This is a genomic window from Synechococcus sp. MU1643 (assembly GCF_020514095.1).
GTDB lineage: Bacteria > Cyanobacteriota > Cyanobacteriia > PCC-6307 > Cyanobiaceae > Parasynechococcus.
On record NZ_VTKY01000003.1, the window covers coordinates 107,144 to 162,126 of the forward strand.

The following is a 54,983-nucleotide window of genomic DNA, read 5'->3' on the forward strand; positions in this document are numbered from 1 at the left end:
GCGGGCTGATCCTCCAGCTTCTGAATGAAATGGCAGTGCCAGTGCAGCCTTGATTCAAAGCTGCTGACGCCGCGACCGCTATGGGTGCGGCTGGCCTGCAGCACCTCCCGCATCGAAAGACAACCCCAGGTGAGATACGTCGAAAGCCGAGAACAACCAATGAAAGCGGTGTTGGGGCTCGACATCGACCGTTGATAGCGCTGGGCACGGTTCTGCAGAAAGTCACTCAACTCCTTGAGGCCGACCGAACGCCCGCCGATCTGACGCTGCGGACACGTATCCGAACGCAGGTCTGAGCAGGGGCGCTCAGGGATCACACCAGGATCAATGTCCTCCAGCGGTTGCAACGCGGCCGGCGCTGGCGTGATGGGCTCCGTCATCTGAACCTCCCAGCGTTTGGCCCAGCCATTGCGACTGCGCATCCGGCGCGTCACCCCGAACTGCGGGATTTCCGTCCAGGCGATGCCGTGCTGACGAGCCCAGGCCCCAATGCGTTTATCGCGCTGGTAAGTCCAGCCGTTGCCGGTTTCCTCATGGCTCCACAGCCCATCGATGCCGAACTGGCGCCGGGCCCGCTCCAGCACTTGCACCACATCACCGGCGCGCACCACCAAGGGCTGGCCCAGATCCGCCAAGGCCTGACGCAACTCCACAAGCGACTCCTGGCAGAAGAGCCACTGCCGCTCAGAAGAATCGGGCTGCTGCCACAACTCGTACTCCACCACATACAACGGCAGCACTAGGCCCCGTTCGGCAGCAGCAGCCAAGGGCCGGTGATCAACGATGCGCAGATCACGCTTGAACCAAACGATCTGCAGCGGTGCCATTCACTGCAATTCAAGGGATTCGTTTCTAGTGGATCCGGCTCTCCATCCAAGCCTCAATCAACAGACATCTCCATCACAGCGCTGAAGCGGATTTAACCGTGTTGCGGAAATCCACCACATCCAAACGGCGCGTCATCAACGCTGCACCAAGGAAACAAACCATCTGCAGGGCAAAAACACCGCAATAGGCAGCGAACAAATCACCCCCGTTCCAAGCTTTGAGCAAGGTGAGCAGCCCGCCCCCACTGATGGTGGCCAGGCCGCAGGAATAGGCATAACCCGCACCCCAAACACCAAGCAGAAAGCCGGTGCGGCCGGGTTGGACAAAGCTGAACATCAGGTGACGCAGGCATTCATACACACCCCAAGCGACAAACCAAACAAGCCAACGGCAGTCCGTAACAGGGGGATGGACTGCTCCGCCCCAGCCCACAGCATCAGCATCAAGGCCAGTGCGGCCAGCACCGCACCCACCCTGGCGGTGCGGATGTGTCCGACGCGCTCAATCAACCAAAAGCCACTGAGCCCCAAGCCGCCAAAGAAACCAAGGGCAATCAACACATTCAGCGAGGTGGTGGCACAAACACTCATGCCAAAGACGGCGGCGCCATAGGGCTCCCACACCGCATCGTTGAGAAACATGCTGAAGGTGAACAGGCAGAGAACCCCAAGAAACGCCCCGCCTGGGGGATGGTGCGCAGTTTCAAGAGCAGCTGGGGCAGGTGCAAGGCCAACCGCTGGGGAACATCGGGAGGTTCAGAACCCACAGGCACCGTCAAACCTGTGATGCGGCGTTCCACGCCAAATACAGACACCACCCCCAGCCCCAGCAACACCAGTGGCATCAACACCGACAGGACCCGCGGCCGTTCGGCTTCCGTGGTGCGATCGGCGATCAAGGCCGAAAAGGCTGTTCCACCAGCGGCAATTGCCGTGCCGATCGCCACGAACACGAGAATCAGAAGGCCAATCAGCAGCCCATTGAGCTCTCCGCCGTAGGCCTCCATGCTATTGGCCAAGCGCAGCACCAGCTGGCAGGCCACCCCGAACAACAGGGCGATCGCCAACGAGCTGATGACGATGAAGGGGGTGCGCCGCAGCAGGCTGGGGGGGGATGCGATCGGAGCGATGGCCGAACCAGGCGCGGGTAAACCCCATCAACTGCTGACCACCCACGGCCAAGGCCGCCAGCGACGCCGGCAGCTGGATGTCTTAAATCAACAGACGGTTCAGCAGTCCCAGGATGAGCACGCCAAGGATTCCAAGACTCAGCCGGGACAGTCCAAGTTGCATTCCGAGGTGGAGCGGCCGCATCGCAAGTGATCGAAATCCAAAATCCCGATCATTCTCACTGATTAACCGAAAAACTCAGTTGCTTTCCTCAGACAACACAATCCTGAGTTTCTATGCGGCATAGCCGGCCTAGGCGAGCCGTATACCACAACAAAAGCTTGAGAAAACTCCTGTTAAAAGCCTATTTATTCGCGCCAATCCATCGCTTTAAAAAGAGATGCAATCCGAGCTGCCCTTCATCATTTAAATGCACCACACAGACACAGACTGGATCACCAGTACAACTTCTCCACAATTGCAGACCAATACAACCTCGACTCCCCTGACATTTCCCCTTACCTCCAAAGCTTCAATTCGTCCTTGCAATAAATATTGCAGAAACACATTTCAGCCACGACTTAAAATCATGTCGAACAATCGTCGGACCCCATAAAAAATTTCCGTCTCAGCCTTCAGCCAACTTGATATCGCACAAACGGGTATCAATCGATGCGAGCAGCTGTACCGCAAACATCGGCGTCTCCTGAATCGCAAACAGAAATTTGTCGCGGTTCATGGCAATCAAACGGCACTCACTAGTGGCCGTGGCTGTGCTCAGACGCTGATTGTCCTCCACCACCAAGGCCCCCGCGCCGAACACATGGCCTAAAAGGATGTCCTCATGTCCCTCATATCCTGCTGAATCGATCCAGGTGAGCCGCACGGATCCTTCCAGCAGGCCATACATGCAGGCGCCGGTTTCTCCCGTACGAAACAGCACTTCACCCGGCTTGAGATGAATCACCTCAGCCTTGCTGGACAAGGCACGCATGGTGTCGAGCGCATACATGGAACCAGCGCGACTCAAACAGAAGTCAGAGCCAGGGCTGCACCGAAGCCTTGGCGCACATCCTCCTGAGAGATCAAACCATCATGGTCATGATCCAGGGCATCAAAGATCGCATCACTGCCGAGCCATTCATCGCGGGTGATCGAGCCATCGCCGTTCATGTCGTTGAGCATGAAGATCTCAGAAACGGCGTGGCGGAAGGCGGAGCCACCCTCCAGTTCCGCCAAACGATGGGCCAGTTGATGCTCCAGCGTTTCAATTGCCTTGCTGAAGCCTTTGATTCCCTCGGTGAGTTTGTCGCTGGCCATCCGATCGTCCTGCATCAATGCGTCAAAGCTGGTGCGATCGACGTGGATCTTGGCTTCGCCATCCGTGGGATGGGCCGCATCCAATTTCTGAGTCAGCACGGCATCACTCTCACGGAGTTGATCCAACAACTTCGGTGAAATCGTGAGCAGATCGCAACCTGCCAGCTCCGTGATCTCATCGATGTTGCGGAAGCTCGCCCCCATCACCTCCGTGCTGTAGCCGTGAGTCTTGTAGTAGTTGAAGATCTTGGTCACCGAAATCACGCCGGGATCTTCCTGCCCGGGATAGGAGTCGCGCCCGGTTTCTGCCTTGTACCAATCCAAGATGCGCCCGACGAAGGGGGAAATAAGGGTGACGCCGGCTTCGGCACAGGCAACCGCCTGACCGAAACCAAACAGCAGGGTGAGGTTGCAGTGAATTCCCTCTTTCTCCAGCACCTCGGCGGCTTTTATGCCTTCCCAAGTGGAAGCAATTTTGATCAGCACGCGATCGTTGCTTATGCCGGCATCGTTGTACAAACGAATCAGCTTGCGCCCCTTTTCAATCGTGGCGTCGGTATCAAAACTCAGGCGAGCATCCACCTCCGTTGACACACGACGGGGAACAATCTTGAGAATCTCCTTACCGAAAATCACACTGATTTCATCGAGCGCCTCCCGTACCACGTCTTCAACCGCTGCGTCGCTACCCATCAACTTGCGCGATGACCGCAACGCCTCATCAATCAGGTTCTGGTAGGCCGGAATCTGCGCAGCAGCCAGAATCAACGACGGGTTGGTGGTGGCATCCCTGGGGGTGAACTTACGGATAGCCTCCAGATCACCCGTGTCGGCAACGACCACGGTCATTTGTGAAAGCTGATCGAGCAGGCTGGCCATGATGTACGACGGCTCAATACCCGTAACGTAGCGGCGCTTTTTGATGCGTCAGCTGTTGAAAAGCTTGTTCAATTCAGCAGGTTTTGAGGGAGCAATGCGCTCCACAACCAGCAAGGCATCAATAATCTGCTTGGCGACGGGAACGGCCACGGTGGAGCCATAGGCGTTTTCACCTTGGGGCTCATCTACCACCACAAACACCACGTAACGGGGATCCTCAATCGGCAAAGTCGCTACAAAGCTGCAGATCTTGGCCCCTGGCAGATAGATCCCATTCAGGGCCTTCTGCGCCGTTCCCGTTTTGCCACCAATTCGGTAGCCGGGCGTTTTCGCACCCTTGCCACTGCCCTGATCCACAACAGATTCCATCCACTGGAGCACCGTGCGCGTGACCTCCGAATTCAGAACCTGGTGACCACTGGGTGCCGCCGCAGGTGCCAAGGCATCACCCGAACGGAAGCCACGGGTGATGTGGGGACTGATCAACTTGCCACCATTGGCCAGCATCCCGTGAAGCTGGACCAGCTTGAGCGGCGTCAGCGAAAACCCCTGACCAAAGGCCGTCGTCGCCGGCTCGATCGGCTGACTGATGAACTGCTTCTTGCTCTTGAGCTGTCCGGCCACCGCTCCAGGTAGGTCGGTGTCGGGACGCTGATTGATGCCAAGACGCTCCATCCAGTTCCAGTAGGCATCGTCGTCAAGACGGCGCATGGCTTGGACCATGCCGACGTTGCTTGACACCTGCAGCACGGTGGCGAAATCCACCAAACCATGCGCTTTTTTGTCGTGGTTGTTGATCGGCCAACCACCGATCATGAGCTTGCCCACGTCATTCACCCTATCCGTCGCCTGAATGGCGCCGTCCTGTAGTGCCAAAGCCAGATTGATCGGCTTGAACGTCGAACCCGGTTCATAGAGATCCTGAACGGACCATTCCCGAAACCGCCCGGTGGGGAAATCCCAGTAGCGGTTGGGATCGTAGGTGGGTGTCGATGCCAGCACCAACAGCTCACCATTGGTGGCATCCATCACGATCGCGGCACCCTTTTGGGCTTTCCACTTGGCAACCTGCTCAGCAAGAGCGTTGAGTGCTACCTGCTGGAGCCTCGAATCCAGCGTCAGCTGCAGGCGCAAATCATCGCCATAAAAGGCTCCCGGGGCGAGGTTGGCCGGCAACGGCGTGCCGTCAGCGCCGCGGCGGAGATATTGGGTTTGCTCATGGCGAGCCAGATCACCATCACGGCTCTGTTCAAGACCTGCTTGAGGTTGCCGCTCCGCATTGAGAAAGCCCACCACGTTGGCGAACAACGCCGCCTGGGGATACACCCGCTGGGGATAGGCCTCCAGATCCAGACCGCTTATTCCTAGGGCACGGATGCGATCGGCCGTCTCCGGATCCAGCTCCTCAGCCAATTTGATCCCCGAGGCCTGGGTCCCCATGACCTTCAGCAGCGCAGGTACGGAACGAGCCAAGGGATCGGCCAACACCTCCGCCACATCCTCGGCAGGGCGGACGAGATTTGGGGCATCTCCCGGCATGTTGAAGTAGCGGGGATGGGCCCAGAGCCGAAACCGCTTTTCATCCATCGCGACCAGGCGTCCGGTGCGATCGACAATCGGTCGCCGTTGCCCCAAGGGTTGGGTGCGCTGCGTTTGCAGCTGACGGGCACGCTGCTCCAGATCGGGGGCTTGCACCAACTGCAGCCAGGCCATACGACCTACCAACCCCAGCAGGCCTGCAGCCAGGATCCAGAAAATGATCCAAAGCCGCTTGGGGGGAACCTGGGTCAAAGGAACGACCCGCGCGCGGGAACGCCGCGAACGGACGGGTCGATGCCCTGACAGCCGCGTCATCAGTACCCCGCCCGAATGGGCTGATTTCCCAGGGCCTGGAGAGATGCCATGGGAGAGGACGCGGACGCTTGCTGAGAGCCCAGATCGGGGGGATCGAGATGCACCAGATTGGCCACTTGCGTTGGCACCAGGCGGTTGGGCTGCTGAGAACGATGCAACAGATGCTGTTCCATCACAGCGGTTGATTCCGTCAAGCGGTGTGCCTGGGTGCGTGTTGCCTCCAGCAGGTGGAAGGCAACGGTCCAGCGATGCTGCCAGTGCAGCGTGAGACCAGCCAGAACAGCGACTGCCGCAATCAAACCCAGCAATGTGCCGTCCATCAGGCGATGGAGCCCCCCAACGAGAGGGGAGCGTCGTGCAATGCGTCCGGAGGACAGTGACCCTTGAATCAGCTCGAAAGCCGTGGTCGATGCACGCTTTTCCGGAGCGGCAACCACCGGGATCACAGGCGAATAGGTTCAGTGAACCACCTGCAGAAAGGCGGGGCAAGGCTCAGAGCAGCAGCAGATTCAGGAACGTCACGGCGTTCCACAGCCCATGCATCAGCACCGAGGGCCACAGGCGTCCGCTGCGCAGCCGCACCAAGCCAAGCCCAACCCCCAACACAGTGAGTGGCGCCAACTCGCCAACACTGATGTGGGCCATGGCAAACAACAGGCCACTGAGCAGGACCCCCGGGAGGGGACCGAGCCGGGTCGCCAACACCGGCAGTAAGGCACCGCGAAAAATCGTCTCCTCAAACAGCGGCGCCAGCACAACCGCAGTGAGAGCAAGCAAGGCCAGGGCAAGCGGATCACGGCTGCCCAGCACCAACTCCAACAGCGGATTGCTACCCCCGGGATCCCCCACCAGGCGCACGAGCAACCACCCCGTGAGCATCACCACCGGCGTCACCATCAACCAGCCCGCCAGCGCATCGCGCAGAGCTGAGAGCAGCGGACGCACGCGCCACAGCATCCATCCGCCAAGCGGTGCCCTCTCCTTGGGCAACGAACGCAGTTGCCGCCAAAGGATCAGCAGGCTCGGCAGGGCCATCACGCCGTAGTTGATCACCACGCTGACGGCTTCACGACGAGGACTGCCCAGCCCCACCGTCAGTGCACCCACCAGCGGAAACGCCACCAGTGGAACGCCAACAGCACTGATCACGACGAAGCCACCCGCCACCAGAAGCGCCATGTCGACCAGGGTCAGCTCCGGCCCCTGAACATCTGGCCAGGCCATCAGCCGGCCTCGCAGCAAACGCCAGGCCTGACCAAGCAACAGCAGGCCACCGAGCAGGGCCGTCACCAGGGGCAGCACCGTGCTGAGGGCCAAACGGAACGCCGCTTTCCCCGCGGCTGAAGCATCGATGCAGAGCGTCGGATCAGAGACCCCCGCTTCGCAGTGCAGCTGCTGGAGCAAAGGATCGTCGGCATCGCGTGCAAGGTCCGCTGATGCGGAACCTTGACCCTGCAACAACAGAAGCATCTGTTGCTGCCGCTCATTGCGCTGCTCTGGGCTGATTCCCACCAGGGCCTTAAGCAGCGCATCACGTGGCGACTCCCCGAGGAGGGCGTCCCGCAACGGGGGAGGCACTGCTGGTTCAGCAAGAAGCGTCAGCTCCTGCTGCTGAAGACTCAGGGCCGGTGCCACCGAAGGTCGCGAAAGGCTGTCAATCAAGCCCGAAAACCAGATAAAACCAGCCAAAGAAAGGGACAAGGCCGCCAGAAGTCCCTTCCAGCGCGGGGAAACCGGTTGTGGGGAACTGGGCACCAGCGGGCATCAACTTCCCACGATTGTCCCCCCGAAAGGCCGCTTCCATACGATGACCGCGCCTTGACGCTGCAGCGTGCCCCTTCGTCTTCTTCTGGTCCGCCACGGTCTCAGCAGTTTCAACAAGGAACGGCGCATCCAGGGCCGTGATGATCTCTCGAACCTCAGCGAGGAGGGGCATGAGCAGGCCAGGGCCCTGGGCCGCTCGCTCCAGGACGTGAGCATCCAGGCCATCTACAGCTCTCCTTTGCAGAGGGCGGCGGCAACCACTGCGAGCCTGCTGGAGGCAAAAGGCAGGCAGACACCGGGTCCCGTCTTTGACGACGGACTGCTGGAAGTGGATCTGGAGCCCTGGTCCGGCCAGACCATTGACGAGCTGACTCAAGGCTCAACGGAGGCCTACAAGATCTGGAAGCAGCGGCCTATGGAACTGGAGCTCCAGCGTCGTGATGGTTCGAGCTACAAGCCACTGCCTGAACTGATGGAACAGGCGCGGGACTTCATCAGCAACCTGTTGGAGCGCCATCCCGCCAAAGGCAACGACACGGTGCTGGTGGTGGCCCACAACGCCATCCTGCGCTGCCTGATGATGGTGTTGCTGGGGGAACCCGACCAAGGCTTCCGGCGTCTCCGCGTCGACAACACCTCCCTTTCCATCTTCAACCTCCGGCCGGGAGAGAACGGCCCCCAGGTGCAGATCGAATGCTTAAACAGCACCACGCATCTGCAACCGCTGCCGGAGAGGGGCAAAAACGCCAGGCTGATTTTGGTGCGACACGGCGAAACCGACTGGAACAAAGCCGGGCGCTTCCAGGGGCAGATCGATATTCCGCTCAATGAAAACGGTCGCCATCAAGCCGCGGCCGCCCGCGATTTCCTCAAAGACATCCCCATCGATCGGGCCTGGAGCAGCACGCTGTCGCGCCCAACCGAAACGGCCCAGATCATTCTCGAGGCGCATCCCGATGTACCCCTGACTCAGATCGACGGCCTGGTGGAGATCGGACACGGTCTCTGGGAAGGCAAGCTCGAATCCGAGATCAGAGAGGGCTGGTCGGAGCTGCTGGACACCTGGAAACGTGCTCCGGAAACCGTGCAGATGCCTGAGGGGGAAACCATCCAGGACGTGTGGGCCCGTTCCGTCCGGAGCTGGGGAGAGATCGCTGGCGAGCTGAAGCCTGAGGAAACGGTGCTGGTGGTCGCCCACGACGCCGTCAACAAAACGATCCTCTGCGATCTGTTGGGGCTGACCCCAGCCGATATCTGGGCCGTCAAACAGGGCAACGGTGGCGTCACGGTGGTCGACATTGCCGCCGATCCAGGCCAGCCTGCAGTGGTGACCTGCCTCAACCTCACCTCCCATTTCGGAAGCGTGATTGACCGCACGGCAGCAGGCGCTCTCTGACGTCATGAACGACACCTTGCTGCTGGATCCGGTTCGCGTCCTGCGTGGCCCCGGAGATTCGGTTCAGCGCGGTGCAGTCCTGATCCACCGAGGGGTGCTCGTCGGCTTTGACGACCAGGCCCGGCAGCAGGCCCTCGGCCTGGGCATCAAAGCCAGTCCAGCACCGGCTCAACTGGTTGCCCCCTGCCTGGTGGATCCCCATTCCATCCTTGAGACCCCCTTCAGTGGAGATCAAGAAACAGCCGTGAGCCTGCGGCACTGTGCAGCCGCAGGGGGCTACGGCCAGATTGCCCTAATTCCCCGCAGCAGCAGCTGGCGCGATTGTCCTGAGCGGCTCCAGGGATTCCGCCTCGATCAGGATCAGACGGCAACGGTTCGCCTGCACCTTTGGGGCGGCTTCAGCCGCGGCGGCAAGGCCGATGAACTTGCTCCCCATGGCGATCTTCTCGAACACGGTGCCATCGGACTGGCGGACGATGACGCCATGATTCCAACCCCGTTGCTGGAACGGGGACTGCTGCTCGGAGAGATGGGGGGATGCCCGGTGCTCGTGGCACCCCGGGATCCCGATCTGCAAGGGGAGGGTTTGCTGCGGGAAGGGGTGGAGACGCTGCGGGCCGGATGGCCAGCGGATCCGATCACCAGCGAGACCGTTCCTCTCAGCCAGTTGCTGCTGCTGCATCAACGCCATCCGGAACGACAACTGCGGCTGATGAACCTCTCCACGGCAGCCGCGGTGCAACAACTTTCAGGCTGCGATTCCCCTCCCTTGAGCAGCGTGAGCTGGTGGCATCTTCTGACCGACCGCAGCATGCTGGCCAGCAGCAACCCGGGCTGGCGTGTTTGTCCATCCCTCGGTGGACCAGACGATCGCCAGCAGTTGATCCAGGCTCTTTATCGGCGAACGATTACTGCCGTGGCTGTCCACGCTGTGCCTCTGGATGCCGAGGACATGCTGCTGCCAGGTGATCAGCGCCCCGCAGGCCTCAGCGGCCACCATTTGGTGCTTCCTGCGCTGTGGAATGCCCTGGTGCGGCCTGGACGCTGGACCGTGGAAGATCTTTGGCAGGCCCTCAGCTTTGGGCCGTCGGCGCTGATCGACCAGCCCACTGAACAGCTTGAGCATGGCAGCCGGCGCTGGCTGCTGTTCGATCCCGATCAAAGCTGGACCATCAGCAGCAACACCCCTGGAGCACCGCGTGCTGCCAACATCCCTTGGATAGGCCGGGAGCTTCAGGGACGGGTTGTGGCCTGTGGCCTCAGTTGCTGAGCGGACCGATGCGCGAAGGAGGCCAGAAGCGGAAAACGGCACGCCCAATGATCTGATCGTCAGGCAAAAACGGGCCGCCCGGCCAGCGACGAGCATCCTGGCTGTTGCGGCGGTTGTCGCCCAGAACAACAACTTTGTCTTCGGGAACAACGGCATACAGGCCCTTGCAGCCGATCATTCCGTCGCGATCGGAGCAGAAGTTGGTGACGTAAGGCTCGTTGAAGGCCGTGCCGTTAATGCTCACGGCACCACGGCCGTTGACCTCCAAGACATCACCAGGAACACCCACCACCCGTTTGATCCAAGCCTCACATTCGGGATAGCGCTGCAACAGCACACGATCCACAACCCAGCTGATGCCCGGGAAGGTGACGAAGCCGCACTTCAGTGGATTGGGTTGCCCCGCCTCCAACTTCCAAACGGGATCGAAGGCACTGGGAGAATTGAACACAACGATCTCTCCCCGCTGAGGAGGTCGTGAGCGGTACGACAGCTTCTCGACGATCAACTTGTCGCCGACCTGAAGACCCGGCAGCATCGATCCCGAAGGGATGTAGCGGGCTTCAAAGGCGAACTGCCGAAGCAGGAGATAAAGCGAAACCGTGAACAGAAATGGGGCCCAGAACTCCCACATCGCGCTCACTCTGCCCTTCACATCGGAAGACCCTCTCTCGGCGTTCAATGTGGGCAGGCTCAATCTTTCGATCCACGATAAGGGCAACCTGCAGACCCCATGATCCGTCCACGCTGGCAAGCACTCAAGCCCCAACACGGCCTGCTCAGCTGGCGCCGGTGGGACCAGGCCATTGCTGTTATCGCCGCAGTCAATCTCACCTGGGTCGCCATTGACCTCACTTACATCCCCCTTCGGAATTTCTGGCTGCAACGCAATCTTTATCCAGTGCCATCGCTTCCCCTGGTGGTTCCCCTGCCCTGGCTGCCAGACATCACCCCATTGCTGGATCCACTCAAGGGCATCGAACCCCATCGCGACACCAAGGCCTACCTCAAGGCCTACACGGCCCTAGATCGGGCATTGCAGCAGAACGGCTCAAGCACTGCTGAAAGCACCAATCTGCTGAAGCAGCAAGCGGTGCTCACCACAACGCTGATGAACAGCAACCCTTTCATCAGTTCTGGCCAAGCCGGCGCGCTTGAAAAATTCAAGAACCGACTCCGCGCCCGTACCGGCCTGGAATCAGCACGTGACTCCGCCAACCTGCTCTTAAGCCCCGAGCATCTGGAACGCTTCCCCTGGAGCCAGGAGCGTTACTTCTGGAGCCAGAAGATCCTGCCACTGGTGGAGAGCAACTACTGGCGAAGCATCGATGAAAACGGCCGCCCCAGCGATTTGAGCTGGCGCATCGACACGCCGTTTCAACTGCTGTTTCTGCTCGACATTCTTCTGCGCGCCTGGCGTCTGAAACAGCGCTATCCGGCGATCCGCTGGCGCGACGCCCTTTTACGCCGCTGGATCGACCTACCCCTGCTGCTGCCGTTTGCGCGCTGGCTCAGGGTGATCCCTGTCTCAGAGCGGCTTTGCGGAGCCGGCCTACTGCAACTCGAACCGCTTCGTGCCGTGATCAGCCGCGGCGTGGTGGCCCTGTTGGCAGTGGAGCTGTTTGAAGTGATCGCCATCAGGGTGGTCGATGCTCTGCAGCAATTGATCCGATCACCACAGCTGCCGGAGAAGGTTCGCGGACTCTGCAGCTATCAAAGCAGTGATTTGAACGATGAGCGGGAGGTGATCGAGCTGCTGCGGTTGTGGCTTCCCCTGGTGCTGACCCGCATTGGCCCGGCCATGCGACCGCAACTGCAAGCCGTGATCAGCCATCTGGTGCAGCAGAGCTTGGACCAGAACGTCGTGCCGGATGCCCTGCGGCGGCTTCCTGGACTGCAAAACGCCGAATCAGAATTCAGCCGCCAGCTGGCCGAAAGCATGGTGACCTCAGTGCTCGACCTATCCAAGGGAGCCGGAAACCGCATCGGTCAGCGTGACCCGGTTCTGGAGTCCCTTGGATCCGAGACCTTGGATCGACTCTGGGAGGAACTGGCCCATACCCTTGAGCAGGGTCCTGTACTGAGCCGTAGCCAGGATCTGCTGGTCGCACTCCTGGAAGAGATCAAACTCTCGAGCTTCAGGCAGATCCGCGACCAAGGCGATGTGGACGCCCTGATCAGCGAATTGGATGGCTTGAACTTCAGCCCTGGAGTGCTAACTCCCAAAGATCAGGCTTGAACCCGGTCAGATACGTGGAGCTATTCACTTCCACAAACGGACGTTTGATCAATTTGCCATCTGCAGCTAAGGCATCCATCGCCTGGTCATCCGACATAGCCTTTAGTGCTGCCGCGCCCATAGCGCGATAACTCTGGCCACTGGTGTTGAACAACAGCTTTCTTTCACCGAGGGATTGGTAAGCGGCCGCCAGCATGACTTTGGACGGTGGAGTCAGGGTGATGTCGTGTACCTCATGGGCGATGCCTCGCTCGGTAAGCCAGGCCAATGCCTTTCGACAGGTGCTGCAGCGGTTGTAGCTGTAAACCTGGAGGGTTCCGGCCAAGACTCAGCGGCCGAACAGGGATTTGATAGCACCAACGAGGCTGTTGGAGCCGCGGCCCACACCTTCAGCCGGACTGGTACGAACGGTGACATCACCAAACACTGTGGTTCGGCAGCTCAGACGGAAGTTCGCAGGACGGTCAGCCAGATAGACCTCTTCGACGTCGCTGCGGGGGGACAAGTTGGCCTGCCCTTCAACCACCTCCATCACACATGTGCCGCACTGACCAACGCCACTGCAGTTGTTGAGGTTGTTGAGACTCTTGTAGGGATTGACGCCTGCATCAAGTGCAGCCTTACGCAGATTCGCGCCCTCGATGCAGCCAACCTGCTGGCCTTCCTGCTCGAATCGGATGGTGGGCACGGTTTCTGCAAATCTCAATGCGCACCAACTTACAAGCATCCGGCCTGATCAAGGGGCTCTTTCCTGAGATCAATTGGCTGCATTGATGCAGGAATCAAGTAACGGCTGAACCGCATCGAGGTCGCGCCATCCATTAATCGTCACGACACCCCCCTGCAACGTGCGGTGAGTCCTGAAGAATTCCGCAACCTCCTCAAGCTGGGATGCGGCGATCTGACGAATGCTGCGGATGTCATCCTGACCGGGATCTGCATCAGGAACACAAAGAATCTTCCCGTCGTAAGCATCCCGATCGTGGAGATCCAACACGCCGATGGGGCGAGCCTTGATCAGACAACCCGCAAACGTGGGCTCAGCCATAATCACCATGGCATCGAGGGGAGAGCCATCCTCCGCCAGCGTGTTGGGGATGAAGCCGTAATCGAAGGGGTAACGCACCGAGGAATGCATCACCCGGTCGAGGACCATCACGCCAGCTTCGGCGGAGTACTCGTATTTATTCCTGCTTCCTGCCGGAATCTCCACTATGAGATTCACCAATCCTGGCGAAGGTGACGGGGGGAGCTGATGGAGATCCATGCCGATCCGAGGCGGTGGGGATCAGTTGCGGAGAAGGGAACGTTCGATCCGTGATCACAGCAACAAGAGGAGCGCTGAAACTGACAACAGCAATCAGCAATCCTTTGATGGCCGTCAACGAGGCGCGACGACTAAACGGCTCATCCGCCTCCGACGACGCGATGGCGTCATCGTGAGACGGGTGGGGAACATCTGAGGCCATAAAACGGGGAGCTGCAAAAGCCCCCTCTTCAGATCACAACGTTGATCAACTCATTCTGTCACTGCCAAAAGCAGGACGCACAGATCATTAAGCGGCGGGCCGGTCTTGCTGGTCAAGACGTGCGCTCAGGTCAGAAGGTGGTTGTCCTCCTCTTGACTCAAGTTGGCTTCGGATCAGTCGGAGCTCCTCAAGGATCGATCCCAAAATTTGCTGCGTCGCCGTTGAGGGAGCGTTCAGCACCTCCACCGTGACTTCCTTGATGCGTAGAACATCTTTGGCGAAGCGCGCCACCTCGTTGGGGTGGAACATCAGCGGATCTTTCTGATCGCTGCGGTACTCCGGATTCAGCTTGCGGGGGTTGAAGGGAGGATTGAGGTTGCGAACGTCTGTATTTGTGTACCGGTAAACCGAGGCACGGGAGCGGTTAAGGGATTTCTGAACGTCGTCGATTCCGACCAGGGCCTCAGCTTGCGCAGACGGCTGGGCTGGATCCATGGAAATCTCGGCCGCTTGTTGAACGCTTGACGCCACAGATTCGACGGACCGAGGAAACATGAGACGGGCCTAGGACAGGCTGGATTGAGCTGGACGGTAGCAGTCGAGACTCAGGGCGCACAGTGGAATTCCAGCAAAACAGACACTTCCACGATCGGCATGCCTCCGAAGCGGTGATAACTTCCAAATTCCATTTTCTTGCGATTGATGCGCGTCTCCCGCCTGCTGCTGGTGACGCTTCGGGATGTTCCCGCCGAAGCGGAGATCACCTCGCATCAGTTGCTTCTAAGGGCCGGCTTTATCCGTCGCGTTGGATCAGGGATCTACGCCTACCTCCCCTTGATGTGGAGGGTGCTTCAGAAGATCACCGCCGTGGTGCGAGAGGAGATGAACCGCGCTGGCGCCCAAGAAACGTTGCTGCCACAACTACATCCTGCTGAGCTCTGGCAAAAAAGTGGCCGTTGGCAGGGCTACACCGCTGGAGAGGGGATCATGTTTCACCTCAAAGACCGACAAAGCAGAGAGCTGGGGCTTGGCCCAACCCATGAAGAAGTAATCACCAGCCTGGCGGGTGAGCTGCTGAGGTCATACCGGCAGCTCCCAGTGAACCTCTTCCAGATCCAGACCAAATTTCGCGACGAGATCCGTCCCCGCTTTGGCCTGATGCGAGGCCGCGAATTCATCATGAAGGACGCCTACTCCTTCCATGCCAGCGAAGCAGATCTTCGCGAAACCTACGGCGACATGGATCAGGCCTACCGCCGCATCTTTGAACGTTGTGGCCTGGATGCCGTCCCTGTCGATGCCGATAGCGGAGCCATCGGCGGCGCCGCCTCCCAGGAGTTCATGGTGACAGCGGAGGCCGGGGAAGACCTGATCCTGATCAGCGATGACGGCCAATACGCAGCCAATCAAGAAAAGGCTGTTTCGATCCCATCCGCCGCATCTCCTCTCGCCGATGGTCCGGAAGAATCGGTTCCAACTCCTGGGTTGGGCAGCATCGAGAGCCTCTGCGTCGCCAAAGGCTGGGACCCGAGCCAAGTGGTGAAGGTGCTGCTGTTCGTAGCGACGCTCGACGATGACACCCTCCAACCCCTGCTGGTGAGCCTCCGTGGTGACCAAGAGCTCAACCCGACCAAGGTTGTGAACGCCGTCAGCCAAATCCTGAACAAGGATGTTCTCGATTGCCGGCCGATCACACCAGACGACAACAACCGTCAGCAGATTGATCTGATCCCCTTTGGATCGATCGGGCCCGACCTCTCCGATGAAGTCCTGCAGGGAGCCAAGACCTGGGAGCAAACATTCCTGCGTCTGGCGGACGAAACCGCCAGCGAACTCGGCAGCTTTATCTGTGGTGCCAATAAGCCCGATTTGCACCGTTTCAACACCAGCTGGGCCGCCATGGGGCAGAAGCCGGTCAACCTGGATCTGCGCAATGCACGGGCAGGCGACGTCTGCACACACAACCCCGAATCGCTGCTGACTGAAAAAAGGGGCATCGAAGTTGGCCACATTTTCCAGTTGGGCCGGAAATATTCCGATGCCATGGAGAGCCGTTTCACCAACGAGAACGGCAAGACCGAACCGTTCTGGATGGGTTGCTACGGAATCGGCGTTTCCAGGCTGGCGCAGGCTGCCGTCGAACAGCACCACGACGACAGCGGCATCTGTTGGCCGACCGCCATCGCCCCCTTTGAAGCCATCGTTGTTGTTGCCAACGTCCAGGACGAGACCCAGGCCCAGCTTGGGGAAGCGCTCTATTCAGAGCTTCAGGATGCCGGAGTCGATGTGCTCATCGACGACCGCAAAGAACGCGCCGGCGTCAAGTTCAAAGACGCAGATCTGATCGGCATCCCTTGGCGGATCGTGGTGGGACGCGACGCGAACGAGGGAACCGTTGAAGTGGTGTGCCGCAGCAGCCGCGAGGTGCAGAAACTCCCCCATGCTGAGGCTGTGACCTGCCTGATCAAGGCACTCCACCCCTAAAGTTGGACAACATTGAAGGGTTTCATGCTCTCCGCACTGACACGCCTGCTTCGCCCCCTCAGCCGGGCTGCCATAGCCCTTGGTCTGGGATTATGCCTTCTCCTGACAGCCTGCAGTGGGGATGCCGAAGCTCGTCTCAGCGGCGACTACGTGGAAGACACCGTGTCGGTCTCCCGCACCCTGCTAACGGTGATTGACTTGCCTCAGGACGATCCGACCCACGCCGAAGCTGAAGCCGACGCGCGGGTATTGATCAATGACTACATGTCCCGTTATCGGCCCCAACCCCGTGTGAACGGACTCAGCTCCTTCACAACGATGCAAACAGCACTGAATTCTTTGGCTGGTCATTACGCCTCCTACGCCAATCGCCCCCTGCCTGAAGCGCTGCATGACCGCATCGCCAAGGAACTCAACAAGGCTGAGAAATCAGTGGTCCGGGGCAGCTGAGTCCTGAAGACAATTTCAGCTTTGACGAGGCCACCCGAGATCTGAGATACTCGCGGATTGTGCATATCTGCGGCTTCGGGCCGCCATGTTCTTGGCCAACGTTGTCGTCATCGGAGCGCAGTGGGGTGACGAGGGAAAAGGAAAGATCACCGATCTTCTGAGCCGCTCCGCCGATGTGGTGGTTAGGTATCAGGGTGGTGTGAATGCAGGCCACACGATTGTTGTTGACGATCGTGTGCTCAAGCTGCACCTGATTCCCTCTGGAATCCTCTATCCAGACACGATCTGCCTGATCGGATCCGGCACGGTGGTGGATCCCAAGGTGATGCTCGGTGAGCTGGACATGCTCATCGCCAATGACATTGATATTTCAGGGCTTCGCTTGGCATCCACCGCCCACGTGACGATGCCCTACCACCGCCTGCTCGATCAGGCGATGGAGAAGCAGCGGGGGGCACGCCGGATCGGAACCACAGGCCGCGGAATCGGCCCCACCTACGCCGACAAGTCGCAGCGCAGTGGCATCCGCGTCATCGACCTCCTGGACGAACAGCGGCTAAGCGAACGCCTTGAAGGCCCACTTCAAGAGAAGAACGAACTTCTTCAAACCATCTACGGCGTTGCTCCCCTGAACGCCGAAGACGTCATCCAGGAATACCTGGAATACGGCAAGCGACTAGCACCCCACGTGGTGGAGTGCACCCAGACGATTCATCAGGCAGCGCGAGCTCGCAAAAACATCCTGTTTGAAGGTGCCCAGGGCACGCTTTTGGACCTGGACCACGGAACCTACCCGTACGTCACTTCCTCCAATCCAGTTTCCGGAGGTGCCTGCATCGGTGCAGGCGTCGGCCCGACCCTGATTGACCGCGTCATCGGCGTCGCCAAGGCCTACACCACCCGCGTGGGTGAAGGCCCCTTCCCCACCGAACTAAGCGGAAGCCTGAATGACCAGCTCACGGAACGCGGCGGTGAATTCGGCACCACCACTGGCCGGCAACGTCGCTGTGGCTGGTTTGATGGCGTGATCGGTCGCTATGCCGTACAGGTCAACGGCTTGGACTGTCTGGCCGTGACCAAGCTGGATGTTCTGGATGAACTGGACGAAATTCAAGTCTGTGTGGCCTATGAACTCAATGGCGAGCGAATCGAGCACTTCCCGAGCAGTGCCGATGATTTCGCCCAGTGCAAACCCATCTTCGAAACGCTGCCTGGCTGGCAGTGCTCCACCGAAGAATGCCGCAGCCTTGAAGACCTCCCCAAACCGGCCATGGATTACCTGCGCTTCCTCGCCGATTTGATGGAAGTGCCGATCGCCATTGTCTCCCTGGGGGCCAGCCGTGATCAAACCATCGTTGTTGAAGATCCGATCCATGGCCCCAAGCGGGCCTTGTTGAGCGCCTGAGCCTCTGAGGTTCATACTTCGGGGCTGCTTTCCATGCGCCGATGTCATCAGAGACCCGTTTCCCCAGCGCCTGCAGCCTCGATGTCGTTGGCATCGGAAACGCCATCGTCGATGTTCTGGTGCAGACGGACGACAATTTCATCGCTGAACACAGCCTCCAAAAAGGGGCCATGGCGCTGATCGATGAACAACAAGCTGAGGGTCTCTACAAGGCCAGTGGCGCTGGCCTCGAGACCTCCGGTGGCTCGGTCGCAAACACCATGGTGGGCATCGCCCAGCTCGGAGGTCGCGCTGGTTTCATCGGCCGTGTTCGGGACGACCAGCTCGGCAGCATTTTCAGCCACGACATCCGGGCCGTTGGTGCACGCTTTGAGACACCAGCAGCCACCAGTGGAGCCACAACAGCGCGCTGCCTGATTTACGTCACGCCCGATGCCGAGCGGACCATGTGCACATTCCTCGGGGCCTCAACCCAACTGGAGCCCGAGGATCTCGACCTTTCCATGGTCAAGCAAGCCAAGGTGCTTTACCTGGAGGGCTACCTCTGGGACAGTCCTGCCGCCAAACGGGCCTTTATCGCCGCCGCCGAAGCCTGCCGCGAAGCAGGCGGAAAGGTCGCTCTTTCGCTCTCCGATGGCTTCTGTGTGGATCGGCACAGAGCGAGTTTTCTCGAACTGGTGAATGGCCACGTCGATGTGCTGTTCGCCAATGACGTCGAAATTCAGTCGCTTTATGAAACTGATGATTTCGACCAAGCCCTCGAAAGGGTGCGCGGCTGCTGCTCGGTGATTGCGATCACCCGTGGTGCCCAGGGATCCGTTGTGCTGAGTGAAGACCAGCGCTGGGATGTCGGCATCTTCGGCCTGGGTGATTTGGTGGACACCACGGGAGCAGGCGACCTCTATGCCGGGGGATTTCTGCATGGCTTCACCCAGGGAGAGTCACTCGAGCGCTGTGGTCAGCTCGGAGCCCTCTGCGCCGGCCAGATTGTGACCCAACTGGGGGCCCGCTCCCAGGTCTGCCTCAAGCAGCTGGCGGAGACGCATCTGAACTGAGCTCAGCGATTGCCCAGGCCCTGTAGGCCGGTGATGCCGTCACCGGCCAGCACAACCACTCGGGGGTGTCGTAGCCGTGCAGCTCTGAGACGGCCGAGCGCAGGGCGTCCACATGCTGAGCGGAGGTCTTCATCAGCAGTTGCACCTCATGGGACACCTGCAGTGCCCCCTCCCAGCAATAGAACGACTGAACGGGGTGGATGGACACACAAGCCACGAGATGGCGCTCCAGCAAGGCCTCAGCCAGCTGTTGGGCGCGTTCAGCATTCGTTTCCGTGGTCAGGGCCAGCACGAGCCCACTCTCTTCAATCACGCTCAAGCCGATCGATCAGGCTGCTGACATCCTCGACACACTCCACCCCATCGGGGGGGGATGGACGCCGCAACAGCAGCAAGCTCAGCCCCAGTTCCCTGGTGAGTTGATGCCAGAGCTGTTCCGTCACACCACCGGACTGGCGGCAGAGCACCACCCCAATGTCCCAGCGACGGCAGAGGGAGCGCTCGATCGCCCCGGGCACCTCCCCCTGCAGGGGGCGCACCACGGCCAGGTGATCAGGGGGCAGCCCTGCCCGCAAGGCCGAGCGCAATCCATCGGGGGACGGAAGTGCACGGCCATAGGGGATGGCTCCGGCGCGGCGCACAGCAGCAGTCAAGGCCGGAAGATGACGACCTCCAATGGCCAGAAGCAGTCGCTGGTCATTGAGCGGCTGGGCGGCCAATGCCTCGGCATCCTCCAGCAGAGAGGCCGCTCCCAGCGGTTCAAGGCGCCGCTCATAACGCAGCAGCGGTTGGCCGAGATCCGCACAAGCCGTGACCAGGTCATGGCTGACCCGAGCCGCAAAGGGATGCGTGGCATCCACCACCCAACGGAAAGGGCCCGACTGGTGCAGAGCTCCCGTCATTCCGACAATGCCCTGCAGGGCACCGATCGAGATCCGCTCCAGTGGCAGTCCTGCGTAGGCCTTCGCTGCAGTTGCAGTCACCACACTCACGCTCACACGCCAATTACGGCGGTAGAGCTCCTGCACCAAGCGCGGCCCTTCGCCGGTTCCAGCCAGCAGCAGCACACGACGCTGGTCATTCGCGGGGCCTTGCATCAGGATGTGCGCCGTCACCAGCTCAAGCCATGAACCATTGCGTTCTCGAAGTGGAGGTTATCGACGCACCGACGGTTCGATACACCCAGGACAACCAGACTCCCATTGCGGAGATGGCCGTGCGCTTTGATCCCCTTCGGGAGGGTGATCCACCAGGAGAATTGAAAGTGGTGGGCTGGGGCAACCTGGCCCAGGAGCTGCAGAACCGTGTGCAGACCGGTCAGCGGCTGTTGATTGAAGGTCGACTGCGGATGAACACCATGCCCCGGGGCGATGGCATGAAGGAAAAACGGGCTGAATTCACCCTGGCTCGGCTTCATCCAATCGGTGCGGCAGCCACAGGCGCACCCGCATCCGGCAACCCCTCAGCCCCGGCCCCAAGCCGCCAGGCCCCCGCGGCTGCGCCGACAAAAGTGGCGAAAGAGCCTGAACCGGCAAGCTGGAATGCTGCACCCCTGGTCCCCGACACCGACGACATCCCCTTCTGAATCAGAGGACGCTCGCAGGTGGGAGCAACTCAACGACCAGCTTCGTCCTGCAGTTCTGAGGCTCGGGTAATCAGTTGCCCGAGCTCCCGTTCAAGTGCGGCAAGGTCCAGCCGCAGCTCGGGCCAGCGACCACCATCAATCTGCTGCAGCAACCAGCTGCGATCACGGTCGAGCTGCTGGAGCAGATCATCCATGCCGGTCGACGATGGATCAAGCATCTAGCTCGGAGCAGTGGATCTCCATCCTGATGGCCTAGAGGTCAAAATGACGATCAAGCCAAGGCCTTCATGAAGGATTTCTTCTCCCCCGGCAGCCTCGTCACCATCGCCGGAGGCGTGCTGACTGTGATCGGTGCTACCGCTTACGCCACGGGAAGCGCCAACCTCAGCCTGCCCACGATTTTCTACGGAATCCCGATTTTGTTGGGGGGACTGGCCCTGAAATCGTCGGAGCTGCCACCAGCCATCCGGATAACACCGATCAAGACCTTTCAAAAAGAACGCGAAGCTGCAGCACCTGAACTGGGCAAGTTGCTCGGCGATGTGACGCGATGGCGCTATGGCCAGAAGGCCCATCTGGAGTCGTCTCTAGAAGCGCTCAAACTTTGGGACGAGGACACCCCGCCGCAGTTGGAGGAGATCGAAGAGCTGCATTCCGACAGCGGCTACGGCCTACGGATGCGTTTCCTGCTGGGAGCCGTCCCCCTCGAGCGCTGGCAAGAGCGGCAAGAGCGGCTCGGGCGTTTCTTCGCCAAGGGGATGCGAGCGGAACTCAAGGAACTGGATCAGCAACGGCTGGACGTTCTTCTGCTTCCAGCTGGTGACGTCTAAGCCATGGCCGAATCCACCCAAAACAACGATGACGCCCTCAGGGTTTCGGTGCTCAGCGAAGCCCTTCCTTACATCCAGCGCTTCGCCGGTCGGCGCATCGTGATTAAGTACGGCGGAGCTGCCATGGCCCATGCCGAACTGCGTGCTGCCGTCTTTCGCGACCTGGCTCTGCTGGCCTGCGTTGGGGTACAACCCGTCGTGGTTCATGGAGGCGGGCCCGAAATCAACCAATGGCTCCAGCGTCTGGAAATCCCCGCCGAATTCCGCGACGGACTGCGCGTCACCGACGCCGACACCATGGACGTGGTGGAAATGGTGTTGGTGGGCCGCGTCAACAAGCAGATCGTGAATGGGCTCAATCAGCTCGGCACCCGTGCTGTTGGTTTGAGCGGAAGTGACGGAAGCCTTGTGGAGGCACGCCCCTGGGGGGACGGCAGCCATGGTCTGGTGGGGGACGTTGCCCGCGTCAATCCCGATGTGCTCGAACCCCTGCTGGAGAAGGGTTATGTGCCCGTCATTTCCAGCGTTGCCGCAACCCCCGATGACGGACAAGCCCACAACATCAATGCCGATACGGTGGCTGGAGAGCTGGCGGCGGCCCTGGACGCCGAAAAATTGATCCTGCTGACCGACACCCCCGGCATCCTTGAAGACCGGGACGATCCCGACTCCCTGATCCGCAAACTGCGCCTCTCAGAGGCGAGACAGCTGATCGAGGACGGCGTGGTCGCAGGGGGCATGACGCCAAAAACGGAATGTTGCATCCGTGCCTTGGCCCAGGGCGTGTCAGCCGCCCACATCATTGATGGTCGGGTTCCCCATGCCCTCTTGCTCGAAGTCTTCACCGACGCTGGCATCGGCACCATGGTCGTGGGAAGCGGCTGAAGGGTGAGCGAGCAGGACGCAGCACTGGACCTCTCCGAAGCGGAGGCAGCCCTAGAGCGCGGGGACTACGGCCTGGGTCTGGAGCTGCTTCTCCCCCTAGCGGAGCAACACCCGATCAATAGCCCAGAGGGGCCTGGCCTTCGGCTCCTGATGATCACCGCCTGGATGGGCCAGGGGCAAGACGACAAAGCCATCGCCACCTGCAGGCTGCTGAGTCGCTGCCGTGATCCCAAGTTGCGCCAGCAAGCCAAACAACTGCTTGGGGTTCTTGAAGCCCCCAGCCTGGATCGTCCGGAAAGCTGGTCGATGCGGATGCCGCAACTGGAGCTGAATGGCTCCGGCAGCGGGCAGACCTCCACCATGCGGCGGCGGCGGTCGCGGCGTCCCGAACCCCCGCCACCACCACCAACGGGTCCGACGCGTTCACCCGGGGCGGGTTTCGCCGTGCTGGTGATGGCGGTTCTGCTGGGGATAACGCTGTTGCTGAGTGGCTGCGTCCAAATCGAGGCTGATCTCGACCTTCGCGGCCCGGATCGACTGGCCCTCACTTGGGACATGCGGAGCACCCAGGAACGCCCGCTGCCCTGGCAGGAGCAATTCGAGCGAGACCTGCAACGGGAGGTGCCCGGGTTGAAGATCGAACAAACAGGCCCAGGACGCCAAAAAATCAGCAGCCGTGTTGTGTCATCGCACGAGCTGGCGCAACAAATGGCCGCCGTGGTTGCCGTGGCTGGTCGCGCGGCTGGAGTCTCACTCCCCGCACCGGTACTCAAGCTCGAAGAACGCAACTGGCTGCTGGGGGTTCAGCAGCGCCTGCAGCTGATGGTGGACCTCAACGATCTGCCCGAGATCCCTGGGCTCGACGTTCATCTGAGCCTCAACCATGGGCGGGTTGAGCGCACGGCTCTTTCCGGCACCACCACCGAAGTCAGCTGGCAGGGCTGGCGCTGGAATCCGCTTGGCCTGGGGGCCGTGGTGATCCTGATGCTGTTGACCAGCAGCATGGTGCTGCAGGTGGTACGGCGGAAACTGGGCTTTGGCTTCCCAGAACTGCCCTCTTGATCAAAGCTGCTGCGGATCTGGATCGACAGTGAGCGCCACACCCTTGGGCAAGCCATCCCAGAGGGCCTGCCCCGGAGGCAATGGAAGCGAGGAGCCCGCCGGACCGTGCAGCAACAACTGCCATCGGCTCCGGCCAGCCACCCGGGCCACCGGGGCCGGGGCCGGACCCAACAGCCACCAGCTCTGGCGCTGACAAATCGGCCGGATCCGCTCCGCCAGAACCGCTGCTGCTGTTGCTGTTGTGCTGGGGGAATCTCCAGACAATCGCAGCAGACAAGCGCGACTGAAGGGCACCAGACCGGCTTCCTTGCGGAGGGCCACTTCCTGGGAGAGGAACGCTTCATAACGACCATCCACCAGGTGTTGAATCACCGGGTGCTCTGGGGTGTAGGTCTGCACCAACACCTGCCCCGGTCGCTCACCTCGACCGGCACGGCCCGCCAACTGCAACAGCAACTGCAGAGCCTGCTCTCCTGCGCGGAGATCTGGGCGGTGCAGCAGCCCATCCGCCGCGAGTACCGCCGCCAGGGTGACCCGCGGCAGATCCATCCCCTTGGCCAGCATCTGCGTGCCGATCAAGACATCGGCTTCTCCGGCAGCAAAACGGTCCAACAGGCGTCGATGGCCATCACGCCCCCCGGTGGAATCGCGGTCAAAGCGGAGCAAGCGAAGACCTTCGAGCTCCTGGGAGAGCAGTTCCAACACCTTCTGGGTACCAGCCCCAAAGGGTTTAAATGCCGTTGAACCACAGTGACTGCAACGGTTCTCCAGGTCCTCACGATGGTCACACCAATGGCATCGCAGCCACTGACGTCCGCCCTGGCCGCCGTGAACGGTGAGCGCCACATCGCAGTGGGGGCACATCACCACCTCGCCGCAACTGCGGCAGCTCAAAAAGGGGCTGTACCCCCGCCGAGGAACCAAAACTACGGCCTGTTCGCCCTGCTCCGGCAGCGCCGCAAGACGATCCATCAAGGCACGACTGACCAGACGCTTGTGTCCTTCGGCCAGCTCATGGCGCATGTCGATGACATGAACAGGAGGTAGGGCCTGCCGGGAAATCCGCTCGGTCAGGCGCACCAAGGTCAAGGCACCTTCGGGGCCCGATTGAATCCAGCTCTCGAGCGACGGTGTGGCGCTGCCCAGCACAAGCCGTGCCTGTTGCATCACAACCCGGTCCAAGGCCAGGTCGCGGGCGTGATAGCAGGGCATCGGAGCGTCTTGCTTATAAGAGCTGTCATGCTCCTCATCAAGCACGACCAGCCCCAGCGGCTTCAATGGCACGAACACAGCGGAGCGGGTCCCCACCACCACCAACGGCTGTTCGTCAGCAAGACATCGGCGCCAGGTTCGAACCCGTTCGGCGTTACCACAACCGCTGTGGTATTCGACGACGCGCGAGCCAAAGCGTTTGTGGCAGCGGTCGACGAGTTGGGGTATCAATCCGATCTCGGGGGTGAGCAGCAGAACGTGCCGGCCCCGCTCCAGCTCCTGAGCAGCCAATTGGAGATACACCTCGGTCTTACCGGATCCGGTGATTCCCCAGAGCAGCAGTCCACGCCCCGGAGAAAGCTGTTGGTAGGCATCGACCACGGCCTGCTGCTCAGCTGTCAAAGCCTGGGGGCACTCCTTGGAGCCAGCACCATCTGAAGAAACCTTGTCTTCAAAACGACGCTGCTCACGTTGCAGGTAGCCCTGCTGGATCAGGGGGGGCAGCAATTGGGCACCAAACCCACCAGCCACCAGGTCCCGTTGCCAAACGCCATTGCCCTGGCCTTCCAACCAAGCCAGAAGCTCCCGCTGGCGCGGGGTGGGTTGGTCAACAGCATCAGGGGTGACACGAGCCTGAATCCACCACATTTGACGCCCACCAGCTAGGGAACGCTGGCCTGCCTGACCAATCCAGCCCGCCGGCAGAGCCGCCTTCAAGGTGCGGAAGACACTGAGATGGCAACGGTCCGCCACCCGTTCCAGCCAGCTGTACCACTCCGAATCGACAGCAGCTCGCTGCAGGAGTGATTCCACCGGTTGCAACTCATGAGCATCCTGCTCAGCCCACTCCCTCTCCGCCACTACCAGCCCATGCATGGCTCGACCCCGGAGGCGCACCCGCACCAGATCTCCAGGCATCAACCCCATGGTGGGATCTGCGGCATAGCTGAAGGACCGCCCTTCCCGCCCGACCTCCAGCCAGACCTCAACGCATCGCTGAAAATGCGACAGGACCTTGCGTACTTCGGAAGACTTCATTAACGTAGGGAGGTTGGGCAATTACTGCCAACCCTGCGCTCGATCCAGAGGGAAGACACAGAGTCTGAAGTCAAGGTCTTTTTCCTTGCCACTTTGACCGGTCTGAGACCACCCCGGACAGCACAGAGACAATCAGTCCAAGCGTTTCGTCGACTCGTGGACACCACCGTCAAACCATGAACTCCGTCTCAGCGTCAGCTGCGTCCTTCCCTTTCGCTTGAACGAAAGTTTGTGGTTTTGGCTTTTGCCGCTGGTGTGTTTCTGCCGCTTTTGCGTTTCCCCTTCATCCGACTTCGACTAACACCATGACCCCAGCTGCCACCAAAGCTGCCAAGCCGAACATTGTTCTTCTGGCCAATGCTGACGGCAAGGTGAAGGAAGTCGCCAAGGATTCCGACAAAGAGGCCAAAAAGGCCCCCGCACGCCGACGAACCAGCAAGGCGAGCGCAAAGGACCTGAGCGCAGCGGCCGACGAACTGCTGGCCGCTGCGGATCAAGCCAAGCCTTCGGGAACCACCAAAAAGGCTGCGGCGAAAAGCACCAAGGCCAAAACCACCACTAAAAAGGCCACAACAAAGAAAAAATCCACCAAAGCCTCGACAGCCAAAGCAGCTGCATCGAAACCAACCGCCGAAGAGAAAGCCAAAACCGCAGCCGCTGAGAAGGAAGCCAAGGCCAAAGCCCTGGCCAGCATCAAGATCGGTCCCAAGGGCGTTTACACAGAAGACTCCATCCGGGTCTATCTGCAGGAAATCGGGCGGATTCGATTGCTGCGGCCTGACGAAGAGATCGAATTGGCCCGCAAAATTGCCGATCTTCTTTATCTCGAGGAGCTGGCTTCTCAATTTGAAAGTGACAACGGCCGGGAACCCGACAACAAAGAGTGGGCGGCCCTGGTGGAAATGCCGCACATCCGCTTCCGCCGGCGCTTGATGCTGGGCCGACGGGCCAAGGAAAAGATGGTGCAATCCAACTTGCGCCTGGTCGTCTCGATTGCCAAGAAGTACATGAATCGGGGCCTGAGCTTCCAAGACCTGATTCAGGAAGGAAGCCTTGGCCTGATTCGGGCAGCCGAAAAGTTCGACCACGAAAAGGGCTACAAGTTCTCCACTTACGCCACCTGGTGGATTCGTCAGGCAATCACACGAGCCATTGCCGACCAGAGCCGCACCATCCGCCTGCCGGTGCACCTCTACGAAACGATTTCCAGGATTAAGAAAACCACCAAGGTTCTCTCTCAGGAATTCGGCCGGAAGCCAACGGAAGAGGAAATCGCCGAATCGATGGAAATGACCATCGAAAAACTGCGCTTCATCGCCAAGAGTGCCCAGCTGCCGATCTCCCTGGAGACCCCAATCGGCAAGGAAGAGGATTCCCGCCTGGGCGATTTCATCGAAGCCGATATCGAGAATCCCGAGCAGGACGTTGCCAAAAACCTGCTTCGTGAAGACTTGGAGGGTGTTTTGGCCACCCTCAGCCCCCGCGAACGCGATGTGCTGCGCCTGCGCTATGGCTTGGACGACGGCCGGATGAAAACCCTCGAGGAAATTGGCCAGATTTTTGATGTGACCCGTGAACGGATCCGTCAGATCGAAGCCAAGGCCCTGCGCAAATTGCGCCACCCCAATCGCAATGGGGTGCTCAAGGAATACATCAAGTGAGCCTGAAGCATCGCTGAAAAGCGCTGCTACGACTAAATTTCTAGATATAGCCTTGACAAATAAACGCTGAGGTACCTCAATTAGTACCTCAGCTCGTACCTCACCCTGGCTTCTGCACCGTTCCGCTACGCCTGGAAAAAGGGCAACGCTTGGTGGTTCAAGCGGCGGGTACCTACCAGTTGCAGAGAGGCCTTAGGCACCGCCCAATGGGCGTACAGGCTCGGTTCGATCAACGACGAAAACGGCTGTCGAATCAAAGCGGCGGAATACGAGCGGAAAACCAATGAGCTGATCAGCACGATCACGAGCGAAGTGCCGCCGTCACCAGCAGCCGTGGAGCTGCTGGCACGGCGCATCGCCGCAAAGAGCAACAACAGGCGTTTGGACGTGCCTGAAGGCATTGCTGGTGAGTCGACGCTGCTGCTGAACAAGGCCAAGCGCTCAGCCATCGCTCAACACCTGAAAGACGACACGGCAGTGGTGCCGCTTGAGGCGGCACCAACAACCGTCGAACTGACGAAAGGCGAAGACGGCGGCGTCCGACTCGCAACGCAACTGCCTGACGCAAGACACCTGCTGACGAGGTTTGAACTCACTGAGGCCCAGCTCCAGCAGATCGAAGAGGCGGCAGCAGGCGAAACGCTGACGATGGAAATCGGGCAAGTTGCTGCACCGATGGAAGAAGCGCCTTCGGGCTTGCTGACATCCGACGAAGAACTGGCGGAGGAGCTGAAGAAAACGAAAGCCCGCCTGATCGATGAAGGTCAATACGTCGAAGGCGACCTGCTGCGCCGAGCCACAGCACTGGTCGCCAGCCTCCAGGGCAAGCACGAGGGAAGAAGGCTGGACGTCAATCGCGATGGCTTTGAACTGGTGCTGGAGCCAGAGGAGGTTCCCGCCGTCAAACGCAAATTGGAAGACCTGCCGCGCCTGTATGTCGAAGCCAAGAAAGGGGCTTATGACACCAAGCACAAAGCCATGGAGCATTTCATCGAAGTAACGAGGAAACAACATCTGGATCAAACGTCGATCAGCGACCGAGAAAAGCTGATCAGCGATCACCAAAAGAAAGGAAGGGAGAAACGCGGAAAGAAAGCCTGGAAGGATTCCACCTTCATGACGAATATGCGTCACCTGAACTCACTGTTCAAATGGGCGGTGGACATGCAATACATCGAGAAGAATCCAATTCAAGGATGGTCGAACGTATGGATACCAGAGAAGTCAGAGACAGACGAAGAAGACGACAGCAAAGGATTCACAGTTGATCAAATCAGGAAGATCGACAAGATCATCACCAACGGCGTTTTCGATAATTCAGAAGACTTACATTTGTGGACTCTGCAACGATGCTTCGGAGGGCGCATCTCAGAGTTTGCTGGCCTTCGGCACTGTGACTTCAGAGAATTCAAAGGGCGAAAGTGCATCCATATAGTCAGACACGAATTACGCTCATTGAAAAACAACAAGACCAAAAAGATCTTGCCAGTCCCACCTTGCATTGAGTGGATTTGGGACATGTATGCAAGCGATCAAACAAGCGTAATTTGGCCGAAGTTCATGACCCAACGAAAAGACAAAATGGGTAAGACGAAAACAGACTGGGCAACTACATTTGCTGGAAATCTTGCTCGTTGGATGAAGAAATTCGCGCAAGACAACAACCTCGATAGAGAATTCCAGAACGAATACTGGACAACGAAGGTTTACAGACGGTCGATCGGATCAATCCTTAGAGACCTAACTGGAGAAGACCACGTGAGCAGAGACCACCTCAACCTCCTGCGAGGACATGCCGACGGCTCCATCGCAAGGATCTACGACGACCCAGAAGTAAGGCAGGTCGCCAGGGCTGCCGAGATCTACGCGAGGGTCACAGGCTTCGACAAGATTGCCCTGGCTATGGGTGAGTCTGAGTGTCTGACTGTCTGATTAAGAATGAAGAAGTAACCCGAACTTGAAGGGGCTGACGACAGGCAAATAAAAAGCGTCCGATTGAAGTCGGACGCTCAGACACTTGAACAATGGAGAGATCAGAATAAGTTTCCAAGCTTGTCCATTTCTTCGTTGATAAGCTTCGTCCGAAGTTCATGGTTGATCCAATAGCCAGGAAGCCTAATTCCACCAGGACATAGCCTTGCTGGTATCTTCTGACCAGGCTTCACCCATGGGATCTGAGCAATAGTGCGCCCCATCTGACCCTTGTTCTTTTCAGCAGTCGTTCGATCTCCCTGCCAAACTTCACTCCATAGCTCATCAAGCGTGAACCATTCACGCTGAGGGTTTGAACAGAACTGAGAAGTTTCCTTGAGCATTGCAACCTCTTGCAAGTAACGAGCATTGTCGTCATCAGCGAGATTGACCAGATGTGCTGGCAAATCCAGCGAAGCCCCTTCTCTATAAGCAAGAACAGCAGCAAGAAGGATTGAGTCGCGCTCTTCGGCCAAACGGTCAGTGTCAATAGGCTCGGCCCTGGTTCTGGTTGTCGGAATAATTTGATAACGGCGGTTGCCAGTGGGGTCGCTTAAGAAGTTGTGGCTGTCGTTGATCGTTCCACAAAGAACAAAACCACGCTCGTGCGTTTCCGACTCTTGGCCGTACTGGCGAACAAAATCATCACGCTGGGCGCTGATAAAGCGCTTTACGCCGTCAGTCGCCTCAAAACGACCAGCAACTCGCTTGCCAAGCTCAGCTAACTCAGCAGCGGCGAACTGGTGGATGGTCTGCAAGACCTTGGCAGTGGGCTCACCGTTAGGTGGCAGAGAGATGGAATCGGTGATCCAGCCACGGCCAACGATCGTTTGCCAGAAAGAGGACTTTCGCCCACCTCCAGATCCCTGGAGCGCAACCAAGTAATCGTATTTACAGCCAGGGTCAAACTGTCTCGCAACAAAAGCAATCAGCCAGCGCTCCATGTATGCGCTGTATAGCTCTTCGTACTCAGAGACCTCCCCTGGGCGAAGGAAGGTAGCAACGATGGAGGAAAGATCCGCTGGCTCCAAAACACCCTCTGCGTGCCTGGCCTCTAAGCCAAGTAAGTACTCGCGGACTGGGTGATAGCTGTATTGGTGAGCAGCTTCCTGCAACGCGTCATAAGCAAGAGCCCTCGACGCAATTACACCCTTCTGCTCATCCAACTCAAAGTAGATGCGCTTTGCCTTCTTCTCGGGCAGTAAGCGACCATCAAGCTCGATATCACCACGCATTTCATTAAAGCGAAGGCGACTCTTACCATTCTCATCCTTGTACATTTCAAGGATAAGGTTGCGACATTGGATAGGAGATCTCACCTGGATCTCGCTGGCATTAAAAGACATTGGCGGTTGTATCAGTAAACGTGCTCGGCAACTGCACAAAAAAGAAGGCCGTGATGACGGTCCAACGAGCAGGAAGCCTCAGAGCTTCCCTTCAATCACCTGCTTGGCATAGGCCGTCGCGGCACGACGGATCAACACCGAACGCGAGACGTTCTTCAACCCAGCGGCTTCATCGATCATCCTGAGCTGATCAGGAAGAAAGCGAGTTCCTTTGGGTGAGTATGTGTTTAGATTCGCCATAAGTAAGGAAATAGGAGCGCCCCTTAAAACGCTCCTAGCAGCAAGTGAAGTGGACCGCCAATCGCACGCACGAGGAAATGCGTACATACTAATTTTAGCGGCTGATATTGAACAAGGAGCACGTTTTGACTGTCAACAACAGTATCAACGACGCCTTTTTTTGATGCGAACAACAGCACCAGTTGAAGACCAGACTTCCTCATTCTCGTCATCACAAACCATGCTCAAAGCATCGGCTCTTGAATCACTGGTAGGACGCAACCTCGCATCCATCAGCTCACCTTGATTAGTACGAGAAAGCGTCTGACGCCAGGCATTCTGGAGCCTGTTCATGTAATCCTCAGTCGCCTGCTGCGCCTTGAGCGACGCAGCCTGCCTCCAATCCGACGGAAGCTGAGTGCCAGCAGGTGCGTGGGCTTGTACGTTTATCACTCGTCCAACTCCTGGTAAATACGGTTGCGTTGAATTGATTCAGCGGTCTCTAGCAAAGTGGTTGCTTGCGCAAGTTCATCCTCACTTTCCATCCAGAGTGCCGATGCTTGCCTCACTTCATGCGTCATTCCATATGTTCGCGCCTCCAGCAGTGCCATTTCCAAGCCTGCTGGCTTAACTCCAAGCAATTTACAAAGGGCGAAATGTCGCTGCTCGTTCAATCTTGAGCATCGGTTTCTCCAAAGCTCGCATTCCAACAAATTCATTGGAGAAGGAACACATGTTGTGTTCATAGTCACACCCTATTAGTAATCTCATTCTAGTTGCAATTAATGACACGACGTGCCCGAGCACGTCAACACAAACTGACTCAAATATCGCGAGATTTGAGAGAAGATGGGCGAAACAATATTCGCTCTAAGAAGGTGTTACCGCGCTGTGCGTTCTAAGCCAAGTCGTTTCATCGTTCTCGCCACCTGAGTTGGCTGCCAAGCGCTCTTGCCAGCGGGCGTTTTGACGCCTGCGGCCATCAGTGCATCAGCGATCTGAGCGAGCGTTGCAGTGTTCGTGGTGAAGGCAGATAGAAAGCCCCGAAGCCTCTCTGCCTCTGAATCAGCCTTTGCTTGCTGAGCAGCCCTTGCTCGTTCTTGATTTGGCCGAAGCCCTCCCAACTTCACCCCGCGCGCCTTGGCTGCCGCCAGGCCCGCTTTAGTTCTTGCGCTGATGAACTCCCGCTCCTGCTCAGCCAACGCTGAGTAGATATGAAGCTGGAACTTATCCGCATGTGGCATCGAGGCCACCTTGAATTCCAAGCCCTTCTCCTCCAGCAGCGAGGCGATAAAGGAGACACGACGCGACAAGCGATCAAGACGCGCCACGAGCAGCGTTGCTCCAGTTGCCTTGCACTGAGCGATGGCTTTGGTCAGCTCAGGACGATCGTTGTCAGTTGCGGTTTCGACTTCCTGGTAACTCGCAAGCTCTTCGCAGCCATCAGCGTCAGGGCAGCAAGCGCTCAAGAAGACATCCAAGTCGCGCCGCTGGGCATCCAAGCCGTAATTACGGCCGTTCTTGCTGTCGCGAGACAAGCGGAGGTAGGTGACGAATTGGCCCATGCAGCCAATTTACGCCGACCAACGGACGTTGACCCTGTAAATAGTCCAATTTCGGCTTTGCCTTAAAAGCCAAGCGACTCAAGAGGCTGACGGATTCTGATAAAGCAGCCAGAAGACGACCAAGACCATTGCCATTACTGGCCATCAAGAGCTGCTGAGGCAATGAGAGCCTGACTGACACTTGTATCTAATGGCTAATCAAAGGAAAGAACCAAGCAATCATTCATTGCAGAAGTCGGCCGCAGACGTGTAAAGCGAAACCTTTTCCTTATCTGACGCGGCCAAATCTAAAGAGGCCATTCCTCGCAACCAAATCTTATTGCCATCAATAGTTTGCCCAGGACTCATACATTCTGGGTAGCTACTTATCCGATTGTCAGTGAAGTAATCTCCTTTTGCACGGTAGGAAGCCTTGACAACAACCCGTCTGACCTCATGTTCCGACTTATTGGTGATCTTGTAATAAGCATCCCAGTGATGCGAATTGATTCCATAGTCAGACATATCCCTCCGCTTGATTTTGACATCCGAGATCTCTAAAGCAGGCGGGAGCATTGAGTTGTAAAGAGTTTTCTTGCCATAGACAACTTCGCGACCTCTATTATTTAACCTAGCCGTCTTGTTAACAATTTTCTTCTCTCCAAGCTCAATCGCTAACTGATTGCGCCAATCATCTTTAGTTGCAATCGCACCACAAGAGAAAAGGATAAAGAAGAAAGCAGCTATGGCCAGTGTGGACTTGATCGTCTTAAGCGGCATAGCGATGCCGCCATTTTTGAGGAGCGAAATGATTTTATCTACGTCCTTGGAATCAAGCGAAAAGTATTCTGATTGGGGGAGGCGCTTTGAAGCATATAGGCGCTGGAGTTGCTTTTCGATTGCCCCTGGGTTATTGACGAAGCTTGCGCTGATTAAAGTATTTGAGCTGCCTACCTTTAGTTGCTTAAATCGTGACCTAGGGTCCAAGGTTATTCCGACCTTGTAAACGCCAGAAGAGTGCCTGAGCAGGTAAACCCATCCTTGAGCTGCTGTTTCGGGTCTTCCAGGCATTTAGAGATAGTTGTACAGGGCCAGGAAATGCAATCGCTCAACTGCATTAGCCATCAAGCTGTTGAAGGGAGCATGCCAGAATCTCACTGAAAGATGGACACAAATGAAAGTCTACCTGAGACTAATCGCGCTTTTGGCTGCCTTTGGAGCGACCGCATGCACCTCCGAAGAACAAAGGGCCGCCCAAACGAAGGCACAGGAAGCGGTCACGCGGTGCCTTGGATCAAACGAAAAGTCAATATGCAAGAGCGCGATAAGTCAATCGGACTACTTGAGCAAAAGGGACTTGATACGTGTCGAAACCAAGTACGAAACAATCGTCAAAGCAGAACAAAAGAGAAATCAAGAGAAAAGGGAGAAGGAGCGTAAAGAGAAGAGGGAAAAGGAGCGACTAAGTAAAGTAAGGGAAGGAGAGGTTATTGTGAATGCACTGGCCAAGCAAGTGAACTATTACCAAGACAACTGTGAGAAGAGGGTTATATCCAGAAACGTATTTGGCGTAGAGCGTATTTGGGAGAACTGCGTAGGAGACGACCTATTGAGTGGAATGTTTGGTGTCTGGGGTAGAGATCAAAACGGCTGGAAGAAAGCGATGTTCCTCACACACGAGATGTGGAACGGTTTAAGTGCCTCGGAGAAAGCCAGTCTCCGCGTATGGCTGAAAGAACATAATGTCAGAAACATCTATACGGGCAGAGTTGTCCCATCAACAAGGTTCTCCGCGAATACAATCACTATTGACGAAACAGTCTGGAGGAATTAATAGCGATCTCAGTCCATTGAATAGGTCTCATCGTAAATATCCGTCAAGGCTGTCCCCGCAAAATTCCAATACGCAGTGCCCCGTATAGGCCCCTCGTGGTTGAGGAGCTTGTTTGTCAGGTAAGACAAGGCCCACGCTTCGCCTTCATATTCAACTTGTCGACCATTCAGGACGGTGCAGGTATGACCCCCACTGACGAAGTCCAATCGACTTCCCTCGGGGATTCCCATCTCAATGAAGTTGAGAGACGGTCGACGAGATCGTTTGATCTTCTCTGCTGAAGCACGAGCCTCAACATCGACTTGCTCGGCTTCCGCTTGCATGGCTGGCGTCATGTCCTCCAGCTTCATCAAGTCCAGGAGCCCGATCGCTTGCTCAGGCTCAATGCTGAAGAACTCCCGCCTTGGGTTGACTCTGTAAGGGCCAAAGGCGTTGTGGAAGGCTTTTTCCACCTTGTCCATATCAGCCACTCTGGCCGCGTAGGCGCACTCAAACGGAAGGGGTACGCCTGTTGTGTAGAGGTCGTTGAGACGCGCCTCAACCTCACGACCTGTCTTTCCAATCTTGACCATGCCAGGCATGGCGGGATTTGTCAGGACGTAGACGATGCCCTCGTTCATCGGCCCTGCTCATCAGTCGACCTCTTGAACCTCTTTACATCGTCTTGAGGAAAGTGCCGCCGCAATCGGTGCATTCACATATTTCGCTATTCCCGAGCTCCCAGTGAGGAGCCAGAGCACGTTCACTGCAAACGAAACAACCTGGTACCGCGCTCGGTACCTCATCTGGTACCTCGTCCGCTTCTTAGCCGTTGGCCCAGCGAGGGTTTCAGCCGTGAGCGGAAAACATCAAATGAACATCAAGTGATCCTCAAGAACCGCTGAGAAGCATCTCTATCACTGAGTTTCTAGATATAGCCTTGACAATGAAACCCTGAGGTACCCCAGCTGGTATTTCGTCCGCTTCTAAGCCGTCGGCCCAGCCAGGGCCTCAGCCGTGAGCGGAAAACATCAAATGAACATCAAGCAAGCCCTAACTGAGCCTGCCACCAAACAGTCATGGGAGTAATACATAAGTACATTCTCCCTGGCTCAGTGGCGTGTCAGGCTCCTATAACGAGAGTGAGGGAATTGAGACGCCCTCCTCACACGGAAGAGATCGAACCCCAGCCTGAAACTGGGGTTTTCCTTTGGAAAGCAAAAACTCAGTGCAACAGGTTCACTGATTGCCTTCGAAGGTCTCAGTGAATTCCATAAAGGCACGCTTAAGGCGCTCCACCGGAGTTTCTTCTAAGGGGCACTCCTGGCGTGTATCCAGCGCATAGGCCTGGAGCAGACGAGCATCTGGCTCCAGCACGGAAGCCACCGCCCCCTTGAACAGAACCAGATTGTGCTGCGACGTCAGCCCCGCCAGGTAAGGCTGAAGCACCCAGCTGGACTGCCCGTCCTGCGAGGGCTCCGCCACTGATCGCACCAGACGGGGCCGCAGCAGTTGATAGGCATGGTCTCCATCGCGATCTGTGGTGTGGCGCAGCCGCGCCATTAGGACATCGCCACTGCACAACAGGATTAGACGAATGCAGCCCTCAGCCACCAATGGGAGCATGGTCTCCTGCTCTTGGGGGTCCGGGGCAACCGAGCCAATTACTCCTACCTGACGAACGCCATTGACGACGGGTCCGGGCATAGTTGTCGTGCGTTACCCAGAGATGTTAAGCGTTCTTCACAAAGAGATCTTCCCTTTCGAAGCTTCACAACCTCTTAAAGACGAACCAATCAATCCAAGCCTTAAAGCGTAGGCTGGGCGGCTGATTCGCCCTTTCCATGGCCCTCACCGAACTGCGCATCGCCTCACGACGCAGCCAGCTGGCCATGGTGCAAACCAACTGGGTGAAGGCGGAACTGGAAAAGGCCCATCCCGGCTTGAAGATCACCGTGGAAGCCATGGCCACCCAGGGCGACAAGATCCTGGACGTTGCCTTGGCCAAAATCGGCGACAAAGGCCTTTTCACCAAGGAACTCGAGGCCCAGATGCTTGTGGATCGTGCGGACATCGCCGTTCACTCCCTGAAAGACCTGCCCACCAACCTTCCTGAGAGGCTGATGCTCGGTTGCATCACCGAACGGGAAGACCCGGCAGATGCGTTGGTGGTGAACACCAAGAACCAGTCCTACAAGCTCGACACCCTTCCCGAAGGTTCGGTGGTGGGAACGAGTTCACTGCGCCGCCTGGCTCAGCTGCGTCACCACTACCCCCACCTGGTCTTCAAGGACGTTCGGGGGAACGTGATCACCCGGCTGGAGAAATTGGACAGCGGTGGTTACGACTGCCTAATCCTGGCTGCAGCCGGCCTGGGCCGGCTGGGCTTCGGCGATCGGATCCACCAGCTGATCCCCGGCGACATCTCACTGCACGCCGTTGGTCAGGGAGCCCTGGGGATTGAATGCGTAGAGGACAAGCCCGAAGTGCTTGAAGCGATCAAAGTGCTGGAGCACACCCCCACCTCCCAGCGCTGCCTGGCCGAGCGTGCTTTCCTGCGGGAACTGGAGGGTGGCTGCCAGGTCCCCATCGGCGTGAACACCCGTTTCGAAGGCGATCAACTGATCCTCACCGGGATGGTGGCCAGCCTTGATGGCAAACGCTTGATCCGCGACCAAGCCAGTGGCCGCGCCAGCGACGCCGAAGCCATCGGCCTCTCCCTCGCCCACACCCTCAAAGATCAAGGTGCAGGAGAGATTCTCAAAGAGATCTTCGACACCGTTCGCCCCGAAGCCTGATCAACTGCGGATCTCTAGGCGCCTTCCCAGATCCACAGCATCAAACAGCTGCCGGATGTGGCTTTTGAGCATGCGCACGCAGCCCGGACTGACGGCTGCAGGAATCTAATCCCGATGCGGCCAAGCCTTTCCATTGGATCCCAAATTCGCCGCGGCCATTGCGATGAAAAGCCATGTAGCGATCGCCAATAGGGCTGCTGGGTCCGCGCAGCTCCCGCCACTGACCTGACTTATGGGTCACATAGATCGGATTGACCTTCCTATCAAGGATGGTGAATTCTCCCTTTGGGCTGGGCATCTTGGGATCTCAAATCGCCACCGGCCAGGACCCAAGCTTCTGCTCACCCCGAACGAGGGTGAGCAGAAGCTTGCTGAGGTCGAGGACCATAAGTGACTCACGAGCAGGTCGCCGCAACACCAGCTCAGCAGGTTCAGAAGCAAGGCATGGAGCATCGGACCCCGCCAACACGCCAGCCAACAGCACAGGTACCTAAAGCAAACTCATGAGACGCGCAAGACTCGCTGATCTCAAGTATTCATCGTCGCCAGAAAAGACAGGGGTCACGTGTCTGAGTCAGAACCCTTGGAGATCTCTTTAATCTCAAGATTGAGGCCAACAAAGGGGATCTGCCCTTCATCAGACCTGTTGTTTACCTAGAAGTCTCCTCAGCGATCAAAGGGCGTTCCATACTGCTGGCCTGAAGATGAGCCATGAAAAAGGCGGGGGGCATCCCCCGCCCGATTAGCAGTCGATCGCCGACGCATTCAGTCGACCAACTTGGGATCGATCTCAGCCATGTAGCGAGCCTCACAGCTCTTGATGATCTCAACGGCCTTTTCAGTGCCGAAGAAACCATTCACCGTGCAAGTGCCAGGCTTCTTCAGATCCTTGTAGTGCTCCCAGTAGTAGGTGGTCTCTTTCTTCCAGTGCTCACCAAGATCTTCCCAGCTCTTGATGTGATCCATTCGCTTGTCGTCGGCAAGAACAGCGATCACCTTGTCGTCGACTTCACCACCGTCGTCAAAGGTCATCACACCGATGATGCGGGCTTCCACAATCGAACCAGGAATCAGTGGCTCGGTGACCCCAACGATTTCTATATCAAGAGGGTCGCCATCTTCATCCCAGGTGCGCGGAATGCAGCCATAGGCGAAGGGGTAAGCCAGCGAGGAGTAACCGACGCGGTCCAGCTTCAGATGACCGGTTTCGGTGATCAGCTCGTACTTATTGATCGTGTTGGAGTTGAGCTCCACGATCGTGTTGAGACGAAGTTCGGCTTCATCAGCGAAGGCCGGAAGCACATGCAGCAAGTTGGGCATGCTGCGGCTGGGTGCCTGATCGAGGTTGGCCATAAACGGCGATGGACAGCGCGGCGCATCCTACGGGCCCCTCAGCTCGTCGAGTTGCAAGCGGCTAGAGACCAGTTGCAGCCGATCAAGCTTGTTCTCCAGATAGCCGAGGAAGGCATCGGTGCTCAGGGGCCGACCGGTGACCCTCTCCACCAATTGATCGGCATTCACACCGCGTCCGAGCGGGTGAACATGCTCACGCAGCCAAGCCAGCAAGGGCGTGACGTCGCCACGCTCCACATGCTCTTCCGGAGACCCGATGGCCTCCGCCATCGCTTCGCTCAACTGCGCACTGATCAAGTGCCCCAACAGATACGAGGGGAAATAGCCAAACAGACCTTCACTCCAGTGCACATCCTGAAGGCATCCCTCGGCATCGTTCATCGGCCGTACACCCAGGAGCTGTTGATAGCGCTGGTTCCATTCGTCAGGGAGATCCTTCACCTCCAAACCCTCTTCCAGCAGAGCAATCTCGAGATCCGTGCGGATCAGGATGTGCAAGCCATAGCTGAGTTCATCCGCCTCAACCCGATTCAAACCAGGCGCCATCGGATTCATCGCCTGCCACATGTCCTGGGCGCCGCTGAAGGGAGCCCCGACCTGTGCGAAACGCTTCCACCACTGCTCCGCGAATGGACGGCTCCGGGCAACACGGTTCTCCCAGAACAGCGACTGACTTTCATGCACCGCCATCGAGGTTGCCTGTCCTAAGGGCCAGGCAAACCATTGGTGGCTCTGGTCCGGCAAACCCTGTTCGTACAGAGAATGTCCCCATTCATGGGCAGTGGCGAGGAAACACGACAACGGCTGCCCTGGCACCACGCGCGTGGTGATACGGTAATCTGCCGGTCCCAGCGTGATCGAGAAGGGGTGGGGCGAGCGCGCCATGCAGGTGATGGCAGGATTGCGGCCCCAGGCACCGAGCAGCTGATCACAAAGATCTTGCTGGCTGGACTCATCGAGATCCCAGTCCGCTGATCGGGGGCGAGGCCGGGTGGATGCCTGAGCAACCAACTGCGGCAACCGTTGCCGTAACGGAGCAAACAAAGCCTCGAGACGCTCCAGACGCAGATCTGGCTCGAAAGGTTGCGCCAGGGTCTCCCAACAGGAGCGAGGCTCATCCAGCTGTTTAGCCTGCTCCTGACGCAAGTTAATCAAGGTCTGAAGCGCCGGTGCGAAGAGGCTGAAATCAGAGGCCGATCGAGCCTGCTGCCAACGGTTGTAGCCATTGGCCTTGGCCTTGGCCAAGGCGGCGACAAGAGCTGGATCGAGGGACTGCTGCCGCTGCAGATCCTGTTCCAGCAGATCCAGATTGCGGCCCTGCTCAGGGCATCGCTCACCGGTGTTCCAGTGCTGACGCGCTGCGGCCAGCAGATCCGCATAGGCCGCTGCGCTCTGACGGGCATGAAGCTGGGTCGCCAGCAGCGTGAGCTGTTCACCCCGCCAGGACGCCCCGCCAGAGGGCATGCGGGTGTTCTGGTCCCAGTACAGAGTGCTCTGAATCGAGCCGAGCAGCTGTGTCTCTCTCAGATGGGCTCCCAGCTGCCCCCAAACCGTTGCGGCAGAAGCCATCTCGCTCTCTTTTCGATCAGCCTAACGACACCTGGAGTGGCATCGAAGCACCGATGCAGGCCATGGTGAAGCAGTTCAGCGTCCTGGACCAATGCGCCGATTGATGCTGCGGGTGGCCTTGGGGATCACCCTGCCCATGGCTCTCTGGCCGCTGAAGTTGATCTACCGACAACCCAAGGCCGTTCAATAAAGATCGATCAGTGCATCTCACAGCGGCCTTGGCACAGGGTCTCAAGGTCGGCGCGCCCGGTGATCTGAAGCCGCCTAGCGGCCCAAATCCCATAGACCCAATCGACCACGCCGCCGATCAAGGGCCAGCGGGTCGGTGTGTAAAGCCACCCCAGACCAATTAGCCGATAAGCCTCACGAAAGACGGCCACATCACGCAGCACCTCCCCGGAGCCTGTGATGGCATGAATACGGCCCATGGCGACCCGATAGCTGATGCCGGCATGGGCCTCTGAGTCGTAATCAGAGGCATCAATGTCGACAAAAGCCAGCCGGCCCCGGCGGTCACGCCGCTGCAGAAACCGAACTTCGCGCGCACACAACGGACAGCCTCCGTCGAACAGCAGGGTCAGATCGGGGACAGAGGGGCTGGCCATTAACTCAGGCTGTGCTGCAGCACGCAAAGTAAGGAAAGAACGCTGGAGAACGGTGAGCGTGCAGCAGATCCTGCATCAGATCTCAGTTCAAACCCCGGGGAGGGGCTTCTCCCGTCTGGACAGTCGGTTGAACACTTGGATCCGCAGCACGGGACTGGATCAGGGCGTTCTGCATCTCACCTGTCTGCACACCAGTGCCAGCCTCACGATCAACGAGAACGCTGATCCACGGGTGCTGCAAGACCTGGATGCATGGATGGCCGATGCCGTTCCAGAACACCGCCGTTATCTCCATGACGACGAAGGAGCCGATGACATGCCGGCCCACATCCGAACCGCGCTCACCAGCCAGACCCTGAGCCTGAGCATCTGCAGAGGCCAACTGCTGCTGGGCACCTGGCAAGCCGTTTACCTCTGGGAGCACCGCTGCGCTGCTCACACCAGAACGATCGCCTGCCACCTGTTCGGTGAGCCATCGAGCCGCTCCACCCCTGAGAACAACACGCAGACCAGCTCAGCAACGCCTCAAACTCTTTTGAGCCTGCGCAATGGCGAAAGGATCAATCAAGCCATTCAGGCCCGCCACGACCCCAATGCATGGGAAACCGACGACGGCATCGATACAGACACCGATCTGATGATTGATCGATTGCATGAGCTGAGCGACTGACGACCGGAGCCAGCCAAGATGTAGTCGTGATTCAGGGCTGCCATGCCGGTTGAACGTCTCGACGCCGCCCAGAAGTCGGCACTCACCACAGCCTTGCCCAATTGGGTCGTGGACGGAGACAGGCTGCACCGTGATCTTCAGTTCAACAGCTTCGTGGAGGCCTTTGGATTCATGGCACAAGTGGCCTTGCTGGCCGAATCCAAAAATCATCATCCCAACTGGAGCAACGTCTACAACCGCGTTTCGATCGACCTAACCACCCATGATCTCGGCAGCCTCAGCAGCCTGGATGTGGAGCTGGCCAGCGCCATTGATGCTCTGCTGCCACCATGAGTTGAGAGGGCCCTTGCGCATGACCACTGCACCAGCCACCGCCAACGTCCCCGTCACCATTCTCAGCGGCTTCCTCGGAGCAGGGAAAACCACGCTGCTGAACCACATCCTGAGCAATCAGCAGGGGGTGAAGACCGCGGTGCTGGTGAATGAGTTCGGTGAAATCGGCATCGACAACGATCTGATCGTCACCACCGATGAAGACATGGTCGAGCTGAGCAACGGCTGCATCTGCTGCTCAATCAACGGCGAGCTGATGGAGGCGGTGGAACGGGTGATTGAACGCCCAGAGCCACTCGATTACATCGTCGTCGAAACCACCGGTCTGGCGGATCCTTTGCCGGTTGCGATGACCTTCCTTGGCAGTGAGCTGCGGGATCAAACCCGCCTGGATTCGATCATCACGTTGATCGATGCAGAAAACTTCGACAACGTTGTGCTGGATACGGAAGTTGGCCGGGCACAGGTGATTTACGGCGACATCCTGCTGCTGAACAAGTGCGACCTCGTCTCCGAAGAGCGGCTTGAGGCCGTCGAGCAGCAACTCAGAGACGTCAAGAACGATGCGCGGATCCTGCGGTCTGTGAAAGGAGACGTGCCCCTGGCCCTGTTGCTGAGCGTTGGACTGTTCGAATCCGACAAGGTGAATTCCCCCGCCGCCGATCCGAGCCTGGATCACAGCGACTGCGACCACGACCATGGCCACTGCAGTCATGACCACGACCACGGTCATGACGACCATGAGCATGATCACGGTCATACACCCAGCCATGACCACGGACACCCTGAACACAGCCACGGTGACCATCAGGACATTGAGGGATTCACCTCCATGTCCTTCCAAAATGATGGTCCCTTCTCCCTGCGCAAGTTCCAGAACTTCCTGGACAACCAAATGCCCCAAGAGGTATTCCGGGCTAAGGGAATCCTCTGGTTCAACGAAAGTGAACGCCGCCACGTGTTCCACCTAGCAGGCAAACGCTTTTCCATTGACGACACCGACTGGAACGGCGATCGCAAGAATCAGTTGGTGCTGATCGGCCGCAACATCGACCACAACACGCTGCGACAGCAACTCCAGGCCTGTGTGGCACCGGATGCAGGAAAAGGTTTCAGCTGATTCAGCAGAACCCAGAAATGCTGCTTATTGTGCGTGCCATGGGAGAAACCTCGATGGTCGAACCACTGCTGCTCGGAACAGTCTTTGTTCTCGCCAGTCTGCTGCTGTGGCTTCTGGCTGATTCCGACGACGACAACGGTGGAGGCGGCCTACGCCAGCCGGTTCTTGTGCCTATCCCCGTGCGCCATCAGCAACGCTGAAGGAAACAAGATCCTCTTCTTCAATCCCCCGCTGCAGCGGGGGATTTTTTATGTCGACGCTTGGCCAAGCGGAAGCAGCGTGACTTTGGCCCCATCCCTGAACGTGAGGCGGCAACGGGTGTGGGGAGGATGCTCCTGATCGATCGGACAGTTAGCCCGCACCAGCACATCAGCGACACGGATTCGGTATTCCCATGAATCACCCAGAAATTCACGTCCCAAGATGCTTGCCTCACCTTCGGAATCGGCGACGACGTTGATGTCGTGCGGATCCACCAGCACACAACAGTCATCGGAGGCTCTGCGGTCAGCCTGGACCCATGGGGCGGATGCATCCAGTTCTCCCAGCAGACAGGACAACTGGCCTTGGCCTTGGGCCTGAACCGGAATCAAATTGCGCTGGAGCACAAAGGATCCAACAAAAGGAGTCGCCGGTGATCTCACGATCTCGGGGGGCGATGCACATTGATGCAGCACTCCATCCCGCATCACGGCAACACGATCGCAAATCGCCAGGGCTTCTCCGGGGTCATGGGTGACGATCACACCGCTCGCACCGCAGGCGTCGAGCACAGAGGCGAGCTCACTACGCAGGCGGAGCCTCACCTCCACATCAAGACTTGAAAAAGGCTCATCAAGCAGGACAACCCTTGGCGCTGGGGCCAAAGCACGGGCCAACGCCAGCCGTTGCCGCTGGCCACCGGAAAGCTGGTGCGGGTAGCGCTGCTCGAGCCCCTTCAGCCCAAGCAACTCAAACAACCAAGCCACGCGCTCATGGTTGGGATTCCGCCGAGGCAAACCGAAACTGGCGTTCTGCCAAGCGTTCAGGTGAGGGAATAGGGCGTAGTCCTGGAACACCATGCCAACACCCCTGCGTTCTGGTTCCATCCAGACCCCATCTCCAGCCACCATTCGCTGATCCAGTTGCACCGTGCCGCGTCGGGGGCGTTCGAAGCCAGCAATTAAACGAAGCAAGGTGGTTTTGCCACAGCCGGAGGGGCCCAGCAAGCCCAACAACTCCCCTGACGCCACCTGAAGATCAACCCCCTTCAAGGTCCAGCCATCAGACGCATCGCCGTAGCTATGCCAGACCCCGTCTAAACCAACCGTTGGCTCCATCGGGAGCAGCTGTTCCACAGATCAGATGAAGCTTGGGAACCGACCGAGCTTATGAGTGTGACAAATGATCGAAGCCGGTGTGCGGTTTGCACGTCCTGGATCAAATCACCATCGTTCATCGCCAGAATCATTTCATGGCAATGTCGCAATGCCATGTCGCGACAACGGTGTCCGGCCCATCGCTGAAGTGAAGTTGCTGCCCAACCGGATTGTTATTCCAAGCCCAACCCGGCTGGCCCTCATCCTCATCGCCTCCATCACTGGCCTTATTGCCATCTGGCCGGTGATGACGCTGGTCAAGGAGGCCCTGACGTCCTTGCAGAGCGGCTTCAGCGATCTTGGCCCCGATGGCATGCGACAGATCGTTGGCACAATCCAGCTACTGCTCGGCACAGCAACGCTTGGCACCGTGCTCGGGACAGCCAATGGTTGGCTGCTGTGCAACTGCCGTTTTAACGGTCGACAATGGCTACGCATTGCCCAGCTGATTCCTCTGGCAACGCCGGCCTATCTCCTCTCGGCCACCCTCGTCGATCTGGGAAGTCGCCACAGCTGGACAATTCACGGCATGGGCTGGGGCATCGCTGTGATGGCCCTGACGACCTACCCCTACGTGTTCCTGCTGAGCACGGAAAGTTTCTCCGTCAGCGGCCAGCGTCAGCTGGAGGCATGTCGCAGCCTGGGGGTCGGTCCCTGGTCAGCCTTCCGGCGTGTGGCTTTACCCATTGCACTGCCCGCGATCGGAGCCGGCGTCGCTCTCATGGGGATGGAAGTGGTCAATGAGCTGGGTGCCGTCCAGCTCCTCGGCATTCCGAGTCTCTCCGCAGGCATCCTGGAAACCTGGCAGTCCAACGGCGACCCCGCAGGCGCTATCAGCTTGGCCTTGATCACTCTGGTAATCGTGCTGACGTTGGTGGTGTGTGAACGCAGCCTGCGCAGGCGCAGTCGACGCTGGAGCGATGGCGTAGCCGGCGGGGACGCAACCGCTTGGCACCTGCATGGATTCCGTGCTGGTGTGGCGCAACTGCTCGCCGTCATCCCTCCGATCGTGAGCCTGGGGACCCCGCTGCTGTGGGCAGCCAGCAACTTGGATCAACTCCAAAACAGCTGGAACGACGATCTGATCAGCCTGAGCGGCCGCAGTCTTTTGCTGGCCCTTGTCGCTGCCGTTTTGGCGGTATCGGCAGCACTGGTGCTGGCCATCGCCAAACGCTGGTCCAGCGCCCCATGGCTGAAAAGCCTCACCTTCCTGGCCGGAACGGGCTACGCCATCCCAGGCACCGTCCTAGCTCTGGCCCTGTTACTCACTGGGGCCCCCTGGCAGATCGCCCCCTTGCTCCTGCTGCTGTGGGGCTACAGCGATCGATTTCTGGCGGTGGCGAAAGGGGGCCTGGACGCAGCCCTGGAGCGGATCAGCCCGAGCCTGGATGAGGCAGCTACAGGGATGGGATCACCGTGGCAGCGCGTGCTCCAACGCGTGCATCTGCCCCTCTTGCGCGGACCGATCACCGTCGGGCTGCTGCTGGTGTTTGTCGACACGGTGAAGGAGCTTCCCCTCACCTTCGCTCTGCGGCCTTTCGACTTCGACACGCTCTCGGTGCGCGTGTTCCAGTACGCCGGCGATGAACGGTTAGCCGAGGCGATGTTGCCGGCATTGATGATCCTCGTTCTGGGGCTGGTCGCCGCCATGGCCTTGGTGCCCACGCTGGATCATGCCTCCAGACGTGAGGGCTCGTCATCCCCGCAGCAACCGCTCTGATGGATTGCGCTGGAGCAGCCCAGAGCGTGTGTTGAGACGGAGGGGGAGTGTTGACCAGGACAGCGGCTGTCCTGTGGACACGGCGTAGGTGGTCTCCCGGAGGGTGCCCCTGCCCCCATCGATCTCCAACAAAGTGAAGGTCTGCTGTGCTGGCGCTCCACCATCCAGCAGGCGCCGGGGGCCACTGCCCAAAGCGCCCAACTGGATCAGATCGAGTTGGCCACGACGGCTGGAAAACCAGGCGTGGTGATGACCACTGATGTAGGCCTGCACGCCGGCGGCGTCCATCACGGCCTGAAGCTCATGTCCCCGCTCCAACACCTCACCGGGGCGATCCTTGCCCAGACCAATCCCAACCAGGGGGAGATGACCCACCACAAACCGAGCACGAGCCTTTTGTGCCTGAGGGCTGGCCAACTGCTCTCGTGCCCAGGCCAGCTGATCCTCGGGAATATGGGCTGAGCTGGCATCCCAGACCAGCCAGAAGATCCCGTCCTGGAGCACCGAGTAGCGAAAGGGGAACTGCGAGGCATCCACAAACGCCAATCCCATTTGTGAACGGATCGGGGTCCAGAACCGACGAACAGCGGCACGATCCGCCGGGAACCCCGGTGAACCGTCATGGTTCCCGATCGCTGGCAGCAGTGGAATGTTTGCCGCCTGAAGCCGCTGCAGAACAGACGTTTCAAAGCCCCGCCACATTGCATCCAGCTGCTGACCACTGAGGCCTCGCATCTGAGCCGCGACCATGTCGCCAGCACACACCACCAGATCCGGCTGCAGGCCAATGAGCTGATCCAGCCCCTGATCAACAGCAGGGATGTAGCTGGTGGAGCCATAGCTGCTGTTGAGGTCGCTGATCAGCCCAACCCGGTGCACAGCCCCCCTGGCGGCGCTCAAGGGCAGAGCCGCTGCCGTAAGACCGGTGCCAAGCACCAACTGCAGCATCCGGCGACGACTCAGCAGCACAACAGCACGGGGGTCAGCACGGACGTTTCAAACGTTGCCCCACCATCCGATCAGCCACCAGTGCTCCGCTGGCAACAACATCGGCCAGGGTGGAGAGAAGTCGATAGCTGAGCACCACCGCGAGCAACTGCGCCTCTGGCACGGCAGCACCCAAACGCAGCAGCAGGGTGGCCTCAAACACCCCCAGCCCCCCAGGCGCACCAGGCACCACCAGCCCAACGGCGTAGGCCAGTCCAAAGGCCGCGAGCCAGGTGAACGGGGCCGGACTTTGAATGCCGAAGGCCTGGACACTGCACCAGAACCCTGCAAAGCGGCAGAGCACGAACAGCAGCTGAAGGCTGAGAGGCCGCCAGGGATAGCCGCCGCGGCCGCTTCCCTCACTTTCCAGGGGTCCACTGCCAACAGACTGCAATTGCGCCGCCTTGGAACGTTCCAGTCGACGCAGAAGGGGCTCGCGCCAGCGGGGAATCATGAGCAGCGCGGGCCAAGGTGCCAGCAGGGCAAAGCCCTGCTGCCATCCACCAGCAACCACCACCAGAACGGACGCCGCCACGATCAGAAGCGGATCAAGAATCACGCCGGCGAGGGCCGGTCCGCCGCCAATCACCGGGCGCAACACCCGAACCCGCTCCACCAGATGCCAGATCCCTCCCGGCAGGTACTTGAGCAGGTTGGTGCGCACAAACAGCGGCACCACAGCGAGGCCCCGGGGAGGGTGTTTCAACCAAACCAGCAGATCCCGCCAGGCCAGACCATTGATCAGGATGCTGAGCCAGGTGAGTCCCAGCCCCAGCACCAGCCACCACCAACCGTTGGCCACCAAGCTCAGCTGGCTCAATTGGCCCGCCTGCTGGGCCAGAGTCACAGCAATGAAGATCAGGCTGGCCAGGGTGATCCAGAGCTTGGGTTGACGGAGAAGCTTGCCCATCAGGCCCAATCTTCCGTGCTGATGAACGGCGCTACTGCAACAGCAGCCCGCAGCTCATCAAAAGAACACCCGGTGCTGGCCTGAAGTGCCTCAAGGGCATCCGCTTCGGCTTTAACGGTGCAACGGCCATCGGGGCGACGCACCTGTTTGGCAACGACGGGGCCCCAGGGCGTTTCGAGCACGCCCTGCCGCCTCGGCAACACCCAGCGTCCCTGGCGCCGCTCCCGCAGGCCGATGCTGCTGCCAGCACTGAGCCAGAGGCTGCGGATCTGATCGGCATCCCCATCCCGAACCAGCGCCGTCACCACCTGGCCACTACGGCCCTTTTTCATCAGCAAGGGCTGCACCGCCACATCGATCGCTCCCGCATTACGCAAGCGATTGGTCAAGACCGCAACCTCCTCTGGAGTGGCGTCATCGATCCAGGCTTCCTGCACCACCAACGACTCCCAACGGGGACCTTCCACCGCATTCGCCGCTGGGGTGTGCGCCACCAGGCGCACCAGGTTGGGGCGATCCAGTTGGCGGTGGCCAAGGCCAACACCAACCTTTTCGGGAACCAAACGATCAGGAGCGACAAACTGATCTGCCAGCACCGACACCAGGGCGAGGCCCGTGGGCGTCACCAACTCTCCGGTGGGCAGGTCTCCGCCCTGAAGCAGAGGAATGCGGTGACGTCGCGCCAGTTCCAGCACGGCAGGAACGGGCACGGGCAAAAGGCCATGGGCAGTGGCCACCGTTCCGCTCCCCGCAGGCAACGGGGAACAGACGATCCTGGCTGGATTGAGATCGTCAATCGCCGCACAGACACCCACCACATCCACGAGGGCATCAATGGCTCCAACCTCATGGAAGTGCACGGCCTCCACAGGAGTTCCATGCACGGTGGCTTCGGCTTCCGCCAAACGGGTGAACACGGCGAGCACCCGTTGCTTCAGCGATGGCGCCAAAGCAGCTGCATTGATCTGATCACGAATCCCCGACCAGTGGCGGTGGGGCGGCTGATCCTCAAGCCCCTCCACATCAACGCGGACCCCTCGGAGACCGGCACTACGCGACTCTTGCTGGGTGATGCGATAGCGCCCTGCCAACCCGAGGGCCGCCAGAGGCGACTCCACCACGGCCTGATCCACACCCAAATCCAACAGTGCGGCAAGGAGCATGTCCCCTGCCAACCCCGTTGGTGCATCAATCCAAAGAGCGCTCATCGCCCCAGCCGCGGGGCCGCCTCCAACAGAACACCCGCCTGCTGGTCAAGCGCCTCACGCTGCTGACGCAACTGCTGCTCAATCTCCCGGCGGGCGCGACGCTGCTCCCGCTGGGCCGTGGCGACGTCATGACCCGAAAGTCCCCACAACCGTCCCAACAAAGCGCGGTCATCAGCCCCACCACGGGCCTTGCCGAAGACCACAGTTTCAGCGGCGATTCCAGCCTGCAACACCCGGCTCCAACGCCGCAGATCCTCAAGGGTCATGCGGACGCTGTCCGGCACGGCGAACTCAGTGGCACCGCTACTGCGCAGTCCTGCACGCACACAGGCCAGGGTTCCCACCAGAACCTGCTGAACAGGAAGTTGCTCCTCTTCCGCGATCAGAACATGGCCCGCCTCATGCACCGCAATCCGACGCAAACGCTCCTGTCCACCGGGTAGAGCTTCGGCAAGGATGTGACCGCCCATGCCTTCCCAGGTGGCGGCATCAACGCTGAGGGTGACAAGGGCACCCCCAACTGCCACCACGATCCAGGCAGCAGACAGACCCAGGGCAGGACCAAAGGCGCCGAGGGCGGTGATGCCGGCAACTGCGACGCCAGCCCGAAGTGCCCCCGTGGAGCCCTGCCCCCCCTCGGCCATCAGCTGCGAGCGCGGGAGGTGGCACGCCCACGGCCTCCCTTGGATTTGCCGCCACGCGTCGGCATCGGAGCAATCACCTCGTGATTTTCGAGGTGCAGTTCCTGGCCCTGGCGGCGTAGGTCAAGGCTGACGAAGTGACGCAGGTGTTCAAGGGGAAGCTCCCCCTTGATCTGGATTTTGAAAGGAAGCGGACGGTGGCCATCTGCACGAGCCTGCTGCCGCACCTTCACCACCATTTCGCCCGTTTCAGGCTTGGTGAAGATCAACTCCCCTCGAATGGAGAAGAAGTCGTCACCCTCCGGCAGGGTGTCGGAGGCATCGGCTTGGTCAGGAGCCAAGGTGCTGGGTTCCCATACCCCAGCGATCTGCAGATGCAGATGATCAGTTTCACGGCTTCTGGGATAGACGACCCAGAGGTGGGGTTGCTCCAGGGGAAGATGCCGCCGAATCAGGGTGAGCACACGACCCAGCACAACTGTCTCCAAGGGGACCCCCTGGGCATCGGTCAAGGTGCCACGGGTGAGTTGCTCGGGATCGGTTGGGGTGTACGTGCCGCGCACAAGCCCGATGGCCCGGTACTGCAACGGCTCTGTGACCGGGGGAATCGGATGGGCGCGCATTGATGCTGACCGGGCGGAGTCAAAAGCCCTTGTAGAGACTGTAGCCAGCCCACTGCAATCTCCTCAGACTGAAGTGGCTGATTCGAGATCGGATGCCAAGCCCGCGCCGGATTCTGTTGCTACTGGCGTCCATCACTGGAGCTGCACTGGTCGGTTGGATCGCAGCTGCCTCCATGGCCCCGGGAACTCGTGCACGAGCGAGTCGCCAGGCTGAAGATCAGCAAATTGAAATGCTGATCTTCAGCTCCAAGACCAGGACAACCTCAGCGAGGCAGATCGGGGGCTGCTGCTGGAACGCCTAGTGGCACTGGAACGCCTGCAAGAGGCCGAAGTGGTGCTGCAACCCTGGCTGTCTGGCCGCACCACGCCGCGCGAACTCACCCTGTTCAAAGCGGACCTACAACGTCGCAATGGTCAGCCCGAGGCAGCCCAGTGCAGCCTCCAAAATCTGCTTCGGCTGCATCCGAATGATCCGCAGGTTCTGCAACTGCTTGTGCTTCTGAACCAAGAGCAGGGACGCCATCAGCAGGCCACATCGGAGCTCACCACCCGGTTCAAAAACATGGAGCCTGGCCAGCGTTTGGAGGTCGGATTGCTTCTCGCTGATCAGCTGAGACAAGGCGGATCCGGTCAGGCCGCGATGAATCTGTATGGCCAACTGGCCAGAGAGAACATGAATGATGCAAGGCCACTTTTGGCCCTAGCGCTGTTGCGTCAAGAGAGGGGAGATAAAGAGGCTGTTCACACCCTGTTGGAGCAGGCCCGGGAACGGCGGGACGCAAACGGACTGGTCGATCCCCTGATCGAAGTGGTGGCCGGACAACTCGGATTAAGTGCAGCCCGTAGCACCGCTTCAACCCAGCGCTATGGCGTTTCAGGAGGGTTCTGATAGGCCTTGAGGGCCGCATCAATGGCATCGGAGGGTGGCGTGGCGTCGTCCATTGCTGTCGCCCGCCGAATCTGATTCAACAGATCCATGGGGTTCGTGGAATCCAGAATTGAGCCACTGCCATCGGTGTCGCCGTAGATCTCGCGTTCCTCGCGGTTCTGAAAAGGCGCTTCAACCTGAGCATGAACCCCCACCGGGATGGCTGTCATCACCAGGAAAGACAGCGCAAGTTGCGCGACAGCCGCAAGACGGCGAGACATCAGCGAACTCCAGATTTGGCAGATGCTAAGGGTCTTTGACGCCACTGGATCAACCGTGCAGATCGCCACCTGGAATGTGAACTCGGTTCGCACGCGATTGGATCAGGTGCTCAGCTGGCTGGAGAGCGAACAACCGGATCTGCTCTGTCTTCAAGAAACCAAGGTGGATGACCCTCTGTTTCCCCTTGAGGCCTTCAGATCTGCTGGCTGGCACGTGCACATTCATGGCCAGAAGGCCTACAACGGCGTCGCACTGATCAGCCGCGAGCACTTGGAGGATGTGCGCTCTGGCTTCATTGGTGAGCTCCCGGAAGATACGGAAGCGGACGATCTCGGCGCACAGAAGCGCGTGATCAGCGCACTGCTGAATGGCGTTCGCGTGCTCAACATCTATGTACCGAATGGATCGAGCCTGAAGTCGGAGAAATACCCCTACAAATTGGCCTGGCTCAGCTGCCTCAAGCGTTATCTCGATGCTCAACAGCAACGCGGCGAGCCGCTGTGCATGGTCGGCGACTTCAACATCGGCCTCGAAGCACGCGATCTTCCTGACCCCGATCTCCAGACGGGTGGAATCATGGCGAGCGATGCCGAGCGCCAGGCCCTTCGTGATGCCCTAGGTGAACGTCTTCAGGACGTGTTCCGGGTGTTCGAACCGGACTCCGGTCACTGGAGCTGGTGGGACTACCGCAGCGGAGCCTGGGACCGGGATCGCGGCTGGCGCATCGACCACATCTACCTATGCGACGAGCTTCTGGGACTCGCCCGCAGCTGCGTCATCCACAAAGGAATGCGCGGCAACCAACAACCCAGCGACCACGCCCCGGTCAGCGTTCACCTCGACTGGCCTCCAGCCGACGACGACGGCGACGGCGATGAACCGTTGTTCTGATTCAGTTCAGTAGATCTCAACTCCGGCAGGCAGCGTCACCATCCGTTTGGATGATTCCCCGCAGGTGCGCGGCGTCGGCAACACCTTTCCCGGATTGGCCCGGTTGTCTGGATCGAAGGCGGAACGCAACAGCCCCATCGTTTCCAGGTCGTCGGGGGTGAACATCCAGTCGAGGTAGCAACGCTTGTCAGCGCCGACGCCATGCTCTCCGCTGATGCTGCCTCCGGCATCAAGGCACACCCGCAGGATGGCGGCACCGAGCTCCTTGACGCTCCTCTCCACGTTGGGCTGGTCCAGGGAATACAGGATCAGTGGATGAAGGTTGCCATCGCCGGCATGGAAAACATTGGCCACGGGCAGGCCGTGCTCCTGGCTGAGCCGTTCAATTGCAGCAAGCACCGACGGAAGGCTGCTGCGGGGAACGACACCGTCTTGCACGTAATAGGTCGGCGTGATTTTGCCCACTGCGGAAAAGGCGGATTTACGGCCTTTCCAGAGCACCGCGCACTCCGTGGGGTCTTGGGCCCGCCGCAGGCCACGGGCCCCTGCCGCTCGACAAAGTGCTTCGGCACGTTCTGAAGAGGCCTGAACCTCAGCCTCCTGCCCATCGAGCTCAATCAGCAGAACGGCCGCAGCATCACGGGGGTACTCGTCGTACCCGAAGAAATCATTGACGGCGTTGATGGTGACGTTGTCCATGATTTCCATCCCCGCCGGCAAGAGGCCGGTCGCGGTCACCGATCGCACCGCTTCCCCTGCCGCTTCCATCGTGGCGAAATCCGCCAACAGCACGTTCACGCACTCCGGCGCCCGAAGCAGGCGCAGGGTGATGGCCGTTGCAATGCCCAACGTTCCTTCGCTGCCAATGAAGGCACCACGTAGATCCAGTTCGCAGGATTCGGCCAGGCCATTGCCCAACTGCGTGATGGTTCCATCGGGCAGCACAACCTCAAGCCCCATCACATGGTTGCTGGTCACGCCGTATTTGAGGCAGTGCACCCCGCCCGAATTTTCCGCCACATTGCCCCCGATGCTGCAAACCACCTGGCTGGACGGATCCGGGGCGTAATAAAACCCATCACCTGCGACAGCGCGTGTCACCCAGCTGTTGATGACCCCGGGCTGCACCGTGACCCGCTGATTGGCCAGATCAAGGTCGAGCACCCGACGCATGCGACTGGTCACCACCAGAAGCGCCTGCTGATCCACCAACGCTCCCCCCGAGAGGCCGGTACCGCTGCCGCGAGCCACAAACGGCACACCGTGTCGATGGCAGCACTGCAACACCGCGGCGACCTGTTCGGTGGTCTCCGGCAGCACCGCCAGGGGCGGACAGTGGCGCTCAAGCGTCAGTCCGTCACAGTCGTAACTGAGCAGTTCCTGACGTTTCGCCACGATGGCCCGGGGGGGCAGACATCGGCGCAGATCCCTCTCCAGTACTGACCAGTCGTGGGTCACATCGATCTCGATCTGATTAAAGACTACGCATCAAAATGCGTGCGAAGTGGCCAATTAAGAAACACAGCAAACAGAACCGGACGTTCCTGAGTCAGGATGTTGCACGGTTTGCATCAGCCCTTTGGCGTCGGTTCCAGTGACAGCTCCCGCGTTGAACACCAGCCACTCCCAGGCCATCTTCGGCGCAGCACAGGCCCTGATGCCTGGAGGTGTCAGCTCCCCTGTGCGGGCGTTCAAGTCGGTTGGCGGTCAGCCGATCGTGTTCGATCGAGTGAAGGGTCCCTATGCCTGGGACGTAGATGGAAATAAATACATCGACTACATCGGCAGCTGGGGACCGGCCATCTGCGGCCACGCCCACCCCGAGGTGATCGCAGCACTGCAGGAGGCGATCGAAAAGGGCACCAGCTTCGGAGCACCTTGTGCTCTGGAAAACACCCTGGCCGAAATGGTGATCGACGCTGTGCCAAGCGTTGAGATGGTGCGCTTCGTCAATAGCGGCACCGAGGCCTGCATGGCTGTGTTGCGACTGATGCGTGCCTACACCGGCCGGGACAAGGTAATCAAGTTCGAGGGCTGTTACCACGGCCATGCGGACATGTTCCTGGTGAAGGCTGGTTCTGGCGTGGCCACCCTTGGCCTGCCCGATTCCCCCGGGGTGCCCCGCAGCACCACAGCCAATACCCTGACTGCGCCTTACAACGATCTCGAGGCCGTTAAGGCTCTGTTCGCTGAGAACCCTGACGCCATCTCCGGCGTGATCCTCGAGCCCATTGTTGGCAACGCTGGCTTCATTCAGCCGGAACCCGGCTTCCTCGAAGGTCTGCGGGAACTCACCAAAGAGAACGGTGCCCTGCTCGTCTTCGACGAAGTGATGACCGGATTCCGGATCAGTTACGGC

General features: G+C 59.1%; 59 protein-coding genes and 1 pseudogene (2 of these 60 running past the window's edge). 24 read left to right on the forward strand and 36 right to left on the reverse strand.

Annotated features, from left to right (window positions below):
- The 3 genes and pseudogenes from FZX09_RS06700 to FZX09_RS06710 form a co-directional block, all read right to left on the reverse strand.
- Positions 1-827: the 5' portion of a deoxyribodipyrimidine photo-lyase gene (locus tag FZX09_RS06700; protein ID WP_226401373.1), read on the reverse strand. 652 nt of this gene lie to the left of the window's left edge; 827 of the gene's 1,479 nt are visible here — the first part of the coding sequence; its start codon is at positions 825-827; its stop codon lies off the left edge, out of view.
- A gap of 73 nt (positions 828-900) precedes the next feature.
- A pseudogene (locus FZX09_RS06705) lies at positions 901-1,469 on the reverse strand (PucC family protein).
- Positions 1,415-1,894, reverse strand: a complete 480-nt coding sequence (locus FZX09_RS06710) for a PucC family protein (protein WP_255599729.1) — start codon at positions 1,892-1,894, stop codon at positions 1,415-1,417. Before FZX09_RS06710 ends, FZX09_RS06705 begins: the two are co-directional and overlap by 55 nt.
- 7 nt (positions 1,895-1,901) lie before the next feature.
- Here FZX09_RS06710 and FZX09_RS06715 point away from each other — a divergent pair, with 7 nt between their 5' ends.
- Positions 1,902-2,150 carry a hypothetical protein gene (locus FZX09_RS06715; protein WP_226401375.1) on the forward strand — a complete coding sequence of 83 codons (249 nt, stop codon included), beginning with the start codon at positions 1,902-1,904 and terminating at the stop codon, positions 2,148-2,150.
- Positions 2,151-2,565: 415 nt separating this feature from the next.
- On the opposite strand, the gene FZX09_RS06720 is transcribed toward FZX09_RS06715, so the two are convergent.
- The 5 genes from FZX09_RS06720 to FZX09_RS06740 are packed head-to-tail and all read right to left on the reverse strand — an operon-like array spanning position 2,566 to position 7,745.
- Positions 2,566-2,949: a cyclic nucleotide-binding domain-containing protein gene (locus tag FZX09_RS06720; RefSeq protein WP_226401376.1), complete on the reverse strand. Its 384-nt coding sequence runs from the start codon at positions 2,947-2,949 to the stop codon at positions 2,566-2,568.
- A 14-nt stretch (positions 2,950-2,963) separates the two neighbouring features.
- Positions 2,964-4,136, reverse strand: a complete 1,173-nt coding sequence (locus tag FZX09_RS06725) for a transaldolase (protein WP_226401378.1) — start codon at positions 4,134-4,136, stop codon at positions 2,964-2,966.
- 48 nt (positions 4,137-4,184) lie between these two features.
- Positions 4,185-5,990, reverse strand: a complete 1,806-nt coding sequence (locus FZX09_RS06730) for a penicillin-binding protein 2 (protein ID WP_226401380.1) — start codon at positions 5,988-5,990, stop codon at positions 4,185-4,187.
- The gene (locus tag FZX09_RS06735; protein WP_226401382.1) at positions 5,990-6,427 is read right to left on the reverse strand and encodes a hypothetical protein; all 438 of its coding nucleotides are present in this window, start codon (positions 6,425-6,427) and stop codon (positions 5,990-5,992) included. The genes FZX09_RS06730 and FZX09_RS06735 overlap by 1 nt, the downstream gene beginning before the upstream one ends.
- Before the next feature lie 55 nt (positions 6,428-6,482).
- On the reverse strand, positions 6,483-7,745 hold the full coding sequence (locus FZX09_RS06740; protein ID WP_226401384.1) for a type II CAAX endopeptidase family protein: 1,263 nt from the start codon (positions 7,743-7,745) through the stop codon (positions 6,483-6,485).
- 76 nt (positions 7,746-7,821) lie between these two features.
- Here FZX09_RS06740 and FZX09_RS06745 point away from each other — a divergent pair, with 76 nt between their 5' ends.
- Together FZX09_RS06745 and FZX09_RS06750 are read left to right on the forward strand one after the other, a co-directional pair.
- Positions 7,822-9,150, forward strand: a complete 1,329-nt coding sequence (locus FZX09_RS06745) for a histidine phosphatase family protein (RefSeq protein ID WP_226401386.1) — start codon at positions 7,822-7,824, stop codon at positions 9,148-9,150.
- A gap of 4 nt (positions 9,151-9,154) precedes the next feature.
- The gene (locus tag FZX09_RS06750; protein WP_226401388.1) at positions 9,155-10,420 is read left to right on the forward strand and encodes a dihydroorotase; all 1,266 of its coding nucleotides are present in this window, start codon (positions 9,155-9,157) and stop codon (positions 10,418-10,420) included.
- Here the strand turns inward: FZX09_RS06750 and lepB are convergent.
- A complete protein-coding gene (lepB, locus tag FZX09_RS06755) occupies positions 10,410-11,075 on the reverse strand; it encodes a signal peptidase I (RefSeq protein WP_226401663.1) in 666 nt (221 codons plus the stop codon). The genes FZX09_RS06750 and lepB overlap by 11 nt on opposite strands.
- 78 nt (positions 11,076-11,153) lie before the next feature.
- Here lepB and FZX09_RS06760 point away from each other — a divergent pair, with 78 nt between their 5' ends.
- Positions 11,154-12,659: a hypothetical protein gene (locus tag FZX09_RS06760; protein WP_226401390.1), complete on the forward strand. Its 1,506-nt coding sequence runs from the start codon at positions 11,154-11,156 to the stop codon at positions 12,657-12,659.
- Here the strand turns inward: FZX09_RS06760 and FZX09_RS06765 are convergent.
- The 4 genes from FZX09_RS06765 to FZX09_RS06780 form a co-directional block, all read right to left on the reverse strand.
- On the reverse strand, positions 12,622-12,984 hold the full coding sequence (locus FZX09_RS06765; RefSeq protein WP_226401392.1) for an arsenate reductase family protein: 363 nt from the start codon (positions 12,982-12,984) through the stop codon (positions 12,622-12,624). The genes FZX09_RS06760 and FZX09_RS06765 overlap by 38 nt on opposite strands.
- A gap of 3 nt (positions 12,985-12,987) precedes the next feature.
- Entirely contained in the window at positions 12,988-13,347 is a 360-nt protein-coding gene (locus tag FZX09_RS06770; protein WP_226401394.1) for a 2Fe-2S iron-sulfur cluster-binding protein, read from the reverse strand.
- Positions 13,348-13,416: 69 nt separating this feature from the next.
- On the reverse strand, positions 13,417-13,926 hold the full coding sequence (locus FZX09_RS06775) for an inorganic diphosphatase (RefSeq protein ID WP_226401396.1): 510 nt from the start codon (positions 13,924-13,926) through the stop codon (positions 13,417-13,419).
- 289 nt (positions 13,927-14,215) lie between these two features.
- Entirely contained in the window at positions 14,216-14,683 is a 468-nt protein-coding gene (locus FZX09_RS06780; protein WP_370624201.1) for a resolvase, read from the reverse strand.
- Between the two features lie 147 nt (positions 14,684-14,830).
- On the opposite strand from FZX09_RS06780, the gene FZX09_RS06785 reads away from it, so the two are divergent.
- The 4 genes from FZX09_RS06785 to FZX09_RS06800 all read left to right on the forward strand — a co-directional run bounded on the left by FZX09_RS06785 (position 14,831) and on the right by FZX09_RS06800 (position 19,522).
- On the forward strand, positions 14,831-16,612 hold the full coding sequence (locus FZX09_RS06785; protein ID WP_226401400.1) for a proline--tRNA ligase: 1,782 nt from the start codon (positions 14,831-14,833) through the stop codon (positions 16,610-16,612).
- 24 nt (positions 16,613-16,636) lie between these two features.
- Entirely contained in the window at positions 16,637-17,062 is a 426-nt protein-coding gene (psb27, locus tag FZX09_RS06790) for a photosystem II protein Psb27 (RefSeq protein ID WP_226401402.1), read from the forward strand.
- 85 nt (positions 17,063-17,147) lie between these two features.
- Complete coding sequence (locus FZX09_RS06795; RefSeq protein ID WP_226401404.1) at positions 17,148-18,467, forward strand: adenylosuccinate synthase; 1,320 nt, start codon at positions 17,148-17,150, stop codon at positions 18,465-18,467.
- 41 nt (positions 18,468-18,508) lie between these two features.
- Positions 18,509-19,522 carry an adenosine kinase gene (locus tag FZX09_RS06800; RefSeq protein WP_226401406.1) on the forward strand — a complete coding sequence of 338 codons (1,014 nt, stop codon included), beginning with the start codon at positions 18,509-18,511 and terminating at the stop codon, positions 19,520-19,522.
- Here FZX09_RS06800 and cutA read toward each other — a convergent pair.
- Positions 19,491-19,835 (reverse strand): divalent-cation tolerance protein CutA, encoded by a 345-nt coding sequence (cutA, locus tag FZX09_RS06805; RefSeq protein WP_226401665.1) that lies wholly within the window; start codon positions 19,833-19,835, stop codon positions 19,491-19,493. The two genes, FZX09_RS06800 and cutA, sit on opposite strands and share 32 nt — an antisense overlap.
- Positions 19,828-20,619, reverse strand: a complete 792-nt coding sequence (locus FZX09_RS06810) for a precorrin-6A/cobalt-precorrin-6A reductase (RefSeq protein ID WP_226401667.1) — start codon at positions 20,617-20,619, stop codon at positions 19,828-19,830. The genes cutA and FZX09_RS06810 overlap by 8 nt, the downstream gene beginning before the upstream one ends.
- A 29-nt stretch (positions 20,620-20,648) precedes the next feature.
- Here FZX09_RS06810 and FZX09_RS06815 point away from each other — a divergent pair, with 29 nt between their 5' ends.
- Positions 20,649-21,107 (forward strand): single-stranded DNA-binding protein, encoded by a 459-nt coding sequence (locus FZX09_RS06815; protein ID WP_226401408.1) that lies wholly within the window; start codon positions 20,649-20,651, stop codon positions 21,105-21,107.
- A 29-nt stretch (positions 21,108-21,136) separates the two neighbouring features.
- On the opposite strand, the gene FZX09_RS06820 is transcribed toward FZX09_RS06815, so the two are convergent.
- Positions 21,137-21,325 carry a hypothetical protein gene (locus tag FZX09_RS06820; protein ID WP_226401410.1) on the reverse strand — a complete coding sequence of 63 codons (189 nt, stop codon included), beginning with the start codon at positions 21,323-21,325 and terminating at the stop codon, positions 21,137-21,139.
- A 69-nt stretch (positions 21,326-21,394) separates the two neighbouring features.
- Here FZX09_RS06820 and FZX09_RS06825 point away from each other — a divergent pair, with 69 nt between their 5' ends.
- Genes FZX09_RS06825 through FZX09_RS06835 form a run of 3 tightly spaced genes read left to right on the forward strand, consistent with a single transcriptional unit; the run spans position 21,395 to position 23,884 of the window.
- On the forward strand, positions 21,395-21,937 hold the full coding sequence (locus tag FZX09_RS06825; RefSeq protein ID WP_226401412.1) for a DUF2854 domain-containing protein: 543 nt from the start codon (positions 21,395-21,397) through the stop codon (positions 21,935-21,937).
- 3 nt (positions 21,938-21,940) lie between these two features.
- Complete coding sequence (gene argB, locus FZX09_RS06830; protein WP_226401424.1) at positions 21,941-22,822, forward strand: acetylglutamate kinase; 882 nt, start codon at positions 21,941-21,943, stop codon at positions 22,820-22,822.
- A gap of 3 nt (positions 22,823-22,825) precedes the next feature.
- The gene (locus tag FZX09_RS06835; RefSeq protein ID WP_226401427.1) at positions 22,826-23,884 is read left to right on the forward strand and encodes a DUF3153 domain-containing protein; all 1,059 of its coding nucleotides are present in this window, start codon (positions 22,826-22,828) and stop codon (positions 23,882-23,884) included.
- On the opposite strand, the gene priA is transcribed toward FZX09_RS06835, so the two are convergent.
- Positions 23,885-26,134, reverse strand: coding sequence for a primosomal protein N' (gene priA, locus FZX09_RS06840; RefSeq protein WP_226401429.1), 2,250 nt, complete (start codon positions 26,132-26,134; stop codon positions 23,885-23,887). It abuts the gene before it with no gap.
- A gap of 305 nt (positions 26,135-26,439) precedes the next feature.
- Here priA and rpoD point away from each other — a divergent pair, with 305 nt between their 5' ends.
- Positions 26,440-27,795 (forward strand): RNA polymerase sigma factor RpoD, encoded by a 1,356-nt coding sequence (gene rpoD / locus FZX09_RS06845; RefSeq protein ID WP_226401431.1) that lies wholly within the window; start codon positions 26,440-26,442, stop codon positions 27,793-27,795.
- 125 nt (positions 27,796-27,920) lie between these two features.
- Here rpoD and FZX09_RS06850 read toward each other — a convergent pair whose 3' ends face one another.
- Entirely contained in the window at positions 27,921-28,151 is a 231-nt protein-coding gene (locus FZX09_RS06850; protein ID WP_226401433.1) for a hypothetical protein, read from the reverse strand.
- Here FZX09_RS06850 and FZX09_RS06855 point away from each other — a divergent pair.
- Positions 28,129-29,727 carry a hypothetical protein gene (locus FZX09_RS06855; protein ID WP_226401435.1) on the forward strand — a complete coding sequence of 533 codons (1,599 nt, stop codon included), beginning with the start codon at positions 28,129-28,131 and terminating at the stop codon, positions 29,725-29,727. The two genes, FZX09_RS06850 and FZX09_RS06855, sit on opposite strands and share 23 nt — an antisense overlap.
- A 101-nt stretch (positions 29,728-29,828) precedes the next feature.
- Here FZX09_RS06855 and FZX09_RS06860 read toward each other — a convergent pair whose 3' ends face one another.
- The 5 genes from FZX09_RS06860 to FZX09_RS06880 form a co-directional block, all read right to left on the reverse strand.
- The gene (locus FZX09_RS06860; RefSeq protein ID WP_226401437.1) at positions 29,829-31,112 is read right to left on the reverse strand and encodes a virulence-associated E family protein; all 1,284 of its coding nucleotides are present in this window, start codon (positions 31,110-31,112) and stop codon (positions 29,829-29,831) included.
- Positions 31,113-31,190: 78 nt separating this feature from the next.
- Positions 31,191-31,292, reverse strand: coding sequence for a ribbon-helix-helix protein, CopG family (locus FZX09_RS06865; RefSeq protein ID WP_226401439.1), 102 nt, complete (start codon positions 31,290-31,292; stop codon positions 31,191-31,193).
- Between the two features lie 488 nt (positions 31,293-31,780).
- Positions 31,781-32,005, reverse strand: a complete 225-nt coding sequence (locus tag FZX09_RS06870; RefSeq protein WP_226401441.1) for a hypothetical protein — start codon at positions 32,003-32,005, stop codon at positions 31,781-31,783.
- A 207-nt stretch (positions 32,006-32,212) separates the two neighbouring features.
- The gene (locus FZX09_RS06875; protein WP_226401443.1) at positions 32,213-32,896 is read right to left on the reverse strand and encodes a recombinase family protein; all 684 of its coding nucleotides are present in this window, start codon (positions 32,894-32,896) and stop codon (positions 32,213-32,215) included.
- A 219-nt stretch (positions 32,897-33,115) separates the two neighbouring features.
- Positions 33,116-33,946, reverse strand: coding sequence for a GIY-YIG nuclease family protein (locus FZX09_RS06880; protein WP_226401444.1), 831 nt, complete (start codon positions 33,944-33,946; stop codon positions 33,116-33,118).
- Between the two features lie 103 nt (positions 33,947-34,049).
- Here FZX09_RS06880 and FZX09_RS06885 point away from each other — a divergent pair, with 103 nt between their 5' ends.
- The gene (locus FZX09_RS06885) at positions 34,050-34,709 is read left to right on the forward strand and encodes a hypothetical protein (protein ID WP_226401445.1); all 660 of its coding nucleotides are present in this window, start codon (positions 34,050-34,052) and stop codon (positions 34,707-34,709) included.
- A gap of 8 nt (positions 34,710-34,717) precedes the next feature.
- On the opposite strand, the gene FZX09_RS06890 is transcribed toward FZX09_RS06885, so the two are convergent.
- Both FZX09_RS06890 and FZX09_RS06895 read right to left on the reverse strand, forming a co-directional pair.
- Entirely contained in the window at positions 34,718-35,329 is a 612-nt protein-coding gene (locus FZX09_RS06890) for a GIY-YIG nuclease family protein (protein WP_226401446.1), read from the reverse strand.
- A 598-nt stretch (positions 35,330-35,927) separates the two neighbouring features.
- A complete protein-coding gene (locus tag FZX09_RS06895; protein ID WP_226401447.1) occupies positions 35,928-36,395 on the reverse strand; it encodes a hypothetical protein in 468 nt (155 codons plus the stop codon).
- A 137-nt stretch (positions 36,396-36,532) separates the two neighbouring features.
- Here FZX09_RS06895 and hemC point away from each other — a divergent pair, with 137 nt between their 5' ends.
- Complete coding sequence (gene hemC, locus FZX09_RS06900) at positions 36,533-37,486, forward strand: hydroxymethylbilane synthase (protein WP_226401448.1); 954 nt, start codon at positions 36,533-36,535, stop codon at positions 37,484-37,486.
- Between the two features lie 765 nt (positions 37,487-38,251).
- Here the strand turns inward: hemC and FZX09_RS06905 are convergent.
- The 3 genes from FZX09_RS06905 to FZX09_RS06915 all read right to left on the reverse strand — a co-directional run bounded on the left by FZX09_RS06905 (position 38,252) and on the right by FZX09_RS06915 (position 41,013).
- Entirely contained in the window at positions 38,252-38,839 is a 588-nt protein-coding gene (locus FZX09_RS06905) for an inorganic diphosphatase (RefSeq protein WP_226401455.1), read from the reverse strand.
- 27 nt (positions 38,840-38,866) lie between these two features.
- Positions 38,867-40,408 carry a carboxypeptidase M32 gene (locus FZX09_RS06910; protein ID WP_226401456.1) on the reverse strand — a complete coding sequence of 514 codons (1,542 nt, stop codon included), beginning with the start codon at positions 40,406-40,408 and terminating at the stop codon, positions 38,867-38,869.
- Between the two features lie 197 nt (positions 40,409-40,605).
- Positions 40,606-41,013: a thiol-disulfide oxidoreductase DCC family protein gene (locus FZX09_RS06915; protein WP_226401457.1), complete on the reverse strand. Its 408-nt coding sequence runs from the start codon at positions 41,011-41,013 to the stop codon at positions 40,606-40,608.
- A 52-nt stretch (positions 41,014-41,065) separates the two neighbouring features.
- Between FZX09_RS06915 and FZX09_RS06920 the strand changes: the two genes are divergently transcribed.
- The 4 genes from FZX09_RS06920 to FZX09_RS06935 are packed head-to-tail and all read left to right on the forward strand — an operon-like array spanning position 41,066 to position 43,336.
- Positions 41,066-41,683: a secondary thiamine-phosphate synthase enzyme YjbQ gene (locus FZX09_RS06920; protein ID WP_226401461.1), complete on the forward strand. Its 618-nt coding sequence runs from the start codon at positions 41,066-41,068 to the stop codon at positions 41,681-41,683.
- A gap of 42 nt (positions 41,684-41,725) precedes the next feature.
- Positions 41,726-42,016 (forward strand): 4a-hydroxytetrahydrobiopterin dehydratase, encoded by a 291-nt coding sequence (locus FZX09_RS06925; protein ID WP_226401463.1) that lies wholly within the window; start codon positions 41,726-41,728, stop codon positions 42,014-42,016.
- A gap of 19 nt (positions 42,017-42,035) precedes the next feature.
- Positions 42,036-43,136, forward strand: a complete 1,101-nt coding sequence (locus FZX09_RS06930) for a GTP-binding protein (protein ID WP_226401465.1) — start codon at positions 42,036-42,038, stop codon at positions 43,134-43,136.
- A gap of 17 nt (positions 43,137-43,153) precedes the next feature.
- A complete protein-coding gene (locus FZX09_RS06935) occupies positions 43,154-43,336 on the forward strand; it encodes a hypothetical protein (RefSeq protein ID WP_226401467.1) in 183 nt (60 codons plus the stop codon).
- Positions 43,337-43,384: 48 nt separating this feature from the next.
- Here the strand turns inward: FZX09_RS06935 and FZX09_RS06940 are convergent, their stop codons facing one another.
- Positions 43,385-44,455: an ABC transporter ATP-binding protein gene (locus FZX09_RS06940; protein ID WP_226401669.1), complete on the reverse strand. Its 1,071-nt coding sequence runs from the start codon at positions 44,453-44,455 to the stop codon at positions 43,385-43,387.
- 148 nt (positions 44,456-44,603) lie between these two features.
- Between FZX09_RS06940 and FZX09_RS06945 the strand changes: the two genes are divergently transcribed.
- Entirely contained in the window at positions 44,604-46,214 is a 1,611-nt protein-coding gene (locus tag FZX09_RS06945; RefSeq protein WP_226401468.1) for an iron ABC transporter permease, read from the forward strand.
- Here the strand turns inward: FZX09_RS06945 and FZX09_RS06950 are convergent.
- The 5 genes from FZX09_RS06950 to FZX09_RS06970 are packed head-to-tail and all read right to left on the reverse strand — an operon-like array spanning position 46,191 to position 50,583.
- A complete protein-coding gene (locus FZX09_RS06950) occupies positions 46,191-47,162 on the reverse strand; it encodes a metallophosphoesterase (protein ID WP_255599754.1) in 972 nt (323 codons plus the stop codon). The genes FZX09_RS06945 and FZX09_RS06950 overlap by 24 nt on opposite strands.
- A 34-nt stretch (positions 47,163-47,196) precedes the next feature.
- Positions 47,197-48,111, reverse strand: coding sequence for a lysylphosphatidylglycerol synthase domain-containing protein (locus FZX09_RS06955; protein ID WP_226401471.1), 915 nt, complete (start codon positions 48,109-48,111; stop codon positions 47,197-47,199).
- A complete protein-coding gene (gene larC, locus FZX09_RS06960) occupies positions 48,111-49,319 on the reverse strand; it encodes a nickel pincer cofactor biosynthesis protein LarC (RefSeq protein WP_226401472.1) in 1,209 nt (402 codons plus the stop codon). Before larC ends, FZX09_RS06955 begins: the two co-directional genes overlap by 1 nt.
- A complete protein-coding gene (locus tag FZX09_RS06965; RefSeq protein WP_226401473.1) occupies positions 49,316-49,963 on the reverse strand; it encodes a hypothetical protein in 648 nt (215 codons plus the stop codon). The genes larC and FZX09_RS06965 overlap by 4 nt, the downstream gene beginning before the upstream one ends.
- The gene (locus FZX09_RS06970; RefSeq protein WP_226401474.1) at positions 49,963-50,583 is read right to left on the reverse strand and encodes a hypothetical protein; all 621 of its coding nucleotides are present in this window, start codon (positions 50,581-50,583) and stop codon (positions 49,963-49,965) included. The genes FZX09_RS06965 and FZX09_RS06970 overlap by 1 nt, the downstream gene beginning before the upstream one ends.
- A gap of 301 nt (positions 50,584-50,884) precedes the next feature.
- On the opposite strand from FZX09_RS06970, the gene FZX09_RS06975 reads away from it, so the two are divergent.
- Positions 50,885-51,472: a lipopolysaccharide assembly protein LapB gene (locus FZX09_RS06975; protein ID WP_226401475.1), complete on the forward strand. Its 588-nt coding sequence runs from the start codon at positions 50,885-50,887 to the stop codon at positions 51,470-51,472.
- On the opposite strand, the gene FZX09_RS06980 is transcribed toward FZX09_RS06975, so the two are convergent.
- Positions 51,448-51,732 carry a hypothetical protein gene (locus FZX09_RS06980; protein WP_226401476.1) on the reverse strand — a complete coding sequence of 95 codons (285 nt, stop codon included), beginning with the start codon at positions 51,730-51,732 and terminating at the stop codon, positions 51,448-51,450. The genes FZX09_RS06975 and FZX09_RS06980 overlap by 25 nt on opposite strands.
- Positions 51,733-51,787: 55 nt before the next feature.
- Between FZX09_RS06980 and xth the strand changes: the two genes are divergently transcribed.
- A complete protein-coding gene (gene xth / locus FZX09_RS06985; RefSeq protein WP_226401477.1) occupies positions 51,788-52,624 on the forward strand; it encodes an exodeoxyribonuclease III in 837 nt (278 codons plus the stop codon).
- 6 nt (positions 52,625-52,630) lie between these two features.
- Here the strand turns inward: xth and FZX09_RS06990 are convergent, their stop codons facing one another.
- Positions 52,631-54,082 carry an FAD-linked oxidase C-terminal domain-containing protein gene (locus FZX09_RS06990; protein ID WP_226401478.1) on the reverse strand — a complete coding sequence of 484 codons (1,452 nt, stop codon included), beginning with the start codon at positions 54,080-54,082 and terminating at the stop codon, positions 52,631-52,633.
- Between the two features lie 136 nt (positions 54,083-54,218).
- Between FZX09_RS06990 and hemL the strand changes: the two genes are divergently transcribed.
- A protein-coding gene (hemL, locus tag FZX09_RS06995; RefSeq protein WP_226401479.1) for a glutamate-1-semialdehyde 2,1-aminomutase crosses the window boundary here: on the forward strand, positions 54,219-54,983 show its 5' portion. Its footprint extends 537 nt past the window's final position; the window shows 765 of its 1,302 coding nt (coding positions 1-765); the start codon lies at positions 54,219-54,221; its stop codon lies beyond the right edge, outside the window.

What these genes read in the sequence shown, in the direction of transcription:
- FZX09_RS06935 (WP_226401467.1), top strand. Translation starts at nt 43,154, where the DNA reads ATGCTGCTTATTGTGCGTGCCATGGGAGAAACCTCGATGGTCGAACCA.
- FZX09_RS06780 (WP_370624201.1), bottom strand. Translation starts at nt 14,683, where the DNA reads ATGTTTCCTCGGTCCGTCGAATCTGTGGCGTCAAGCGTTCAACAAGCG.
- FZX09_RS06810 (WP_226401667.1), bottom strand. Translation starts at nt 20,619, where the DNA reads ATGCAAGGCCCCGCGAATGACCAGCGTCGTGTGCTGCTGCTGGCTGGA.
- FZX09_RS06785 (WP_226401400.1), top strand. Translation starts at nt 14,831, where the DNA reads ATGCGCGTCTCCCGCCTGCTGCTGGTGACGCTTCGGGATGTTCCCGCC.
- FZX09_RS06865 (WP_226401439.1), bottom strand. Translation starts at nt 31,292, where the DNA reads ATGATCGATGAAGCCGCTGGGTTGAAGAACGTCTCGCGTTCGGTGTTG.
- larC (WP_226401472.1), bottom strand. Translation starts at nt 49,319, where the DNA reads ATGAGCGCTCTTTGGATTGATGCACCAACGGGGTTGGCAGGGGACATG.
- FZX09_RS06730 (WP_226401380.1), bottom strand. Translation starts at nt 5,990, where the DNA reads ATGACGCGGCTGTCAGGGCATCGACCCGTCCGTTCGCGGCGTTCCCGC.
- FZX09_RS06860 (WP_226401437.1), bottom strand. Translation starts at nt 31,112, where the DNA reads ATGTCTTTTAATGCCAGCGAGATCCAGGTGAGATCTCCTATCCAATGT.
- FZX09_RS06775 (WP_226401396.1), bottom strand. Translation starts at nt 13,926, where the DNA reads ATGGATCTCCATCAGCTCCCCCCGTCACCTTCGCCAGGATTGGTGAAT.
- FZX09_RS06795 (WP_226401404.1), top strand. Translation starts at nt 17,148, where the DNA reads ATGTTCTTGGCCAACGTTGTCGTCATCGGAGCGCAGTGGGGTGACGAG.
- FZX09_RS06715 (WP_226401375.1), top strand. Translation starts at nt 1,902, where the DNA reads ATGACGATGAAGGGGGTGCGCCGCAGCAGGCTGGGGGGGGATGCGATC.
- FZX09_RS06955 (WP_226401471.1), bottom strand. Translation starts at nt 48,111, where the DNA reads ATGGGCAAGCTTCTCCGTCAACCCAAGCTCTGGATCACCCTGGCCAGC.
- FZX09_RS06825 (WP_226401412.1), top strand. Translation starts at nt 21,395, where the DNA reads ATGAAGGATTTCTTCTCCCCCGGCAGCCTCGTCACCATCGCCGGAGGC.
- hemC (WP_226401448.1), top strand. Translation starts at nt 36,533, where the DNA reads ATGGCCCTCACCGAACTGCGCATCGCCTCACGACGCAGCCAGCTGGCC.
- FZX09_RS06875 (WP_226401443.1), bottom strand. Translation starts at nt 32,896, where the DNA reads ATGGGCCAATTCGTCACCTACCTCCGCTTGTCTCGCGACAGCAAGAAC.
- FZX09_RS06910 (WP_226401456.1), bottom strand. Translation starts at nt 40,408, where the DNA reads ATGGCTTCTGCCGCAACGGTTTGGGGGCAGCTGGGAGCCCATCTGAGA.
- FZX09_RS06815 (WP_226401408.1), top strand. Translation starts at nt 20,649, where the DNA reads ATGAACCATTGCGTTCTCGAAGTGGAGGTTATCGACGCACCGACGGTT.
- FZX09_RS06970 (WP_226401474.1), bottom strand. Translation starts at nt 50,583, where the DNA reads ATGCGCGCCCATCCGATTCCCCCGGTCACAGAGCCGTTGCAGTACCGG.
- rpoD (WP_226401431.1), top strand. Translation starts at nt 26,440, where the DNA reads ATGACCCCAGCTGCCACCAAAGCTGCCAAGCCGAACATTGTTCTTCTG.
- FZX09_RS06945 (WP_226401468.1), top strand. Translation starts at nt 44,604, where the DNA reads ATGCCATGTCGCGACAACGGTGTCCGGCCCATCGCTGAAGTGAAGTTG.
- FZX09_RS06885 (WP_226401445.1), top strand. Translation starts at nt 34,050, where the DNA reads ATGAAAGTCTACCTGAGACTAATCGCGCTTTTGGCTGCCTTTGGAGCG.
- FZX09_RS06760 (WP_226401390.1), top strand. Translation starts at nt 11,154, where the DNA reads ATGATCCGTCCACGCTGGCAAGCACTCAAGCCCCAACACGGCCTGCTC.
- FZX09_RS06880 (WP_226401444.1), bottom strand. Translation starts at nt 33,946, where the DNA reads ATGCCTGGAAGACCCGAAACAGCAGCTCAAGGATGGGTTTACCTGCTC.
- FZX09_RS06750 (WP_226401388.1), top strand. Translation starts at nt 9,155, where the DNA reads ATGAACGACACCTTGCTGCTGGATCCGGTTCGCGTCCTGCGTGGCCCC.
- FZX09_RS06850 (WP_226401433.1), bottom strand. Translation starts at nt 28,151, where the DNA reads ATGCGCCGTGCCAGCAGCTCCACGGCTGCTGGTGACGGCGGCACTTCG.
- FZX09_RS06930 (WP_226401465.1), top strand. Translation starts at nt 42,036, where the DNA reads ATGACCACTGCACCAGCCACCGCCAACGTCCCCGTCACCATTCTCAGC.
- psb27 (WP_226401402.1), top strand. Translation starts at nt 16,637, where the DNA reads ATGCTCTCCGCACTGACACGCCTGCTTCGCCCCCTCAGCCGGGCTGCC.
- FZX09_RS06720 (WP_226401376.1), bottom strand. Translation starts at nt 2,949, where the DNA reads ATGTATGCGCTCGACACCATGCGTGCCTTGTCCAGCAAGGCTGAGGTG.
- FZX09_RS06965 (WP_226401473.1), bottom strand. Translation starts at nt 49,963, where the DNA reads ATGGCCGAGGGGGGGCAGGGCTCCACGGGGGCACTTCGGGCTGGCGTC.
- FZX09_RS06800 (WP_226401406.1), top strand. Translation starts at nt 18,509, where the DNA reads ATGTCATCAGAGACCCGTTTCCCCAGCGCCTGCAGCCTCGATGTCGTT.
- FZX09_RS06925 (WP_226401463.1), top strand. Translation starts at nt 41,726, where the DNA reads ATGCCGGTTGAACGTCTCGACGCCGCCCAGAAGTCGGCACTCACCACA.
- FZX09_RS06725 (WP_226401378.1), bottom strand. Translation starts at nt 4,136, where the DNA reads ATGGCCAGCCTGCTCGATCAGCTTTCACAAATGACCGTGGTCGTTGCC.
- argB (WP_226401424.1), top strand. Translation starts at nt 21,941, where the DNA reads ATGGCCGAATCCACCCAAAACAACGATGACGCCCTCAGGGTTTCGGTG.
- FZX09_RS06890 (WP_226401446.1), bottom strand. Translation starts at nt 35,329, where the DNA reads ATGAACGAGGGCATCGTCTACGTCCTGACAAATCCCGCCATGCCTGGC.
- FZX09_RS06940 (WP_226401669.1), bottom strand. Translation starts at nt 44,455, where the DNA reads ATGGAGCCAACGGTTGGTTTAGACGGGGTCTGGCATAGCTACGGCGAT.
- FZX09_RS06915 (WP_226401457.1), bottom strand. Translation starts at nt 41,013, where the DNA reads ATGGCCAGCCCCTCTGTCCCCGATCTGACCCTGCTGTTCGACGGAGGC.
- FZX09_RS06820 (WP_226401410.1), bottom strand. Translation starts at nt 21,325, where the DNA reads ATGCTTGATCCATCGTCGACCGGCATGGATGATCTGCTCCAGCAGCTC.
- FZX09_RS06950 (WP_255599754.1), bottom strand. Translation starts at nt 47,162, where the DNA reads ATGCTGCAGTTGGTGCTTGGCACCGGTCTTACGGCAGCGGCTCTGCCC.
- priA (WP_226401429.1), bottom strand. Translation starts at nt 26,134, where the DNA reads ATGAAGTCTTCCGAAGTACGCAAGGTCCTGTCGCATTTTCAGCGATGC.
- FZX09_RS06980 (WP_226401476.1), bottom strand. Translation starts at nt 51,732, where the DNA reads ATGTCTCGCCGTCTTGCGGCTGTCGCGCAACTTGCGCTGTCTTTCCTG.
- FZX09_RS06905 (WP_226401455.1), bottom strand. Translation starts at nt 38,839, where the DNA reads ATGGCCAACCTCGATCAGGCACCCAGCCGCAGCATGCCCAACTTGCTG.
- FZX09_RS06895 (WP_226401447.1), bottom strand. Translation starts at nt 36,395, where the DNA reads ATGCCCGGACCCGTCGTCAATGGCGTTCGTCAGGTAGGAGTAATTGGC.